Origin of the sequence: Streptococcus mitis (genome assembly GCF_946190275.1) — a bacterium.
GTDB classification, from domain to species: domain Bacteria; phylum Bacillota; class Bacilli; order Lactobacillales; family Streptococcaceae; genus Streptococcus; species Streptococcus mitis_DC.
In genome coordinates this window covers 115,343-173,013 of sequence record NZ_CAMHZQ010000002.1, presented here as the reverse complement: position 1 = coordinate 173,013, position 57,671 = coordinate 115,343, and the positions used below count along the sequence as shown (strand labels likewise).

51 protein-coding genes and 1 other annotated feature (2 of these 52 running past the window's edge) are annotated in these 57,671 nt (G+C 40.6%); of the genes, 47 read left to right on the top strand and 4 right to left on the bottom strand.

Features of this window, described 5'->3' with window-relative positions; translation table 11 throughout:
* The 10 genes from N8M20_RS02285 to alaS all read left to right on the top strand — a co-directional run.
* Positions 1–637, top strand: partial view of an ABC transporter ATP-binding protein gene (locus N8M20_RS02285; RefSeq protein WP_125451210.1) — the 3' portion only. It extends 521 nt beyond the left edge of the window; 637 of the gene's 1,158 nt are visible here — the last part of the coding sequence; its start codon lies beyond the left edge, outside the window; the stop codon is at positions 635–637.
* On the top strand, positions 618–1,424 hold the full coding sequence (locus tag N8M20_RS02280) for an ABC transporter permease (RefSeq protein ID WP_000753801.1): 807 nt from the start codon (positions 618–620) through the stop codon (positions 1,422–1,424). The genes N8M20_RS02285 and N8M20_RS02280 overlap by 20 nt, the downstream gene beginning before the upstream one ends.
* On the top strand, positions 1,421–2,194 hold the full coding sequence (locus N8M20_RS02275) for an ABC transporter permease (protein ID WP_000712740.1): 774 nt from the start codon (positions 1,421–1,423) through the stop codon (positions 2,192–2,194). Before N8M20_RS02280 ends, N8M20_RS02275 begins: the two co-directional genes overlap by 4 nt.
* The gene (locus tag N8M20_RS02270; RefSeq protein ID WP_261078931.1) at positions 2,191–3,261 is read left to right on the top strand and encodes an ABC transporter substrate-binding protein; all 1,071 of its coding nucleotides are present in this window, start codon (positions 2,191–2,193) and stop codon (positions 3,259–3,261) included. The genes N8M20_RS02275 and N8M20_RS02270 overlap by 4 nt, the downstream gene beginning before the upstream one ends.
* Before the next feature lie 262 nt (positions 3,262–3,523).
* Positions 3,524–6,292: a class I SAM-dependent DNA methyltransferase gene (locus N8M20_RS02265; RefSeq protein WP_261078930.1), complete on the top strand. Its 2,769-nt coding sequence runs from the start codon at positions 3,524–3,526 to the stop codon at positions 6,290–6,292.
* Entirely contained in the window at positions 6,289–8,220 is a 1,932-nt protein-coding gene (locus N8M20_RS02260) for a DEAD/DEAH box helicase (RefSeq protein ID WP_261078929.1), read from the top strand. The genes N8M20_RS02265 and N8M20_RS02260 overlap by 4 nt, the downstream gene beginning before the upstream one ends.
* Positions 8,213–9,364 (top strand): GIY-YIG nuclease family protein, encoded by a 1,152-nt coding sequence (locus N8M20_RS02255; RefSeq protein ID WP_261078928.1) that lies wholly within the window; start codon positions 8,213–8,215, stop codon positions 9,362–9,364. The genes N8M20_RS02260 and N8M20_RS02255 overlap by 8 nt, the downstream gene beginning before the upstream one ends.
* Positions 9,365–9,438: 74 nt before the next feature.
* Positions 9,439–9,762 (top strand): hypothetical protein, encoded by a 324-nt coding sequence (locus tag N8M20_RS02250; RefSeq protein WP_049539722.1) that lies wholly within the window; start codon positions 9,439–9,441, stop codon positions 9,760–9,762.
* A gap of 328 nt (positions 9,763–10,090) precedes the next feature.
* Positions 10,091–10,576, top strand: a complete 486-nt coding sequence (locus tag N8M20_RS02245; RefSeq protein WP_261078927.1) for an LURP-one-related/scramblase family protein — start codon at positions 10,091–10,093, stop codon at positions 10,574–10,576.
* 21 nt (positions 10,577–10,597) lie between these two features.
* Positions 10,598–13,216, top strand: a complete 2,619-nt coding sequence (gene alaS, locus N8M20_RS02240; protein WP_261078926.1) for an alanine--tRNA ligase — start codon at positions 10,598–10,600, stop codon at positions 13,214–13,216.
* Between the two features lie 242 nt (positions 13,217–13,458).
* Here the strand turns inward: alaS and N8M20_RS02235 are convergent, their stop codons facing one another.
* Positions 13,459–14,913, bottom strand: coding sequence for an alpha-amylase (locus tag N8M20_RS02235; RefSeq protein WP_261078925.1), 1,455 nt, complete (start codon positions 14,911–14,913; stop codon positions 13,459–13,461).
* 178 nt (positions 14,914–15,091) lie between these two features.
* Between N8M20_RS02235 and N8M20_RS02230 the strand changes: the two genes are divergently transcribed.
* From N8M20_RS02230 to N8M20_RS10540, 3 genes are all read left to right on the top strand, one after another.
* Entirely contained in the window at positions 15,092–15,841 is a 750-nt protein-coding gene (locus N8M20_RS02230) for an ABC transporter ATP-binding protein (RefSeq protein WP_261078924.1), read from the top strand.
* A complete protein-coding gene (locus tag N8M20_RS02225) occupies positions 15,822–17,459 on the top strand; it encodes a hypothetical protein (RefSeq protein WP_261078923.1) in 1,638 nt (545 codons plus the stop codon). Before N8M20_RS02230 ends, N8M20_RS02225 begins: the two co-directional genes overlap by 20 nt.
* A 71-nt stretch (positions 17,460–17,530) precedes the next feature.
* Positions 17,531–17,791 carry a hypothetical protein gene (locus N8M20_RS10540; RefSeq protein ID WP_314726168.1) on the top strand — a complete coding sequence of 87 codons (261 nt, stop codon included), beginning with the start codon at positions 17,531–17,533 and terminating at the stop codon, positions 17,789–17,791.
* Between the two features lie 220 nt (positions 17,792–18,011).
* On the opposite strand, the gene N8M20_RS02220 is transcribed toward N8M20_RS10540, so the two are convergent.
* On the bottom strand, positions 18,012–20,129 hold the full coding sequence (locus N8M20_RS02220) for an LTA synthase family protein (RefSeq protein ID WP_261078949.1): 2,118 nt from the start codon (positions 20,127–20,129) through the stop codon (positions 18,012–18,014).
* A gap of 149 nt (positions 20,130–20,278) precedes the next feature.
* Between N8M20_RS02220 and N8M20_RS02215 the strand changes: the two genes are divergently transcribed.
* From N8M20_RS02215 to N8M20_RS02085, 27 genes are all read left to right on the top strand, one after another.
* The gene (locus tag N8M20_RS02215) at positions 20,279–21,442 is read left to right on the top strand and encodes a class I SAM-dependent rRNA methyltransferase (RefSeq protein ID WP_261078922.1); all 1,164 of its coding nucleotides are present in this window, start codon (positions 20,279–20,281) and stop codon (positions 21,440–21,442) included.
* The gene (gene aroD, locus N8M20_RS02210) at positions 21,439–22,116 is read left to right on the top strand and encodes a type I 3-dehydroquinate dehydratase (RefSeq protein WP_261078920.1); all 678 of its coding nucleotides are present in this window, start codon (positions 21,439–21,441) and stop codon (positions 22,114–22,116) included. The genes N8M20_RS02215 and aroD overlap by 4 nt, the downstream gene beginning before the upstream one ends.
* Positions 22,106–22,960, top strand: a complete 855-nt coding sequence (locus N8M20_RS02205; protein ID WP_261078919.1) for a shikimate dehydrogenase — start codon at positions 22,106–22,108, stop codon at positions 22,958–22,960. Before aroD ends, N8M20_RS02205 begins: the two co-directional genes overlap by 11 nt.
* Before the next feature lie 18 nt (positions 22,961–22,978).
* On the top strand, positions 22,979–24,046 hold the full coding sequence (gene aroB, locus N8M20_RS02200) for a 3-dehydroquinate synthase (protein WP_261078918.1): 1,068 nt from the start codon (positions 22,979–22,981) through the stop codon (positions 24,044–24,046).
* Positions 24,047–24,055: 9 nt separating this feature from the next.
* On the top strand, positions 24,056–25,222 hold the full coding sequence (gene aroC / locus N8M20_RS02195; RefSeq protein ID WP_261078917.1) for a chorismate synthase: 1,167 nt from the start codon (positions 24,056–24,058) through the stop codon (positions 25,220–25,222).
* Between the two features lie 9 nt (positions 25,223–25,231).
* The gene (locus N8M20_RS02190) at positions 25,232–26,335 is read left to right on the top strand and encodes a prephenate dehydrogenase (protein WP_261078916.1); all 1,104 of its coding nucleotides are present in this window, start codon (positions 25,232–25,234) and stop codon (positions 26,333–26,335) included.
* Positions 26,336–26,345: 10 nt separating this feature from the next.
* A complete protein-coding gene (locus tag N8M20_RS02185) occupies positions 26,346–26,684 on the top strand; it encodes a YlbF/YmcA family competence regulator (RefSeq protein ID WP_261078915.1) in 339 nt (112 codons plus the stop codon).
* Positions 26,685–26,775: 91 nt separating this feature from the next.
* Positions 26,776–28,059 carry a 3-phosphoshikimate 1-carboxyvinyltransferase gene (gene aroA / locus N8M20_RS02180; protein ID WP_261078914.1) on the top strand — a complete coding sequence of 428 codons (1,284 nt, stop codon included), beginning with the start codon at positions 26,776–26,778 and terminating at the stop codon, positions 28,057–28,059.
* Entirely contained in the window at positions 28,052–28,528 is a 477-nt protein-coding gene (locus tag N8M20_RS02175) for a shikimate kinase (protein ID WP_261067582.1), read from the top strand. The genes aroA and N8M20_RS02175 overlap by 8 nt, the downstream gene beginning before the upstream one ends.
* Positions 28,525–29,373 (top strand): prephenate dehydratase, encoded by an 849-nt coding sequence (gene pheA / locus N8M20_RS02170; RefSeq protein ID WP_261078913.1) that lies wholly within the window; start codon positions 28,525–28,527, stop codon positions 29,371–29,373. Before N8M20_RS02175 ends, pheA begins: the two co-directional genes overlap by 4 nt.
* The gene (locus N8M20_RS02165; protein WP_261078912.1) at positions 29,370–30,665 is read left to right on the top strand and encodes an LCP family protein; all 1,296 of its coding nucleotides are present in this window, start codon (positions 29,370–29,372) and stop codon (positions 30,663–30,665) included. Before pheA ends, N8M20_RS02165 begins: the two co-directional genes overlap by 4 nt.
* A 125-nt stretch (positions 30,666–30,790) precedes the next feature.
* The gene (locus N8M20_RS02160; protein ID WP_261078910.1) at positions 30,791–31,636 is read left to right on the top strand and encodes a LicD family protein; all 846 of its coding nucleotides are present in this window, start codon (positions 30,791–30,793) and stop codon (positions 31,634–31,636) included.
* Positions 31,626–32,729: a glycosyltransferase gene (locus tag N8M20_RS02155; RefSeq protein ID WP_261078909.1), complete on the top strand. Its 1,104-nt coding sequence runs from the start codon at positions 31,626–31,628 to the stop codon at positions 32,727–32,729. Before N8M20_RS02160 ends, N8M20_RS02155 begins: the two co-directional genes overlap by 11 nt.
* Before the next feature lies 1 nt (position 32,730).
* On the top strand, positions 32,731–33,717 hold the full coding sequence (locus tag N8M20_RS02150; RefSeq protein WP_261078908.1) for a glycosyltransferase family 2 protein: 987 nt from the start codon (positions 32,731–32,733) through the stop codon (positions 33,715–33,717).
* A gap of 15 nt (positions 33,718–33,732) precedes the next feature.
* Positions 33,733–35,202 (top strand): O-antigen polysaccharide polymerase Wzy family protein, encoded by a 1,470-nt coding sequence (locus tag N8M20_RS02145; protein WP_261041209.1) that lies wholly within the window; start codon positions 33,733–33,735, stop codon positions 35,200–35,202.
* Positions 35,195–36,229: a teichoic acid biosynthesis protein TarQ gene (tarQ, locus tag N8M20_RS02140; protein ID WP_261078907.1), complete on the top strand. Its 1,035-nt coding sequence runs from the start codon at positions 35,195–35,197 to the stop codon at positions 36,227–36,229. Before N8M20_RS02145 ends, tarQ begins: the two co-directional genes overlap by 8 nt.
* Positions 36,230–36,429: 200 nt before the next feature.
* Positions 36,430–37,167: an adaptor protein MecA gene (mecA, locus tag N8M20_RS02135; RefSeq protein WP_261078948.1), complete on the top strand. Its 738-nt coding sequence runs from the start codon at positions 36,430–36,432 to the stop codon at positions 37,165–37,167.
* A 151-nt stretch (positions 37,168–37,318) separates the two neighbouring features.
* Positions 37,319–38,605: a homoserine dehydrogenase gene (locus N8M20_RS02130; RefSeq protein WP_261078906.1), complete on the top strand. Its 1,287-nt coding sequence runs from the start codon at positions 37,319–37,321 to the stop codon at positions 38,603–38,605.
* A gap of 1 nt (position 38,606) precedes the next feature.
* Entirely contained in the window at positions 38,607–39,476 is an 870-nt protein-coding gene (gene thrB, locus N8M20_RS02125) for a homoserine kinase (protein ID WP_261078905.1), read from the top strand.
* 303 nt (positions 39,477–39,779) lie between these two features.
* Positions 39,780–40,718, top strand: coding sequence for a peptide-methionine (R)-S-oxide reductase MsrB (gene msrB / locus N8M20_RS02120; RefSeq protein ID WP_261078904.1), 939 nt, complete (start codon positions 39,780–39,782; stop codon positions 40,716–40,718).
* Positions 40,719–40,778: 60 nt separating this feature from the next.
* Positions 40,779–42,503: an ABC transporter ATP-binding protein gene (locus tag N8M20_RS02115; protein ID WP_261078903.1), complete on the top strand. Its 1,725-nt coding sequence runs from the start codon at positions 40,779–40,781 to the stop codon at positions 42,501–42,503.
* Between the two features lies 1 nt (position 42,504).
* The gene (locus N8M20_RS02110) at positions 42,505–44,253 is read left to right on the top strand and encodes an ABC transporter ATP-binding protein (protein ID WP_261078902.1); all 1,749 of its coding nucleotides are present in this window, start codon (positions 42,505–42,507) and stop codon (positions 44,251–44,253) included.
* A 102-nt stretch (positions 44,254–44,355) separates the two neighbouring features.
* Complete coding sequence (locus tag N8M20_RS02105) at positions 44,356–45,615, top strand: TRZ/ATZ family protein (protein WP_261078901.1); 1,260 nt, start codon at positions 44,356–44,358, stop codon at positions 45,613–45,615.
* Between the two features lie 76 nt (positions 45,616–45,691).
* Positions 45,692–45,827, top strand: a sequence feature (ribosomal protein L10 leader region).
* Between the two features lie 38 nt (positions 45,828–45,865).
* Entirely contained in the window at positions 45,866–46,366 is a 501-nt protein-coding gene (gene rplJ / locus N8M20_RS02100) for a 50S ribosomal protein L10 (RefSeq protein WP_001287277.1), read from the top strand.
* A gap of 72 nt (positions 46,367–46,438) precedes the next feature.
* Positions 46,439–46,807 (top strand): 50S ribosomal protein L7/L12, encoded by a 369-nt coding sequence (gene rplL / locus N8M20_RS02095; RefSeq protein WP_001196965.1) that lies wholly within the window; start codon positions 46,439–46,441, stop codon positions 46,805–46,807.
* Between the two features lie 279 nt (positions 46,808–47,086).
* Positions 47,087–48,091, top strand: a complete 1,005-nt coding sequence (locus N8M20_RS02090; protein WP_261078899.1) for an NADP-dependent oxidoreductase — start codon at positions 47,087–47,089, stop codon at positions 48,089–48,091.
* Positions 48,092–48,107: 16 nt separating this feature from the next.
* On the top strand, positions 48,108–48,752 hold the full coding sequence (locus N8M20_RS02085; protein ID WP_261078898.1) for a TetR/AcrR family transcriptional regulator: 645 nt from the start codon (positions 48,108–48,110) through the stop codon (positions 48,750–48,752).
* Positions 48,753–48,845: 93 nt separating this feature from the next.
* Here the strand turns inward: N8M20_RS02085 and gdhA are convergent, their stop codons facing one another.
* Complete coding sequence (gene gdhA / locus N8M20_RS02080) at positions 48,846–50,192, bottom strand: NADP-specific glutamate dehydrogenase (RefSeq protein WP_261078897.1); 1,347 nt, start codon at positions 50,190–50,192, stop codon at positions 48,846–48,848.
* 228 nt (positions 50,193–50,420) lie between these two features.
* On the opposite strand from gdhA, the gene N8M20_RS02075 reads away from it, so the two are divergent.
* From N8M20_RS02075 to N8M20_RS02045, 7 genes are all read left to right on the top strand, one after another.
* Positions 50,421–51,356 (top strand): dihydroorotate oxidase, encoded by a 936-nt coding sequence (locus N8M20_RS02075; protein WP_261078896.1) that lies wholly within the window; start codon positions 50,421–50,423, stop codon positions 51,354–51,356.
* 33 nt (positions 51,357–51,389) lie between these two features.
* On the top strand, positions 51,390–52,427 hold the full coding sequence (holA, locus tag N8M20_RS02070) for a DNA polymerase III subunit delta (RefSeq protein ID WP_261078895.1): 1,038 nt from the start codon (positions 51,390–51,392) through the stop codon (positions 52,425–52,427).
* A gap of 461 nt (positions 52,428–52,888) precedes the next feature.
* Positions 52,889–53,494 (top strand): superoxide dismutase SodA, encoded by a 606-nt coding sequence (gene sodA / locus N8M20_RS02065; protein ID WP_000974733.1) that lies wholly within the window; start codon positions 52,889–52,891, stop codon positions 53,492–53,494.
* A gap of 156 nt (positions 53,495–53,650) precedes the next feature.
* Positions 53,651–54,181, top strand: coding sequence for a YutD family protein (locus N8M20_RS02060; protein WP_049551866.1), 531 nt, complete (start codon positions 53,651–53,653; stop codon positions 54,179–54,181).
* Between the two features lie 20 nt (positions 54,182–54,201).
* Positions 54,202–55,287: a dual-specificity RNA methyltransferase RlmN gene (gene rlmN, locus N8M20_RS02055; RefSeq protein ID WP_261078894.1), complete on the top strand. Its 1,086-nt coding sequence runs from the start codon at positions 54,202–54,204 to the stop codon at positions 55,285–55,287.
* On the top strand, positions 55,287–55,769 hold the full coding sequence (locus N8M20_RS02050) for a VanZ family protein (RefSeq protein WP_261078893.1): 483 nt from the start codon (positions 55,287–55,289) through the stop codon (positions 55,767–55,769). The genes rlmN and N8M20_RS02050 overlap by 1 nt, the downstream gene beginning before the upstream one ends.
* Position 55,770: 1 nt before the next feature.
* The gene (locus tag N8M20_RS02045; protein ID WP_000025380.1) at positions 55,771–57,312 is read left to right on the top strand and encodes an ABC-F family ATP-binding cassette domain-containing protein; all 1,542 of its coding nucleotides are present in this window, start codon (positions 55,771–55,773) and stop codon (positions 57,310–57,312) included.
* Positions 57,313–57,451: 139 nt separating this feature from the next.
* Here N8M20_RS02045 and N8M20_RS02040 read toward each other — a convergent pair whose 3' ends face one another.
* Positions 57,452–57,671 carry the 3' end of a peptidylprolyl isomerase gene (locus tag N8M20_RS02040; RefSeq protein WP_261078892.1) on the bottom strand. It continues 605 nt past the right edge of the window, so 220 of the gene's 825 nt are visible here — the last part of the coding sequence; its start codon lies beyond the right edge, outside the window; its stop codon occupies positions 57,452–57,454.

Sequence of the window (57,671 nt, the reverse complement as noted above, 5' to 3'; positions counted from 1 at the left end):
AGACATGCAGTATGAACTGCGTGAACTACAACAACGATTGGGCATTACCTTTGTCTTTGTCACTCACGATCAGGAAGAAGCTCTTGCCATGAGTGATTGGATTTTCGTTATGAATGATGGCGAGATTGTCCAGTCTGGAACACCTGTGGATATCTACGATGAGCCGATTAACCACTTTGTTGCGACCTTTATCGGTGAGTCAAATATCTTGCCAGGAACCATGATTGAGGACTACTTGGTTGAGTTTAACGGCAAACGCTTCGAAGCAGTTGATGGGGGGATGAAGCCGAATGAACCTGTTGAGGTTGTTATTCGTCCAGAGGACTTGCGTATTACCCTTCCTGAAGAAGGCAAGCTCCAAGTTAAGGTGGATACCCAGCTCTTCCGTGGAGTTCACTATGAAATTATCGCCTATGACGAACTCGGAAATGAATGGATGATCCACTCGACTCGTAAGGCCATTGTTGGTGAGGAAATCGGTCTGGACTTTGAACCAGAAGACATCCACATCATGCGTCTCAACGAAACCGAAGAAGAGTTCGATGCTCGTATCGAGGAGTACGTGGAAATCGAAGAGCAAGAAGCAGGTCTAATCAATGCAATCGAGGAGGAAAGAGATGAAGAAAACAAGCTCTAAACTCTTTGTAGTGCCCTACATGCTCTGGATTGCCCTCTTTGTCCTGGCACCCTTGGTCTTGATTTTCGGACAATCCTTTTTCAACATTGAAGGCCAGTTTAGTTTAGAAAATTATAAATCTTACTTTGCGTCACAAAACTTGACCTACCTAAAAATGAGTTTTAACTCTGTACTCTATGCAGGAATTGTGACCTTTGTGACCTTGCTTATCAGCTATCCAACAGCCCTCTTTTTGACCCGTCTCAAGCACCGTCAACTCTGGCTCATGCTGATTATTCTGCCAACCTGGATCAATTTGCTTCTTAAAGCCTATGCTTTTATCGGGATTTTTGGTCAAAATGGCTCTATTAATCAATTCTTGGAATTTATCGGAATCGGTTCGCAACAGTTGCTCTTTACCGATTTCTCCTTTATTTTTGTCGCAAGCTACATCGAGCTTCCCTTTATGATTTTGCCAATCTTCAATGTTTTGGACGATATGGACAACAATCTCATCAATGCCAGCTATGACCTAGGTGCGACCAAGTGGGAGACCTTCCGTCATGTCATCTTCCCTCTGTCTATGAACGGCGTGCGAAGTGGAGTTCAGTCGGTCTTTATCCCAAGTTTGAGTCTCTTCATGCTGACCCGTTTGATTGGTGGGAACCGCGTTATCACCTTGGGGACGGCTATTGAGCAAAACTTCCTGACCAATGACAACTACGGTATGGGTTCTACCATCGGTGTGATTCTTATCCTGACCATGTTCATCACCATGTGGGTGACTAAGGAAAGGAGAGAACGATGAAAAAATTTGCCAACCTTTATCTGGGACTGGTCTTTCTTGTCCTCTACCTGCCGATTTTTTACTTGATTGGCTACGCCTTTAATGCAGGAAACGACATGAACAGCTTTACAGGCTTTAGCTTGAGCCATTTTAAAACCATGTTTGGTGATGGTCGCCTCATGTTGATTGTGACTCAGACCTTTTTCTTGGCCTTTCTGTCAGCCTTGATAGCGACCATTATCGGGACTTTCGGTGCCATTTACATCTACCAGTCTCGTAAGAAATACCAAGAAGCCTTTCTATCACTCAATAATATCCTCATGGTTGCGCCTGATGTTATGATTGGTGCCAGCTTCTTGATTCTTTTTACTCAACTCAAGTTTTCACTTGGCTTTTTGACCGTTCTATCTAGTCACGTGGCCTTCTCCATTCCTATCGTGGTCTTGATGGTCTTGCCACGTCTTAAGGAAATGAATGGAGATATGATTCATGCGGCCTATGACTTGGGAGCCAGTCAATTTCAGATGTTCAAGGAAATCATGCTTCCTTACCTGACTCCGTCTATCATTGCAGGTTATTTCATGGCCTTCACCTATTCGCTAGATGACTTTGCCGTGACCTTCTTTGTAACGGGAAATGGCTTTTCAACTCTGTCAGTCGAGATTTACTCTCGTGCTCGCAAGGGGATTTCCCTAGAAATCAATGCCCTGTCTGCCCTTGTTTTTCTCTTTAGTATTATCCTGGTTGTTGGATATTACTTTATCTCACGTGAGAAGGAGGAGCAAGCATGAAAAAACTCTATTCATTTTTAGCAGGAATTGCAGCGATTATCCTAGTCTTGTGGGGAATTGCGACTCATCTAGACAGTAAAATCAATAGCCGTGATAGTCAAAAACTGGTTATCTACAACTGGGGAGACTATATCGATCCAGAACTCTTGGAGCAATTCACAGAAGAAACAGGCATCCAAGTTCAGTACGAGACTTTTGATTCCAACGAAGCCATGTATACCAAGATCAAGCAGGGTGGAACGACCTACGACATTGCCATCCCAAGTGAATACATGATCAACAAGATGAAGGACGAAGACCTCTTGGTACCGCTTGATTATTCAAAACTTGAAGGTCTTGAAAATATCGGACCAGAGTTCCTCAACCAGTCCTTTGACCCAGGTAATAAATTCTCTATCCCTTACTTCTGGGGAACACTGGGAATTGTCTACAATGAAACCATGGTCGATCAAGCGCCTGAGCATTGGGATGACCTCTGGAAACCAGAGTATAAGAACTCTATCATGCTCTTTGATGGGGCGCGTGAGGTATTGGGACTGGGGCTCAACTCCCTCGGCTACAGCCTCAACTCCAAGGATACCCAGCAGTTGGAAGAAACAGTGGATAAGCTCTATAAATTGACTCCAAATATCAAGGCCATCGTTGCCGACGAGATGAAGGGTTACATGATTCAGAATAACGCTGCTATCGGAGTGACCTTCTCTGGTGAAGCCAGCCAAATGCTAGAAAAAAATGAAAACCTACGCTATGTAGTTCCGACCGAGGCCAGCAACCTTTGGTTCGACAATATGGTCATTCCCAAAACAGTCAAAAACCAAGATGCAGCCTATGCCTTTATTAACTTTATGTTGAAACCTGAAAATGCTCTCAAGAATGCAGAGTATGTCGGTTATTCAACACCAAACCTACCAGCTAAGGAATTGCTCCCAGAGGAGAAAAAAGAAGACAAGGCCTTCTATCCTGATGCTGAAACCATGAAACACCTAGAAGTTTATGAGAAATTTGACCATAAATGGACAGGAAAATATAGCGACCTCTTCCTACAGTTTAAAATGTATCGGAAGTAGGAGCTAGCAGTCACGAAACGAATCAGTCAAGCTGGTTCGTTTTTTAGAAAAAATAGAAATCATGGTATAATAGTTTTAGGCTGAGAGTTATTAGAATTGTTTATAGCATCTCTGAAAATTTAATTCTAAAGGAGTTCAAAATGAGTTATACTACGCAAATGCATATATATATATATATATAACCTAATAAAAAAATGCAAAAAATATAGATTGAAACCTACTGAAAATCCAGTAGGCTTTTTGCGTTTCTTGGAGGTATCTAATGGCTAAAAAGTTATTAAATATCACTGAGATTGAAGATAGAACCAAGGTTTTAGTAGAGAATCTTAATAAATCGACATTTATTATTGATTTTGTTTCATTGTTTGATATTACTAAAACGACCATAACAAGAGCAAGTAAAGTGGCATCTGATGATTTTATAATAAAAAACAAATTGTATTTTCGTAAAGTTGAAAATCAGCACTTACTTGCTCTGACTGAGATTGATAGAGAGTTGGAGGGTCAGGTTCGTAAATCTAGATTTATTATTACAACAGATTTTCAAGAATTATATGCAAAGGATACACAGACAGGGCTAACTCTAGCAATTTCTTTTAATGATTTGCCAGCTCATTGTGACTTTTTCTTACCTTGGAATGGTATTGAAAAGATTGATTATGACAAGGAAAACCCTGCTGATGTAAAAGCGGCAGAGCGTTTTACCAAACTTTATGATGAACTAATTTCTATCAATCCTGAACTAGCAATCACTGAAACTGATGGTAAATCATTTAATCTATTTTTGATTCGTGTTCTTTTTCTACTATTTGCAGAAGATACAAATATCATCTCCAAGGGAGCTTTCACAAATGTTATTAAGACGAGGACATCCGAAGATGGTTCTGACTTAAATGAGTGTGTTAGAAAACTATTTACTGTTCTAGATATGCCTGAATGTAGTCGTCAGGATTTAGAGTCGTGGTTATTAGATTTTCCCTATGTAAATGGTAAGCTTTTTTCAGAGCCACATCATGACCTTGTTTTCAATAAAAGAACTCGCCAATTACTCATTGAAGCAGGGGAATTGCTAAACTGGAATGAAATCAATCCAGATATTTTGGGCTCAATGATCCAAACGGTGGCAAATGCAGAAGCAAGATCAACATCGGGTATGCACTATACTAGCGTTCCCAATATTATGAAGGTCATCAAACCACTGTTTTTAGATAATTTACGAGCAGCATATACGGAATTAGAAGCACGAGCTGACTACTATATAGGAGGTGGTGACTTTAGCGAGGACCATCGTCGCAAAGAATTGCGACAACTCTTACCCAAGTTAGAAGAGTTACTCACTCGTATGGAATCCATCAAGTTTTTAGACCCTGCTTTTGGTTCTGGAAATTTCCTCATCATTACCTATAAAGAACTGCGTCGTTTAGAGATTAATATCTTAGTCAAACAGCGAGAAATTCGTGAAGCCTTAAATGAAAAAGCTGTTTATCAAGGGGAATTGATTGCTGATGCATCTAAGATTTCTCTATCCCAGTTTTCAGGAATTGAATTGGATGATTTCGCTCATGAAGTAGCAAGGCTATCCTTGTATATAGCGGAACATCAGATGAATGTGGAGATGGAAGAAGCGCTTGCTGATGTCCATCCAAGACTACTCCCCTTAAGAGAAGCTGGGAATATCGTCTGTGGGAATGCCCTAAGAATTGACTGGGAAACTGTTTTGAATGCTGAGGCGGATGACGAAGTTTATATATTTGGGAATCCGCCGTATATAGGTACTAAAGGAAGAAATCATCAAAATGATGAACAAAAAGATGATTTAGCTTATTCAATTTATCCTGTAGAATCTAGAATTCTTGATTATATATTTGGTTGGTTTTACAAAGCGAGTAAATTCATTAAAGGTAAAAATTCAAAGTATGCATTTGTATCTACTAATTCGTTGTTTCAAGGTGAGCAAGCTCCTCTATTTCAAAACCATATTTTAGATAATTTAGAAATTAGTTTTGCATATCCTTCGTTTAAATGGAGTAATAGTGCTAAAAAGAATGCAGGTGTAATAGTTTCTATTGTCGGAATTCAAAATATAAGTTCTGAAAAAAAATTATTGTTTGAAAAAGACAATACGATGATAGTTGAGAATATTAGTGCATTCTTAAAAATTGGAGAAACTGTTGTTGTTTCAAAAAGACGAAATCCTAGTGAAACATTACCATATGAAATGACTATTGGAAGTGCAGAGTATGGAGAAAATAATTTAATACTGACACAAAATGAAAAGGATGAAATTTTAAATAGATTCCCTAACTCAAGAAAATTTATTAGAAGATGTTTGAATGCAACTTCATATATGAATGATAAGAAAATATACGCTTTATGGATAGAGAATAAGCAGAGCTCCGAGGCATTATCAATTCCACCAATAAAAAATCGTATTGAAAAAGTTAGAGAATTTAGAGAGGTTAGTAAAAGAAAAGGGACTCGAAAGGCTCGAGAATTTCCGTGGGCATTTGCTGAAAAACGCTTTGTCCAAGCTGAAAGTATTATATTACCAGTTGTTAATTCTCAGGATAGGCAATATTTACCTGTAAGTTTTTTAGAGGAAGGTATAGTTGCTACTAATGCATTGTGTATTGTATATAATGCACCGATATGGCTAATAGGGATTATTTCATCAAAGATGCATATAGAATGGCTCAAAGAAGTTGGTGGTAGGTTAAAAAATGATTACAGATACGCTCCTGGACTGGTCTATAATACATTCCCACTTCCAGAACTTTCAGAAGCTCGGAAAAGTATGCTTGAGGAAGCTGTTTTTGAAATGCTGGATGTTCGAGAAGAAGAGGGGGGAATCTTGGCTGAGTTGTACGGTGGTGCTAATAAACCGATGAACGAACGTCTTCGTCAAGCACATGAAAAAATTGATGGTATCGTAGAACGTGCCTATCAGCAAAAGCCTTTTGAATCAGATGAAGAACGACTCAGTGTCTTATTGAATCTGTACAAAGAAATGACAGAAAAGGAAGCGAAATGACCTCAAATATATTTGAAATCAATTACAATGGTACAGGTGCTAGTCAATCAAATAATGCACTTGGTATGCGTGAAATGCAGGCACGCGTATATGCTAAGAGAACTTCTCAACACTTATTGATTAAGGCGCCTCCTGCCTCTGGTAAGTCGAGAGCTCTGATGTTTATTGCTCTTGATAAATTACATGCTCAGGGGCTGAAAAAAGCTATTATAGCTGTTCCAGAAAGGTCTATTGGAAAATCGTTTCGTTCAACAAAATTAACAGAATATGGTTTTTACTGGGATTGGGAAGTTCTTCCAAAAAATAATTTGACTGAACAAGGAACCAGCAAAAGTAAGGTAAAACAGTTTGTAGACTTTATGCATTCAGAGTCACCTGACGATAGAGTTTTAATCTGTACGCATGCCACCTTGCGTTTTGCCTTTGAACAGCTAGCTGATAGTGATTTTAATGACGTTCTTTTAGCTATCGATGAATTTCATCATGTATCTCAAGATGATAATTCAGTTTTAGGAAATGCCTTGAGAAACATATTAGCCAATTCAACAGCCCATGTAGTGGCTATGACAGGATCTTATTTCCGTGGAGATTCTGTACCTATTTTGGCACCCGAAGATGAGCAAAAATTTGATAAGGTATCTTATACTTATTATGAACAGTTGGAAGGATACCAATATCTAAAAAGTTTTGCCATGGGTTATAACTTTTATCGTGGTCGTTACACGGATGCTTTGCACGAGGTGCTAGATACAAGCAAGAAAACTATTATTCATATTCCCAATGTAAACTCAGGTGAGTCAACCAAGGATAAGTATGATGAAGTTGACCGAATTTTAGACGAACTAGGGAAAGCTGTTCCAGATCCTAAGACTGGATTATGGTTGGTTACTGAGGAGACAGGTCGTGTATTGAAGGTTGCTGACCTTGTCACAGAGGAAGGTCGTGAAAAAGTGCAGGATTACCTAAACAAGATGACTAGTTTAGACGATCTTGATATCATTATCGCACTTGGTATGGCTAAAGAAGGTTTTGACTGGCCGTATGCTGAGTATGCTTTAACGATTGGTTATCGTCAGTCGCTAACAGAAATTGTTCAGATTATAGGTCGAGTAACACGCGATGGTTCCAATAAGTCGCATGCTCAATTTACCAATCTCATTTCCCAACCAGATGCTCAAGATGATGAAGTTTTCTTTGCTGTGAATAATGTTATGAAGGCTATTACAGCAAGTCTCTTGATGGAGTCTGTTTTAGCACCAAATTTCAAGTTCAAACGCAAAGACCGAGATGACCAGAAATCTTCTGGTGCCGAAATGTTTGTGAAAGGCTTAAAAGAGCCGAGCACTCAAAGAACAAAAGATATCATAGAAAATGACATGAATGACTTACGTGTTAGTATCTTGCAAGAACCGCGTATCCAAACTGCGATTGCTGCAGGAACAGATGCAGAAGTCATTAATAAGCAGATGATTCCAGCTATCATTAAACAAATTTATCCTGACTTAAGTGGTGCTGAAGTTGAAGAAGTTCGGCAACAGTTTATTAGTCAATCGGTTGTTCAATCAGCTGAACGGAAAGAGGGAGTAGGGCAAACAGATTTCCTAAAAATGGCAGATAAATTTGTGAATATTGATGACTTATCCATTGATTTGATTGATCAGATCAATCCTTTCCAGAGAGCTTACGAAGTTATATCACGTGAAATTGATGCTCCGACTTTGCGTCTAATACAAGATTATATGGATGGTCAGAAGATGGAGTTTTCTGAAGAAGAACTTTTAATTCTTTATCCTCAAATTAAGCAATTTTTGAAAGAAAATGGTCGTCATCCAGATAAATCAAGTAACGATAAGTACGAACAGAGACTTGCTTATGCTTTGTTACAATTGTCTCAGATGAAGCTGAAGATGGAGAGCGGTAATGACTGATTTCAAAAACTTAAATGATATTTTTAATGATTCTGATTTTGAACATTTAATAGCTCCTTTAAAACCTAAGAAAAAAATAGTTACAGATCATGAAGTAGAGAAATTTTTGGAAATTATAGATTGGGTGAGAGAAAATAATGGGCAAGAGCCACAAAAGTCTAGAAATATTAAAGAACGAAGTTTATTTTCTCGATTGAATGGTATTAGAAAATCTCCTGATAGCATCCGAAAGTTAGAACCTTATGATGAATTTGGGCTACTAAAAATAGATATAGTTGAGTCCGAGACCCCTATTTCAAGTCCTGCTAGTTTAACAGAAATTTTATCAGATGAATTGTTTGAGTCAGTAAATGGTGCTGAAAAATCTTTATTTGATGTCTCACGTTATAAACGAACGATTCAAGCTCGTGATAAAACACGAACACGTAAACGGATGGGAAATTTTGAAGATTATCAGGGATTATTTATTCGTGTTCATGATGAAATTAGTGAAGGTCGTCGTCAAGTCAGAAAGTCTGATGTGATAAAAGAAAAAGAAATTAAACCTGGTATGTTCTATGTGGATAATGGAGTAATGGTTTATGTTGTTTCTAAAGGAGAAGAGTTCACTGACAAGAATGGCTATACTAATGCTGAACTTCATCTCGTATATGAAAATGGTACAGAAAATAAAAAGGCCTTACTCCGTTCTTTTGTCTCAAATTTACACGATAGAACGCGACATGGACGAATGGTAACTGAATTGATAGAAGATGTGATGAATGGTATTAGTCCAAGTCAACGAATTACAACTGGATATATCTATGTAGTGAAATCCTTGAGTAGCAATCCTCAAATTGCCAATATCAGTAATCTCTATAAAATCGGTTTTACAGAGGATCAAATTACAAAACGGTTAGCAAATGCAGAAAGAGAAGGAACCTATCTTTATGCTCCTGTCCGTTTAGTAGCTAGTTTTGAGGTTCAGAATTTCAGCGCTCGAAAATTAGAAACGACTCTTCATCATTATTTTGTAGACAAGCAGTTAGACATAGAATTAATAGCGCCAAATGGAGAGAGTTTTGTTCCTAAAGAATGGTTTTTAGTATCGCTAGATGAAATCCAAGAAGTTATTGAAAAAATTGGATTTGAAATTAGATTTTGATAAAGAAGTACACTATTTATAAGATTATTTAATATTTAGAGAACACAAAAGAGAAAGAGAGATAAAAAGATAACATGAAAAGAGATAATGGCGATTTGAACTTGTTTAAATTTGTAGGGATTGGGGCTGTATTGTTTTGTCTATTTATCATTATAGGGTCAAGGTTTGTTACTGTTGGTATTGATAGCAAGGAAGAGACTAAAACAGTACAAACAGAAAGCGCAGTAAGTCAAGAGGGCAAGTTACGTACTGATTTACATGATGGTACTATTTTAGGTAAGTTTTGGAATAGTAAAGGGCACTTTGTTGTGGTATATGATGAGGAAACAAAAGTTGCTAAGATTTACCCAGTCAAGGAAAAGGAATGGGTTGAGTATAGAGTAGGGGAAATGTATTAGAAATAAATTAAATATTACTACTTACATTTCAAAACTAGTAGGTGAATTTTCAAAATATCTTCTCTCCTAACTCACTACTATTGGTTAGAATCATTTCCAGTTGACGCAAGCTTAAAAAAACGATATAATAAGAAAGTTGAGAATTGATTTTCACTTGTCTTAGTCCAGAGAAATGGCGGTGCTGCGAGCCATCTAAGCTAGAAAATCATGCTACTCAATCATACAATTGCATAAGAATAAGAGAATGACAAGTTCATTGAATGAAGGTGGTACCGCGGTTTTTCGCCCTTCGTGATATGAGCTTGTCTTTTGGTTTTTGGAGGTGTTGATGAAAACATTTCTTGTCAAACAAAAGTTTCGTCTTGGAGGCGAACGCTTCGCTATCAAGGATGACAGGGGAGAAATCGCCTATCAGGTGGAGGGATCATTTTTTAAGATTCCTAAAATTTTTACTATTTATGACGCTAATGGTGAACAGGTCAGTCAGATCAGTAAAGAAATCTTGACCTTGCTTCCTCGTTTTGAAATTCAACTTCAGGATGGCTCGAGTTTTGTCATTCGCAAGAAGTTGACCTTCTGGAGAGATAAGTATGAGTTTGATAATCTGGGTCTTCGTATCGAGGGCAATATCTGGGATTTGGATTTCAAATTGCTGGATGATCGCAATCAGCTGATTGCGGAAATTAAGAAGGAACTCTTCCATCTGACCTCTACCTATAACGTAACGGTCCTTGAGGACGCTTATGCAGACCTAGTCATTTCCCTCTGTGTCGCGATTGACTATGTGGAAATGCTGGAAAGCCAATCACATTAAACAAGTAAATAAGGAGACAATATGAAACAACTATCTAGTGCACAAGTACGCCAAATGTGGCTTGATTTCTGGGCGACCAAAGGTCACTCAGTAGAACCATCAGTGAGCTTGGTTCCTGTAAATGACCCAACTCTTTTGTGGATCAACTCTGGGGTAGCAACCCTTAAGAAATACTTTGACGGGACCATCATTCCTGAAAATCCACGTATTACCAATGCCCAAAAGGCCATCCGTACCAACGACATCGAAAATGTCGGAAAAACGGCTCGCCACCATACTATGTTTGAAATGTTGGGGAACTTCTCTATCGGTGATTACTTCCGTGACGAAGCCATCACTTGGGCTTATGAGCTTTTGACAAGCCCTGAATGGTTTGATTTCCCAGCTGAGAAACTTTATATGACCTACTATCCAGACGATAAAGATTCTTACAACCGCTGGATTGAAGTGGGAGTGGATCCAAGTCACTTGATTCCAATCGAGGACAACTTCTGGGAAATCGGTGCTGGACCTTCTGGACCTGATACAGAGATTTTCTTTGACCGTGGAGAAGCATTTGACCCAGAAAATATCGGTATTCGCCTGCTTGCAGAAGATATCGAAAACGACCGTTATATCGAAATCTGGAATATCGTTTTGTCACAATTTAACGCAGACCCTGCTGTTCCTCGTAGTGAATACAAGGAATTGCCACACAAGAACATTGATACGGGCGCTGGTTTGGAGCGTTTGGTGGCAGTTATCCAAGGGGCTAAGACTAACTTTGAAACAGACCTCTTCATGCCAATCATTCGTGAAGTGGAGAAATTGTCTGGTAAGGTTTATGACCAAGATGGCGATAACATGAGCTTTAAGGTTATCGCTGACCACATTCGTTCTTTGTCATTTGCCATCGGTGATGGTGCTCTTCCTGGAAATGAAGGACGTGGTTATGTCCTTCGCCGTCTTCTCCGTCGTGCTTCTATGCATGGTCAAAAATTGGGTATCAACGAGCCTTTCCTTTACAAACTCGTTCCAACTGTTGGTAAAATCATGGAAAGCTACTACCCAGAAGTACTTGAAAAACGTGACTTTATCGAAAAAATCGTTAAGAGCGAAGAAGAATCATTTGCTCGTACCCTTCACTCTGGTCAACACTTTGCCCAAGGCATCGTAGCTGACTTGAAAGAAAAAGGTCAATCTGTCATTGCTGGTCAAGATGTCTTTAAACTCTATGACACTTATGGATTCCCCGTAGAGTTGACAGAAGAAATCGCTGAAGAGGCTGGTATGACTGTAGACCGTGAAGGTTTTGAAGCAGCCATGAAAGAACAGCAAGAACGTGCGCGTGCGTCAGCTGTCAAGGGTGGCTCAATGGGTATGCAAAATGAAACCCTTCAAAACATTACTGTAGAAAGTGTCTTCAACTACAATGCTAGCCAATTGTCTTCTAAATTGGTGGCTATCGTGGCTGACAATGCAGAAGTAGAGGCTGTGTCAGAAGGAACTGCCTCACTTATCTTTGCGGAAACGCCATTCTACGCTGAAATGGGTGGACAGGTCGCTGACCACGGACAAATCTTGGATGAGTCAGGTAAGGTTGTGGCTACTGTGACAAATGTTCAAAAAGCACCAAACGGACAAGCTCTTCATACAGTTGAAGTCCTTGCACCACTTACCTTGAACCAAGAATATACCTTGGCAATTGATACTAATCGTCGTCACCGTGTTATGAAAAACCACACTGCGACTCACTTGCTTCACGCTGCCCTTCACAACGTCCTTGGAAACCACGCAACACAAGCAGGCTCTCTTAACGAAGTTGAATTCCTTCGCTTTGACTTTACGCATTTCCAAGCAGTAACTGCTGAGGAACTTCGTGCGATTGAACAGCAAGTCAACGAGAAAATCTGGGAAGCTCTTGAAGTGAAGACAGTTGAAACGGATATTGACACTGCCAAGGAAATGGGAGCTATGGCCCTCTTTGGTGAGAAATACGGTAAGGAAGTTCGTGTTGTTACTATCGGTGACTACTCTATCGAGCTTTGTGGTGGTACCCACGTTGGCAACACTTCTGAAATTGGTCTTTTCAAGATTGTCAAAGAAGAAGGAATCGGCTCAGGAACTCGCCGTATCTTGGCAGTGACTGGTAAGGAAGCCTTTGAAGCCTACCGTGAACAAGAGGACGCTCTTAAAGCTGTCGCAGCAACCTTGAAAGCACCTCAACTTAAAGAAGTACCTCACAAGGTAGAAGGACTTCAAGAACAACTCCGTCAACTTCAAAAAGAAAATGCTGAGTTGAAAGAAAAAGCCGCAGCTGCAGCCGCAGGCGATATCTTCAAGGACGTTAAGGAAGTCAACGGTCACCGTTACATTGCTAGCCAAGTGTCTGTATCTGATGCTGGTGCCCTTCGTACCTTTGCAGATAACTGGAAGCAGAAAGACTACTCTGATCTTCTTGTCCTAGTTGCCGCTATCGGTGACAAAGTCAATGTTCTTGTCGCAAGCAAGACAAAAGACCTTCATGCAGGAAACCTTGTCAAAGAATTGGCACCAATCGTCGATGGACGTGGTGGTGGTAAACCAGACATGGCCATGGCAGGAGGAAGCAACCAAGCTAAAATCCAAGAATTGTTGGATGCAGTAGCAGGTAAATTGTAATCAAGTAATACTCTTCGAAAATCTCTTCAAACAACGTCAGCTTCGCCTTGCCGTAGGTATAGGTAACTGACTTCGTCAGTCTTATCTACAACCTCAAAACTGTGTTTTTAGCAACCTGCGGCTAGCTTCCTAGTTTGCTCTTTGATTTTCATTGAGTATAAAGATCTATCCATTTGGGTAGGTCTTTTTGTAACTACAAAAAAGCCAAATCCGCTTGGATCTGGCTTGATAATTATGAACTATTAGATTGTATTGGCTGCCCAGACACTTACCGAAGCAGCTGAGACTGGGAATTGTCCATAACCTTCCTCATCAATTGTAACTTGACCTAGGTGGTTTCCAAGTAAATCTACAAAGGTTTGGTTAGCCCATTCTTGGCCGACAAACATTGATTTGCTGTTTTCTTGGTCATTTGAGATAAGGACTGCGATTGGGGATTGATGTTCAGCACCTGAACGTACCCAACCGATACAGTTAGGGTCATCAAAGTAGTCATTTTGTTCTCCATAGGCCAAATCTTTTCGGATGGTTAGGAGGCGGTCAAGGACTTCTTTGAAATCTTGTTGAGCATATTGCCCTGAAATCCCATAGTAGTCGCCGTAAAAGACACATGGAAGGCCATTTTGGCGTAACAGAATGAGGGCATAGGCTGCTGGTTTGAACCATTCTTCAACGGTAGACTCAAGGGCTTGTCCTCGTTGGGTATCATGGTTGTCGACAAAAGTCACAGCCTTGTCAGGCTTGAGTTCAACCAAGCTATCTGTGAAAATGCCACGAAGGTCATAGTTGGAACCTGCTCGGCTAGCATCAAAGAGATTCTGGTGGAGACGAACATCGACAAGGTCAAAGCGTTCTTCCGTTTTTTCAAGATAGTCTAGATTGGCTTCCTTATCGGGATTCCAAAATTCACCGAAAACATAGAAATCCTCACCGTATTTTTCCTTCATATCGCGGATAAAATTGCTCATGAAGAAAGAGTCAATGTGCTTAACGGCATCCAAACGGAAACCAGCAATACCAGTCGTCTCCATGAACCAGTCTGCCCAGTCGTAGATATTTTTGATAACTTCAGGATGTTTAAAGTCTAGGTCGGCATACATGAGGTAGTCATAGTTACCGTTTTCGTTATCGACCAATTCCTCGTTGGCCCAGCCCTTATTGTCCCCTTGGATCAGATAAATCCCAGACTTACGGCGTTTGGCATCGTAGTCTGTACCTGTGAAGTGGTACCAGTGCCAGTGGAAGTCATTGTAGGTATCTTGGCGAACATCGAAGGTAAAGCTAGTCCAGCCATTGATGGTGAAGGGTTCTCCAAGTTCAACTGTACGGTCTACAGGATCCACTTCAATAACCTGAAAGGCTTCCATGTGATCGGCTGCAGCCTTGTGATTGAGTACCACATCGGCCATAGGCTGGATTCCCTGTGCTTTTAGGGTTTGAATAGCTTGAAGATAGTCTTCTTTGAAACCATACTTGGTGCGGATAGTACCTTTTTGGTTAAACTCTCCTAGGTCGAATAAGTCATAGACCCCATAGCCGACATCTTTTTCATTGGTTGCCTTAAAAGCTGGTGGCATCCAGACGTGGCTAATCCCCAGATGAGCTAGGTGTGGAGCATCTTCAGCTAGACGCGTCCAGTGCTGACCGTCGTGGGGCAGATACCATTCAAAGTATTGCATGAGTGTTTGATTTTGCATGATGTTTCCTCTTACTTGTCAATCTTGTTCTTTATTCTATCATAAAGTATTGGTTAGCGCCAACGTTTGCATAAGATAGAAGGAAACTATTTTAACTACTTAAAATAAAGTATTGATTTTTTTGTATCAAAGTGCTAGTATAATAGTATGTAATATAGATAAAGATAGGAGTCATCCCATGATTGAATTTCAAAATGTTAGTAAGTTGTATGGTGATAAAGAGGCTTTGAGCAATCTCAATTTGCAGATTGAAAATGGGGAGATTATGGGCTTGATTGGCCATAATGGGGCTGGAAAATCGACCACTATAAAATCCCTAGTCAGTATCATTTCACCCAGCAGTGGTCGTATTTTGGTAGACGGTCAGGAGTTATCGGAAAATCGCTTGGCTATTAAACGAAAGATTGGCTACGTAGCAGACTCGCCTGACTTATTTTTGCGCTTAACGGCCAATGAATTTTGGGAATTGATCGCTTCATCCTATGATCTAACTAGCTCTGACTTGGAGTCTAGTCTAGCTAGGCTATTGAGTGTTTTTGATTTTGCTGAAAATCGTTATCAGGTTATTGAAACTCTTTCTCACGGAATGCGTCAGAAAGTCTTTGTCATCGGAGCACTCTTGTCCGATCCCGATATTTGGGTTTTGGACGAACCCTTGACTGGTTTGGATCCCCAGGCTGCCTTTGATTTGAAGCAAATGATGAAGGAACATGCACAAAAAGGCAAGACGGTCTTGTTTTCAACCCATGTCCTAGAGGTAGCTGAGCAAGTCTGTGATCGGATTGCCATTTTGAAAAAGGGGCATTTGATTTATTGTGGTAGCGTAGAGGACTTGAGAAAAGACCACCCAGACCAGTCTTTGGAAAGTATCTACCTTAGCCTTGCTGGTAGAAAAGAGGAGGTTTCAGATGCGTCTCAAGGTCATTAAAAAATTAGTTGATATCAATATCCTCTATTCATCTCAAGAAGCGAATCTGGCTAACCTACGAAAGAAGCAGGCTAAGAATCCTGGGAAAAAAGTAAATGTTTCCGCTAGAGTCCTAAGTTCTTACATTTTTTCTAGTCTCTTGATGCTATTAATGTTTATAAATATAGCCTTTCGTTTTCCTTTTGAGGAAATGCCAAGTTTTTTTAGTACCATGGTTGCTATTTTACTGGTGCTTGCCTTTTCAACTTCTTTCACTGCATTTTACAATGTCTTTTATGAGAGTAAGGACTTGGCATCGTATAGGCCCTATGCCTTTAAAGAATCAGAGATTATAATTGCTAAAGGACTGTCTGTTCTCTTGCCAGCTCTAGCTGGAATTGTACCAATCCTAGCTTATTTTCTAGTCCTCTATATTAGGCTAGCTCCTTCTCTTTGGCTGGGTTTGCCTTTGATGCTGCTGTCCTTGGCCTTATTATTTGTCTCTATTACTTTAGTGATGGTAGTGACAGTACATTTCTTGGCTCAGACTACGGTCTTCAGAAAGTATCAGTCTATTTTTGCGAATGTGATGATTGGGATAGGAGTTCTCATACCTTTAATATTTGTCCTCTTTCTACAGTCGACTTTTGGAAGTATTGTTGACAAAGTTAGAGACATTCCATTTCTCCTTTATCCTCTTCATATCTTTTACAAAATAGCAGTGGCTCCTTTTTCGACAGAAGCCATACTGGGTCTACTCGCTTGGATAGGACTAACTCTCTTCCTACTTTACCTGACCAAAAAGAAGGTTCTTCCTCATTTTTATGACGTGATTCTGCTTAACAGTGAGGAGAAGGTCAAGAAAGAACGTCGCAGTAAGGAGAGAATTTCAACTACTAATAAAAAGGGCTTTTTCCGTATGGTTTTACGCTACCACCTCACCCTCTTGGGACAGGGAACTGGCGTGATTACAGTGCTTTTTACAAGTGCTTTTCTTCCTTATCTCATGATGATCGGTCTGATTTCCAAAATTCGAGATTCTCAGATAGTTCCAGACATTCATCCTCCATACTGGTTACCCTTGTTTTTTATAGCTCTCTTTATAGCAGTTGTCAATAACAATATCACCAGCCTGCATTCAATTGCCTTGTCCTTGGAGAGGGAAAATGTTGATTTTCTTAAGAGTTTACCCTTTGACTTTGCTCGTTATGTGAAAGTGAAATTTTGGATTATATTTGCTGTCCAGTCCTTTTTACCAGTTCTGACTTTACTTGGCCTTTCTCTATATCTAGGCTTGCCCATCCTTTCGATGATTTACCTTCTTGTGGCATGGATCCTTGCCAGTGTCATCCTTTCTTGCCACCATTACTTTAAGGACGTGAAAAATCTGTCAACCAATTGGAGTAGCATTACGGACTTGGTGAACCGTTCAAATCGTATAGTAGCAATTGTTTTGATTTTGGTTTATAGTGCAATCTTAATGGCCCTTGTAATAGGGAGCATATTCTTGGTTCGGTCTCTCTCCCCTGTCCTTGCCATCAGCTTGGGAGTAGGAGTTCTTATCCTCTTGCTTGCTCTTGCTATTTTTGGCTATCATTACTACCTGTCACGGATATTGGTAGAGATAGAAAAAAGATGAAATAGTTGCTCTCTTGCTTGATAAATTCAATTCGACAAACGCTTTTATAGTTTGTTAGAATGTAGTTGTAAATTATTAAGATTGGTAATCAAAAATATATAGGGAGGAATGTTTTGAATAAGAAATATAACATAGTTCTATCTTTGTTGTTTATAGTTTATTTATTTGGATATTTTTCAATTTCAAAAACGTTAATTCCTATAATGTGTCTTTTTCAAGTATTTTTGATAGAACATATATTTAAAGTTCGAAATAGAATAATGCAGATAGGTGAAATTATAATTATTGTTGCTTCTATGATATTATTTATTGATAGCATATTGAGTTTGTAACAAAAGGCTTCTCTATAGAATCAAATTTTCCAGATACCTGCTGAAGCTGATTTATATCCTCATATTTCTTCTACTATATTCGTCACTAAATTTGATAGACATATTGCAGGTACAGCCTCTCTAGCTACAATCTCAAAGTTAATCTGAGGCTTGTTTCTTAGTTTGCTCTTTGATTTTCATTGATAAAAAGAAATGCTCCTCCAAGACTGAAGAGCATTTTTTATTGTGATTTTGATTCGGTTTCTGCCGATTCTGGATGGAGTTCTTGGTAACTTGGTGCCTTGAAAAGGTCAGCACTGGTTTTACCTTGTCGTTGGCTAAAGAGACTGGTTGATTGACTACCTTTTTCCTGCTCAATCTTTTGCAGAATTGGTAAAGAATTGAGGTAAGAAATACTTTCTGTATCAACTTTTCCAAGATGATCTGCTTGGTAGAAACGTATCAAATCGCCAGTTTGAATCTGATCGCTGATTTTTAGCTGTTGACTAGCTGCTTGACGTACAATTTCTAGTTCAGTCTGAGCTTGTTCATCAAGATTGCTGATTTCAAGACCGCTCTCAGTATAGTAGGTTCGTCCGTCATAACTGGTATATTTTGGTGTGACAAAGGAATTAGCAGTTCGAAAGGCAACGATTTCTTGGTGGTCTGGTGATAGGAGGTCTTGGCCGACTTGAAGGAAGGAATTGGATTCGATACCAAGGAGGTGTTCGAGAGTCGGTAAGATATCGATTTGCCCACCGTAGGTATTGATAATTTGTCCTTTTTCATAGCCAGGCATGACCACCATAAAAGGTACTCGTTGCAACATGGCATTGTCGTAATTCGACCAGTTCTCAGAAGTCTTGCCAATCAATGGCGCCAGGTCAGGATTGCGGGAGTTAGAAATTCCATAATGGTCTCCGTAGATGACGATGATGGATTTTTCATAGAGGCCACTTTCTTTGAGATAGTCAAAGAAGGCCTTGATGGTACTATCCAGATAGTTAGCTGTTTGGAAATAGCCGTTGATTGTTTCATCTTTGGTTTTAGCCAGTGGGAAACCAAGCTCATCGCCTGTCAGATTGCTAGCATAGGGATAGTGATTGGACACCGTGATATACTTAGCATAAAAAGGTTGCTGTAAATGCTCCAGATACTGAATAGAATCCTTCATCATGATTTTATCATTTAAACCATATTGGAAAGAATTGCTACTGTCTTGCTTGGTAAAATAGGAAGCATCAAAGAAGTATTGGTAGCCCCATTGTTTATAGGTCGTATTTCGATTCCAGAAGGTCCCGATATTACCGTGAAAGACAGCACTCGATTGATAGCCATTTTTTGTTAGGATAAAAGGCGCTGCCTGCTGGGTATTGGTACCTCCATAGTTAACCATAAAGGAACCTTGATCAAGTCCAAACAAACCGGTCTCTAGCATGGTTTCTGCATCTGAGGTCTTACCAGCCTTGACTTGGTTAAAGATATTCGAAAAGGCTAGGGTTGATTGCGAATGGTAGAGGGAATTAAGGAAGGGAGTGACTTCATGCTCAGTTCCATCTATGTTGAGTTTATAGTCAAGCAGGAACTGTTGGAAACTCTCCAAGTGGAGATAAATCACATTTTTTCCTTTGGCCAAGCCAAAATAGTCTGGATTAGGCTTAGCCGAATGTTCTTGAATATAATCTGTAATAGGTTGAAGGTCGGTCTCAGAGGCCTTAGCACGTTCTTTGTTGGCGCTATAGGATTGGTTGGCACTATAGCCTAAAAAGGCTGGCAAACTAAGGGCACGAACAACATAATAATTAGAAAATCCTCGTGATAGGAGATCGGGACGCTCAATTTCAGCCAAGAAAAGATTAGCTGAAAAGAGCAGGGCTGAGAGAGCAGTGATAGCAACACTGGAGCGGAATTTGAAGGGTCTCCTATCCAGCTGGATGAATTTTTTATAGAAAAGGAAAGCTAGCAATGGGAAATCCATAAAATAGATGAAATCCCAAGGACGCAGTAACTCTAGTTCTGCAGTGCCGACAGACACCTTGCTGACCACCTTCATGGTATTGGCCGTGATAAAGTCACTAAATTCTCGATAGTAAAAGACATTGGAATAGAGCCAAATGAATAAAAGGCTATAAATAGCTATACTCAGACCATAAAAGATCTTGGTTGAGCGAGCATAGAGGGCTAGAGCCAGCAGGAGTAGTCCTAGAGGAAGGGGGTTGAAAAAGGCGATAAAGGCAAGGTAATTTCCCTGCAACTTACCTACTTGAATATCTAAATTAAAGTCAACGGTATAGGCTAATAAGGTTTTGAGCCAATAGAGGATTAAAAGGGTTAGGACAAAACCCAGTCTGGTACCCATGGCTTTTTGGATTTTGTTAAAATTAATTCTCACACATTTACTTCCTAATTTTTTATTAGTATTAGTATACCATTTTTTAAAAGAAGAGTAAAAAAGCAAGGGTAGTTTCTTTTTTGAGAATTGTCTAAAAGTTTGATATAATGGTAGTTATGAATAGAATAAGAGTTAGCAAAAGGGTTGAAAAGAAGCTCGCTAAGGGGCTGGTTTTACTAGAAGCCAGTGATCTTGAGAATGTCAATCTTAAGGATCAGGAAGTAGAAGTGCAGAGTCAGGAAGGAACCTTTCTTGGTACTGCCTACCTTTCTCAGCAAAACAAGGGCTTGGGCTGGTTTGTTAGTAAGGACAAGGTGGCTTTCAATCAAGCTTTCTTTGAAACGCTGTTTAGACAATCTAAAGAAAAGAGAAGCGCCTACTATCAAGATGATTTGACAACTGCCTTTCGTCTCTTCAACCAAGAGGGAGATGGCTTTGGCGGTCTGACAGTGGACCTTTATGGCGACTATGCTGTCTTTTCTTGGTATAACTCTTATGTTTATCAGATTCGTCAGACCATCTCAGAAGCCTTTAGACAGGTTTTTCCTGAGGTGTTAGGGGCCTATGAGAAGATTCGCTTTAAGGGTCTAGACTATGAATCTGCCCATGTTTATGGTCAAGAAGCACCTGACTTTTTCACTGTTCTGGAAAATGGTGTCTTGTATCAGGTCTTCATGAATGATGGCTTGATGACAGGTATTTTCTTAGACCAGCATGAGGTTCGTGGTAGTTTAGTTGACGGCTTGGCTATGGGCAAATCTTTGCTCAATATGTTTTCTTATACAGCAGCCTTTTCAGTAGCTGCGGCCATGGGAGGAGCAAGTCAGACAACTTCGGTTGATCTAGCCAAACGTTCACGAGAATTGTCTCAAGCGCATTTTAAGGCAAATGGGATCAGCACAGATGCCCATCGTTTTATAGTCATGGACGTCTTTGAGTATTTCAAGTATGCCAAGCGAAAAGGCTTGACCTACGATGTGATTGTCCTAGATCCGCCTAGCTTTGCTCGGAACAAAAAACAGACCTTCTCTGTGGCTAAGGATTATCACAAGTTGATTTCCCAGAGTCTTGAGATTTTAAATCCGGGAGGGATTATCATTGCCAGTACTAATGCTGCCAATGTTTCCCGTCAGAAATTTACAGAACAAATTGATAAAGGCTTTGCAGGAAGAAGTTACCAGATTTTAAACAAATACGGTCTTCCAGCAGATTTCGCCTATAATAAAAAAGATGAAAGTAGTAATTACCTCAAGGTGATTAGTATGAAGGTTAGTAAATGAAATTAATCGTTTCAGTAATGCCAAGAAGTTTAGAGGAGGCTCAGGCACTGGATGCCACGAGGTATCTGGATGCCGACATCATTGAATGGCGGGCCGACTATCTGCCTAAGGAAGCGATTTTGCAGGTGGCTCCAGCTATTTTTGAAAAATTCGCAGGTCGTGAGTTGGTTTTCACTTTGCGAACTCGTGATGAAGGGGGAGAAATTGAACTTTCTCCGGAAGAATATATCCATCTCATCAAGGAAGTGGCGCAACTCTATCAACCAGACTATATTGATTTTGAGTACTACAGCTACAAGGATGTTTTTGAGGAAATGCTGGACTTCCCAAATCTCGTTTTGAGTTACCACAATTTCCAAGAAACGCCTGAAAATATGATGGAAATCTTGTCAGAGCTGACGAGCCTAAATCCAAAACTTGTTAAGGTTGCGGCTATGGCTCACACGGAGCAGGATGTCTTAGACTTGATGAACTATACACGAGGCTTTAAAACCCTCAATCCTGAACAGGAATATGTGACTATTTCTATGGGCAAGGTGGGCAAGGTATCTCGTATCACTGCGGATGTGACGGGTTCTAGCTGGTCCTTTGCCAGTCTAGATGAGGCTAGTGCTCCTGGTCAGATTTCTCTAGCTAGCATGAAAAAAATCAGGGAGATTTTGGATGAAGCTTGATGGCTATACACGTTTAACTGCAGTTGTTGCCAATCCTATTAAGCATTCTATTTCTCCCTTCATCCACAATAGAGCCTTCGAGGCGACAGCTACCAACGGTGCTTATGTGGCTTGGGAGATTGAAGCGAGTGACTTGGCAGAAACAGTGGTCAATATTCGTCGCTACCAGATGTTTGGTATCAACCTGTCCATGCCCTATAAGGAGCAGGTGATTCCTTATTTGGATGAGCTGAGCGATGAAGCGCGCTTGATTGGTGCAGTTAATACGGTTGTCAATGAGAATGGCAATTTAATTGGATATAATACAGATGGCAAGGGATTTTTTAAGAGCTTGCCTTCTTTTACAATTACAGGTAAGAAGATGACCCTGCTGGGTGCAGGTGGTGCGGCCAAGTCCATTTTGGCACAAGCTATTTTGGACGGCGTCAGTCAGATTTCAGTCTTTGTTCGTTCAGTTTCCATGGGAAAAACAAGACCTTACCTAGACAAGTTACAGGAGCAGACAAGCTTTAAGGTGGACTTGTATGCTTTAGAAGATGTTTCTGAACTGCAAGCAAGGATTGCTGAGTCGGATTTACTTGTCAATGCGACAAGTGTAGGAATGGACGGTCAATCATCTCCAGTTCCTGAAAGCATTGTCCTACCAGAAACTCTCTTAGTAGCAGATATCATTTACCAACCCTTTGAAACACCATTTTTAAAATGGGCTAGAAGTCAGGGCAATCCAGCCGTCAATGGTCTGGGGATGTTGCTCTATCAAGCTGCAGAAGCTTTTCAACTGTGGACAGGCAAGGAAATGCCGACAGAAGAAATTTGGCAGTCTTTAACAGAAAAATACCAATAAAGAAAAGGAGATTCTCCTATGAAAATCAGAATCGATATTCCTCATCATCCTTATGATATTCAGATTGAAAAAGGTTGTCTGGCTCAGGCTGGCCAATGGTTGCGAGAACTCTGGCAACCACAAAAGGTAGTCATTGTGACAGATAACCATGTAGCTTCTCTTTATGCAGAGAAGGTCAAGCTCAGCCTAGAAGATGCTGGTTTTCAGGTAGCAGTTTTTGACTTTTTAGAAGGCGAAGAAAGAAAGAATTTAACTACTGTTCAGAAAGTCTATGAATTTTTAGTCAAGCAAGGTCTGACTCGTAGCGATGGAATCGTGGCTCTTGGTGGCGGTGTCGTTGGGGACTTGGCTGGTTTTGTAGCCTCTACCTATATGCGGGGCATTCACTTTGTTCAGATTCCGACTAGTTTGACTGCCCAGGTGGATTCTTCAATCGGTGGAAAGACGGGCGTCAATACTCCATTTGCCAAGAATATGGTGGGTACCTTTGCCCAGCCAGATGGGGTTCTGATTGACCCACTTGTTCTTGAAACCCTCGGAAAAAGAGAGTTGATTGAAGGAATGGGTGAAGTTATCAAGTATGGCTTGATTGAGGATCCAGAACTTTGGGCTCTCTTGACGGAGCTGGATGGTTCTGTTGAGAGCATTTTGGAACATGCAGAGACCTTGATTGAACATTCTTGTCAGGTCAAGCGTAAGATGGTAGTTGAGGATGAGCTGGACAATGGTGTACGCCTTTACCTCAATTTTGGCCACACTATTGGTCATGCTATTGAAGCGACTGCCGGTTATGGCAAGGTCATGCATGGAGAGGCTGTAGCCATGGGAATGGTGCAGATTTCCAAGGTTGCTGAGGAAAAGGGACTCATGCCAGCTGGCATTACGCAATCTATCACAAAGATGTGTCAGAAATTTGGACTACCTGTTGACTATGAAAACTGGGATGTTGACAAGCTTTATCAGGCTTTGACACATGACAAGAAGGCGCGTGGCAATACCTTGAAATTGGTCTTGGTTCCAGAGCTTGGCTCAGCGACCATTCACCCAGTTTCTCTGGAAGAGATGAAAGACTACTTGGTAAAATAAGGAGAGTGTATGAGATATTTAACTGCAGGAGAATCACACGGTCCCCGTCTGACGGCTATCATTGAAGGAATTCCAGCTGGACTTCCTTTGACAGCAAAGGACATTAATGAGGATTTGAAACGTCGTCAGGGTGGCTACGGCCGCGGTGGTCGTATGAAGATTGAGAGCGACCAAGTTATCTTTACTTCGGGTGTTCGCCATGGGAAGACTACTGGGGCTCCCATTACCATGGATGTCGTCAATAAGGACCATCAGAAATGGCTGGATATCATGTCTGCGGAGGACATTGAAGAGCGACTTAAAAGCAAACGGAAAATCACCCATCCACGTCCAGGACATGCCGATTTGGTTGGGGGCATCAAGTACCGTTTTGATGATTTACGTAATTCCTTGGAGCGCTCATCAGCTCGTGAAACCACCATGCGGGTGGCAGTTGGGGCAGTAGCCAAACGCCTCTTGGCTGAGCTGAATATGGAGATTGCCAATCATGTCGTGGTCTTTGGTGGCAAGGAAATCGATGTTCCTGAGAATCTCACAGTTTCTGAGATTAAGGAGAGAGCTGCCCAGTCTGAAGTTTCTATTGTCAACCAAGAAAGAGAACAGGAAATCAAGGACTATATTGACCAAATCAAACGTGACGGTGATACCATCGGTGGGGTTGTGGAGACAGTCGTTGGAGGTGTTCCAGTTGGTCTTGGTTCCTATGTCCAATGGGACAGAAAATTGGATGCAAGATTGGCTCAAGCAGTTGTCTCTATCAATGCCTTTAAAGGGGTGGAATTTGGTCTTGGATTTGAAGCTGGTTATCGTAAAGGCAGCCAAGTCATGGATGAAATTCTCTGGTCTAAAGAAGATGGCTATACTCGCCGTACCAACAATCTTGGCGGTTTTGAAGGTGGTATGACTAATGGGCAACCGATTGTTGTTCGTGGAGTTATGAAGCCCATTCCTACTCTTTATAAGCCTCTTATGAGTGTGGATATCGAAACCCACGAACCTTACAAGGCAACTGTTGAAAGAAGTGATCCGACCGCCCTTCCAGCTGCAGGAGTGGTCATGGAAGCCGTTGTGGCAACGGTTCTGGCACAAGAAATCCTCGAAAAATTCTCATCAGATAATCTAGAGGAACTAAAAGAAGCGGTAGCCCAACACCGAAACTATACAAAGAACTATTAAGGAGTTCCTATGGCAAAAACAGTCTATATCGCAGGTCTTGGATTGATTGGTGCTTCTATGGCCCTTGGTATCAAACGCGGTCATCCAGATTATGAAATTTTAGGTTATAATCGCAGTCAAGCTTCGAGAGATATCGCCTTGAAAGAAGGCATGATTGACCGTGCAACGGATGATTTTGCCAGTTTTGCTCCTTTGGCAGATATCATCATTCTCAGCTTGCCAATAAAGCAAACTATTTCCTTTATTAAGGAGTTGGCCAACTTGGACTTGAAAGAAGGTGTCATTATTTCAGATGCCGGTTCGACCAAGTCAGCCATTGTGGATGCGGCGGAGCAATATTTGGCTGGCAAATCTGTTCGCTTTGTCGGGGCTCATCCCATGGCTGGTAGTCACAAGACAGGGGCTGCTTCTGCGGATGTCAATCTTTTTGAAAATGCCTATTATATCTTCACACCTTCTAGCTTGACAAATCATGATACGCTTGAGGAAATGAAGAACTTGCTTTCAGGTCTTCATGCTCGTTTTATCGAGATTGATGCCAAGGAGCATGACCGTGTCACTTCTCAGATTAGCCATTTTCCACATATTCTGGCTTCTAGTCTCATGGAGCAGACTGCGGTCTATGCTCAAGAACATGAGATGGCAAGGCGTTTTGCGGCCGGTGGTTTTCGAGATATGACTCGAATTGCGGAAAGCGAGCCGGGTATGTGGACCTCCATTCTCTTATCTAATCGTGAAACCATTCTGGATCGAATTGAGGATTTCAAGGAGCGCTTAGATGAGGTTGGACAAGCCATCAGCAAGGGAGATGAGGAGAAAATCTGGAACTTTTTCAACCAAGCGCGTGAGCAACGTCAGGCCATGGAAATCCATAAGCGTGGTGGTGTGGATAGCTCTTATGACCTCTATGTCGATGTTCCCGATGAAGAAGATGTTATCTTGCGGATTTTGGAACTGCTACGTGGAACTTCTCTGGTCAATATTCACATCAATGAGGAAAACCGTGAAGATATTCACGGGATCCTACAAATTTCATTTAAAAACGCTCAAGACTTGGAAAGAGCTGAGCATTTAATAACAGAAAACACTGACTACACAGTCGTTGTCAAATAAGGAGAAAATCATGTCAAATATTTACGATAGTGCAAACGAACTCAGTCGCGGTCTACGCGAATTGCCAGAATACAAGGCTGTTAAAGCAGCTAAAGATGCGATTTCGGCAGATGCTGAGGCGAGCAAAATTTTTACAGAATACCTTGCCTTTCAAGACGAAATTCAAAGACTAGCCCAGACAGGTCAAATGCCAGATGCATCCTTCCAAGCGAAGATGGAAAACTTTGGCAAGCAGATTCAGGGGAATAGCCTCTTGTCAGAATTCTTTAACAAGCAACAACAATTGGCAATTTACCTTTCTGACATTGAAAAAATTGTTTTCGAACCAGTTTCAGAATTGCTAAAATAAGAAAATAACAATCCTAAAGTCAGGAATTTTTAAGGAATTTCTGGCTTTTTATGATAAAATAGGTAAAAGTATTGCAAGTATGAGGTCCAGTATGAAACTAAAAACAAACATTCGCCACTTACATGGCAGTATCCGCGTTCCAGGTGACAAGTCTATCAGTCACCGTTCCATTATCTTTGGAAGTTTGGCTGAGGGTGAGACCAAGGTTTATGATATTCTGCGAGGTGAAGACGTTCTTTCGACCATGCAGGTTTTTCGTGACCTTGGTGTTGAGATTGAGGATAAAGATGAGGTTATTACCATTCAAGGTGTCGGCATGGATGGCTTAAAAGCGCCGCAAAATGCCCTTGATATGGGGAATTCTGGCACCTCTATTCGCCTGATTTCAGGTGTCCTTGCTGGTGCAGATTTTGAAGTAGAGATGTTTGGCGATGACAGTCTTTCCAAACGTCCTATGGATCGTGTGACGATTCCACTGAAAAAAATGGGCGTCAGCATTTCGGGACAAACTGAGCGAGACCTTCCTCCCCTTCATTTAAAAGGGACGAAAAACCTAAAACCTATTCAATATGAGTTGCCAATTGCCTCTGCCCAAGTCAAGTCAGCCTTGATGTTTGCGGCCTTGCAGGCTCAGGGGGAGTCTGTCATTATCGAAAAAGAGTGCACCCGTAATCATACTGAAGATATGTTGCAACAATTTGGTGGTCATTTGAGTGTGGAGGGCAAAAAAATCACAGTCCAAGGGCCACAAAAATTGACAGGACAAAAGGTGGTTGTTCCAGGAGATATTTCCAGTGCAGCCTTTTGGTTGGTCGCAGGTTTGATTGTTCCAAACTCTCGTCTAGTGCTGCAGAATGTGGGTATTAACGAAACGCGTACAGGGATTATCGATGTTATTCATGCCATGGGTGGAAAATTAGAAGTTACTGAAATTGACCCAGTCGCTAAATCTGCTACCTTGACTGTTGAATCTTCTGACTTGAAAGGAACAGAGATTGGTGGTGCCTTGATTCCACGATTGATTGATGAATTGCCAATTATCGCTCTTCTGGCGACTCAAGCCCAAGGTGTAACAGTTATCAAGGATGCTGAGGAGCTCAAGGTCAAGGAAACAGACCGCATTCAGGTTGTGGCAGACGCTTTAAATAGCATGGGTGCGGATATTACTCCTACAGCTGATGGAATGATTATCAAAGGGAAATCAGCCCTTCACGGTGCTAGAGTCAATACTTTTGGTGACCACCGTATCGGCATGATGACAGCTATCGCAGCCCTCTTGGTTGCAGATGGAGAAGTGGAACTTGACCGTGCAGAAGCCATCAATACCAGCTATCCTAGCTTCTTTGATGATTTGGAGAACTTGATTCATGGCTAAGGTATTACTAGGATTTATGGGGGCTGGAAAATCGACTATTGCAAGAGGCTTGGACCCAGATTATCTCGATATGGATGCTCTGATAGAGAAGCGCTTAGGCATGTCCATTACGGAATTTTTCTCGGAAAAGGGAGAAGGAGCCTTTCGTCAGGTAGAATCAGAAGTCCTAGCTGATTTACTACAAAGAGACCAAGTCGTGTCAACTGGAGGAGGAGTGGTTATTTCTCAGAGAAATCGTGACTTACTCAAGACTAATACAGATAACATCTACCTGAAAGCTGATTTTGAAACCCTCTACCACCGTATCGCAGCTGATAAGGACAATCAGCGTCCGCTTTTTCTAAATAATAGCAAGGAAGAACTAGCAGCTATTTTCCAAGAAAGACAGGCCTGGTATGAGGAGGTAGCCAGTCGGGTTTTGGATGTGACCAAGCTAAGTCCAGAGGAAATTATAGAGGAACTGAGATGAAAATTGCTTATCTAGGTCCCAAGGGATCATTTTCACACCATGTTGTGCAGACAGCTTTTCCTCATGAGGAATTGCAGGCTTTTGCTAACATTACAGATGTCATCAAGGCCTATGAGCAAGGCTTGGTGGACTATTCTGTGGTGCCAGTTGAAAATTCTATTGAGGGTAGTGTTCATGAAACCTTGGACTACCTTTTTCATCAGGCTCGCATTCAAGCAGTTGCAGAAATCGTTCAGCCTATTCATCAGCAGTTGATGGTAGTCCCAGGCCATACTAAGATTGAAAAGATTTTTTCTCATCCTCAGGCTTTGGCTCAAGGAAAGAAATTCATCGATGAACAATATCCAGAGGCCCAAATCGAGGTAACAGCTAGTACAGCTTATGCGGCCCGTTTTATTTCCGAACATCCAGACCAGCCTTATGCAGCCATTGCTCCTAGAAGTTCTGCAGAAGAATATGGTTTAGAACTGATTGCTGAGGATATTCAGGAAATGGAAGCCAATTTCACACGTTTCTGGGTTCTGGGAGCTGAAGGTGCAGCTATTCCCTTGCAAGCACAAACTGAGAAAATGAGTTTGGCCTTGACCTTACCTGACAACCTTCCAGGTGCACTTTATAAGGCTCTTTCGACCTTTGCTTGGAGAGGAATTGACCTGACAAAAATTGAAAGTCGTCCACTCAAGACAGCGTTGGGCGAATACTTTTTCATTATCGATGTGGACTATGCTGATAAGGCCTTGGTCCGCTTTGCCCAAAAAGAATTAGAAGCCATAGGAATCCAGTATAAGGTTCTGGGTGCCTATCCTATTTATCCAATATCAGACCATGGAAAGGAGAGAAGATGAGTAAAGAAAATCCCTTAAGCCACCACGAGCAGTTACGTTATGACTATCTCTTTAAGAATATTCATTACCTCAATGAGCGAGAAAAAAAAGAGTTTGCTTACTTGCAAGACAAATTAAATAGGGCAAGTAGTGACGCTCCCTCAGAAAGTCAAGAATTGACCGAGGATTATAGAAAGTCAAGTGCTAACACTTCGATTCCTTCTTATAATAGCCGTAATCGTTCTGAGAGATACCAGAAAATCAATTCTCTTCCAAAGAAAAAAACTAAAAAGCGGAAGCTACGTTGGGGGCGCATTTTTTCAGGATTACTGGCTATCTTAGCTTGTCTAGCATTGGGTATGATTTTTATGTTCTTGAAAGGTTATACCAATGCTAATCCAGATAAAATTGCCAATGCCAGGGCAGCTCAAGTAGAAGTTTTTAATGGTCAAGATACCAGAGATGGAGTTAATATTTTGATCATGGGTACTGATGGGCGAATCGGCCAGAACAGTGCTGAGACGCGGACGGACTCTATTATGGTATTAAATGTTGGCGGTTCGGATAAGAAAATTAAGCTGGTCAGCTTCATGCGTGACAATTTGGTTTATATAGACGGTTATAGCCAAGTCATTAACGGTAGAAAACAGACAGATAACAAGTTAAACGTAGCCTATGAGTTAGGAGAACAAGAGGGGCAAAAAGGGGCAGAAATGGTTCGTCAAGTTTTGAAAGATAATTTTGATTTGGACATTAAGTACTATGCCTTGGTCGATTTTCAGGCCTTTGCTACAGCGATTGACACACTTTTCCCTGATGGGGTGACAATTGATGCTCAATTTTCAACATTGAATGGGCGCCCACTAACAGAAGCTACAGTCGGCGATGATTTACACGCTACTGAGACTGAGTCTCCAACCCAAACCATCAAAGTCGGAAAACAGCAGATGAATGGCTCGACCTTGCTCAATTATGCTCGTTTCCGTGATGATGATGAGGCGGATTACGGCCGTACCAAAAGACAGCAACAAGTACTGACAGCAGTTCTTCAGCAAATCAAAGATCCAACCAAGCTCTTTACAGGCTCAGAGGCACTTGGCAAGGTCTTCGGAATGACCTCAACGAATGTTCCTTATACCTTCCTGTTAACAAATGGCTTGTCTTTCCTAGACGGAGCTCAAAATGGCATTGAAAAATTGACGATTCCAGAACTTGGTGACTGGGTAGATGCCTACGATGTTTATGGAGGCTTGGGCTTGCTTGTCGATCAAAACAAATATCAGAATAAATTGTCTCAGATGGGCTTGAGATAAGATAAGACAGAAAAATCAAAGTTTGATAGCTATTTGGATAGTAGTCAGGCTTTGATTTTTTACAGTCTGCAATAGATTTTCACCCCCTATTTGTGGTATAATGGAACGATACGATAGAAAGAATAATGAACAATATGACTGATTTAAAAGCAATTCAGGCTCGTAGTCTGGAGATGGCTGAATATTTTGTGGGATTTTGCAAGGAACATGATTTACTTTGTTATCTCTGTGGAGGAGGTGCTATTGGTGCCCTTCGAAACAAGGGATTTATTCCTTGGGACGACGACCTAGACTTTTTTATGCCTCGTAAAGATTATGAGAAATTAGCAGAATTATGGCCTCGTTATGCAGATGAGCGTTATTTCTTGTCAAAGAGTAACAAGGATTTTGTCGACCGCAATCTTTTTATTACCATTCGTGACAAGGAAACTACCTGTATCAAACCTTACCAGCAGGATTTGAATTTACCACATGGTCTAGCCTTGGATGTGTTGCCTTTGGATTATTATCCTAAAAATCCAGCTGAGCGGAAAAAACAAGTTCGTTGGGCCTTGATTTATTCTCTTTTTTGTGCGCAAACTATTCCAGAAAAACATGGCGCACTTATGAAGTGGGGAAGCCGCATTTTACTCGGTTTGACGCCAAAATCTCTCCGTTATCGTATTTGGAAAAAAGCTGAAAAAGAAATGACCAAGTACAGTCTAGCTGAGAGCGATGGCATCACAGAATTATGCTCAGGTCCTGGCTACATGAGAAACAAGTACCTAATCGCATCCTTTGAAGATAATCTCTTCTTGCCATTTGAAGGAACAGAGATGCCTATTCCAGTTGGCTACGATGCCTATCTCAGCACAGCTTTTGGCGATTATATGACTCCTCCGCCAGCAGACAAGCAGCTACCGCATCATGATGCTGTCATCGCTGATATGGATAAGTCTTATACAGAATACAAGGGAGAATATGGTGGCTAAGAAAAAAATCTTATTTTTTATGTGGTCTTTTTCTCTCGGAGGCGGTGCAGAAAAGATTCTGTCTACCATTGTTTCAAATCTGGATCCAGAAAAGTATGATATTGATATTCTTGAAATGGAGCACTTTGACAAGGGATACGAATCTGTTCCCAAGCATGTAAGCATTTTAAAATCCCTTCAAGATTACCGCCAAGCTAGATGGTTACGAGCTTTTTTGTGGAGAATGAGAATTTATTTTCCAAGATTGACACGTCGCTTGCTTGTAAGAGATGACTATGATGTTGAAGTTTCTTTTACTATTATGAATCCTCCACTTTTGTTCTCTAAAAGAAAAGAAGTCAAGAAAATCTCTTGGATTCATGGAAGTATCGAAGAATTTATTAAGGATAGCTCCAAAAGAGAATCACATAGACGCCAGTTGGATGCTGCGGATACCATTGTGGGAATTTCGAATAAAACTAGCAATTCTATCAAGGAAGTCTATCCAGACTATGCTTCGAAATTACGGACAGTTTACAATGGATATGACTTTAAGACTATTTTAGAAAAATCTCAAGAGAAGATCGATATCGAGATTGCGCCTCAAAGTATCTGTACTATCGGACGAATTGAGGAAAATAAGGGTTCTGACCGTGTAGTGGAAGTGATACGACTATTACACCAAGAGGGAAAACATTATCACCTTTACTTTATAGGTGCTGGTGACATGGAAGAGGAACTGAAAAAACGAGCCAAAGAGTATGGGCTTGAGGACTATGTTCATTTCCTTGGTTATCAAAAAAATCCTTATCAGTATTTATCTCAGACGAAAGTTCTCTTGTCTATGTCTAAACAAGAAGGTTTTCCTGGAGTGTATGTGGAAGCCTTGAGTCTGGGACTTCCTTTTGTCTCTACGGATGTTGGAGGGGCTGAGGAATTATCCCAAGACGGACAATTTGGACAAATCATTGAGAGCAATCAAGAGGCAGCTCAGGCAATTACTGACTACATGACCTCTGCTTCAAACTTCGATGTCAATGAGGCTAGTCAATTCATTCAACAATTCACAATTGCCAAACAAATCGAACAAGTAGAAAAACTATTAGAGGAGTAGCATGGAAACTGCATTAATCAGTGTGATTGTGCCAGTCTATAATGTGGCGCAGTACCTAGAAAAATCGATAGCTTCCATTCAGAAGCAGACCTATCAAAATCTGGAAATTATTCTTGTTGATGATGGTGCAACAGATGAGAGTGGTGGCTTGTGTGATGCAATCGCTAAACAAGATGATAGGGTGTCAGTTCTTCATAAAAAGAACGAAGGCTTGTCGCAAGCGCGAAATGATGGAATGAAGCAGGCTCACGGGGATTATCTGATTTTTATTGATTCAGATGATTATATCCATCCAGAAATGATTCAGAGCTTATATGAGCAATTAATTCAAGAAGATGCGGATGTTTCTAGCTGTGGTGTCATGAATGTCTATGCTAATGATGAAAGTCCACAATCAGCCAATCAGGATGACTATTTTGTCTGTGATTCTCAAACATTTTTAAGAGAATACCTCATAGGTGAAAAAATCCCTGGAACGATTTGCAATAAGCTAATCAAGAGAGAGATTGCAACTGCCCTATCCTTTCCTAAGGGATTGATTTATGAAGATGCTTATTATCATTTTGATTTAATCAAGTTGGCTAATAAGTACGTTGTTAATACCAAACCCTATTATTACTATTTCCATAGAGGGGATAGTATTACGACTAAACCCTATGCAGAGAAGGATTTAGCCTATATTGATATCTATCAAAAGTTTTACAATGAAGTTGTGAAAAACTATCCTGACTTGAAAGAGGTTGCTTTTTTCAGATTGGCCTATGCCCATTTCTTTATTCTAGATAAGATGTTACTAGATGATCAGTATAAACAATTTGAAGCCTATTCTCAGATTCATCATTTTTTAAAAGGCCATGCCTTTACTATTGCTAGGAATCCAATTTTCCGTAAGGGGAGAAGAATTAGTGCTTTGGCTCTATTCATAAATATTTCCTTATACCGATTCTTATTACTAAAAAATATTGAAAAATCTAAAAAATTACATTAGAACGGGGGTGAGCAAGTGATTGATGGGAAACGATTATTATTTAGTTTGACCATAGTCAGCTATGCCTTGACGCTAGTAAGTGGAATTGTGTATCTGTTTAATAATAACAATGTTAGCTTGCTTTCTACTTTATTGTTCTTACTGGTTAGTAGCTTAATTGCTTGTTGGAATGATATCAAGTATTACTTAATCCATTTTATTTTCTTTTTAACTATTTTTGTATTTCTGGTATCAAGGCCGACCATTGATTACTTTAGGGATGGTGCTTTGGATACCTATCATCCCATAGCCTATCGTTTTGCCTTTATAGTCGTCATGGTTTCGATTCTGGGCTTGACCACAGGAGGGCTCCTAGCTCGCTATTTTATAGCTAGAAAGAAGATACAAGTACCCAAGATAGGAAGTTCTCTAAAAGATGTTTACATCAAGCGGTTGCGCTTTGTATCACTAGGAGTTTTTCTTCTAACCTATCCTTTCTATTTCATTCGGTTATTTGAACGACTCCTGTATCGTTTGCAGACTTCCTACTATGCCTACTATGCAAATTTTGAAAGTAAACTGCCTTATATTACCTATATCTTGTCTACCTTTACGGTCTACGCAATGTGTATGTATCTGGCAACCAAACCAAAGAAATGGCAGGCCACAGCAGTGCTTGTCTCCTTTATTGCAGCTAATACCATTCATTTGGCAATTGGGACCCGAAATCCTTTTATTTTAAGTATTTTATTTGCTTTTGTTTATTACTTTATGCGGGAGCAAACCGAAAAAGGAAAATGGATTGGATTTAAAGAAAAGTTAGCGATTTTTGTAGGTTCTCCTATTCTCATGTTAGCGATGGGAGTGCTCAATTATGTACGGGATAATGTTCAAGTTTCCCATACAGGTTTCTGGGATATCTTACTTGACTTTATCTATAAACAAGGGACTAGTTTTGGTGTCTTGGCTCGAGGTTTTCTATTTAACAGTAGCCTCCCTTACCGAGATTTCCGTAATTTTACTTTTGGTCCTGTCCTTGATTATTTTGCAAGGGGGAGTTTGGGGTCAATTTTCGGAGGAAAAGCCTTTGAGCATACAACCAATAGTGTGGAATTGGCTATTGATAGTAATAGTTATGCCCACAATTTATCCTATCTTGTTTTGAACAAGGAATATTTGAAAGGACATGGTATCGGAAGTAGTTATATCATGGAGTTATATACAGACTATGGTATGATAGGAGTCTTTCTACTTAGTCTCTTGCTAGGTATGTTATTTATAGCCATGTTGCAAGTAGCCTATCGCTCTAGAACAATCCTATTTGCCTTGTCCTTACTCATCTTGAATAATCTATTCTTTATGCCTAGAAGTAGCTTTTCAGAAAGTTTCTTCAATCTATTTACAATGCAATTCTGGGGAATTGTTCTTGTGATTATATTCGTAGCGAAAATGCTTACAAAGGAAAACCAGTATCTACTAAACAAAGGAGAAAAAAATCATGTTTGAACATTATTCAGTAGCTGATTTGTTTGCAAATCTTTACAAAAAACGAAAAGCAAATATTTTAGCTCTCATCGCTTTATTTGCTCTTATTGCTGTACCATTTACAATTAAAGCAGTTAGGAATAAAAATACTGTCAAAGATACAACAAGTTATTCAACTTATCTTAGCTATAAAATCACTCCTCCAGAAGACTCAGCCAAAACGATTTTGAATCATCAAATTGGTGGTTATAGTGATTTTTATGGGAAATTGATTGATGGGAATTTGAATGGAGCTTATCTTTTCAATGATGTAGAGCCCAGTGAGTTGAAAAAAATGGCCAGTGAATTGGATACGACAGAAACAACCTTGAAAAATTCTACGAATGATTATTGGTGGAAAAAACTGACCGTCTACTATATGATTGACGATGCAGGGGTCGGTGTGAAAATTTTGACACCAAGCAAGGATGTCAATGACTTGTTAGAGAGAAAATTTGATGGATTGATTGAGAAATTTAAACACACTTATGCAAATGTGAAAATTGAAAAATTGGAAACCATCAACTCTAAAGAATTGAATGCAAACGGTGAGACAGCACTTGGATTAAATGTGAAAAACTTGATTCTCCGTTTAGCTGTTATTGGAGTAGTCTGTGTGATTTTGGTTGTGATGGGAAATGTATTGGTTTATCTCTTTAATCCAACAATCAATAGAGCAGGTGATTTTTCTCAATATCAAATTGATTTTGTAACAGAGATCACAACAATTGCCAACCTAGCAGATGTCTTGTCATACAAAAATGCTGGACAAGAATTAACTATCGTTAGCTCAAATAAAGCTATCCTAGATAAATTGAAACAAAATCAAGAGTCTTTAAAAGGAATGTATTTTGTCGATTTACAAGATGTGCCATCGCTTTTGGAAAGGGATACAGTCCTTCTTGTTGAAGAGTACGGAGTGACTCGTTATAAGAAATTTGAGCAAAGTCTTCAAATTCTCAGAAACTTAAATCGTTCTATCCTCGGTGTAGCAACCTTTAAACTATAAGCTTTCTGATGTATTAGGTCTTCAAAGTTGGCTAAGAGCCGATTTTGAAGGCTTTTTCTATTTGTCTGCAGAAATTTTCTTTTGGAGTCTCCTACAGAAGTTACCCTAGGGAAAATCTATCCGTATAGAGGAGACTTCTTTTGATAAAATCGTAAAAATCTAGTATAATAGATAGAACTGAAAGTATGAGGTTACTAGCAATGAAAATGAAACAAATTAGTGATACAACTTTGAAAATCACGATGTCTTTAGAGGATTTGATGGATCGTGGCATGGAGATTGCTGACTTTCTCGTTCCTCAAGAAAAAACAGAAGAGTTCTTTTATGCTATCTTGGATGAGTTAGAGATGCCTGATAGCTTTCTGGATACAGGCATGTTGAGCTTCCGTGTGACTCCAAAACCTGATAAGGTCGATGTCTTTGTAACCAAATCAAAGATTGACCAAAATCTAGATTTTGAAGACTTATCGGATTTACCAGATATGGAAGAATTGGCTCAAATGTCGCCGGATGAATTTATTAAAACTTTAGAAAAAAGCATCGCAGACAAAACTAAGGATGATATCGAAGCGATTCAATCTCTAGAGCAAGTCGAAGCCAAGGAGGAAGAGCAGGAGCAGGCTGAACAAGAAGCTGAGAGCAAGAAAGAGCCCTACATCTACTACATCCTTTCTTTTGCAAAATTGGCTGACTTGGTTGCTTTTGCTCAGACAGTGACTTTTGAGATGGGAACTTCTGAACTCTACAAGATGAACGAGCGCTATTATTTGACTATTTTAGTGGACATTGAAAATCATCCAAGTCCATATCCAGCGTGGCTTTTGGCCCGTATGCGCGAGTTTGCAGACGATAGTGACATCAGTCGCTCAGTCTTACAAGAGTATGGTCAAGTCTTGATGAATCACGATGCAGTACTTAATCTGCAAAAGATTGGATAATCATTTCTGGAAAGCTATTTCTAGATTTTAAGAAGAGCGAATCATCAGATTCGTTTTTTCTTTTTTAGACTGAAATAGTGATTTACTATAATAGGAATTTTCACAAAATTCTGTTATAATGGCTATATTAGAAAATTTCGAGGAGACAAACATGACAGTTAAAATTGCTTTACTAGGATTTGGTACCGTTGCAAGTGGTGTGCCTTTCCTCCTAAAGGAAAATGGAGAAAAAATCAATCAATCAGCACATTCAGAGATCGAAGTTGCTAAGGTATTGGTCAAGGATGAAGATGAAAAGAATCGCTTGCTTGCATCAGGGAATGACTTTAACTTTGTAACCAATGTGGATGACATTTTGTCAGACCAAGATATTACCATCGTAGTGGAATTGATGGGGCGTATTGAACCAGCTAAAACCTTTATCACTCGTGCCTTGGAGGCTGGCAAACACGTTGTTACTGCTAACAAGGACCTTTTGGCTGTCCATGGTGCAGAATTGCTAGAAATCGCTCAAGCTAATAAGGTAGCACTTTACTACGAAGCAGCAGTAGCTGGTGGGATTCCAATTCTTCGTACTTTGGCAAATTCCTTGGCTTCTGATAAAATCACGCGCGTGCTTGGAGTAGTCAACGGAACTTCCAACTTCATGATGACCAAGATGGTGGAAGAAGGCTGGTCTTATGATGATGCTCTTGCGGAAGCGCAACGACTAGGTTTTGCAGAAAGTGACCCGACAAATGACGTGGATGGGATTGATGCAGCCTACAAGATGGTTATCTTGAGCCAATTTGCCTTTGGTATGAAGGTTGCATTTGACGATGTAGCCCACAAGGGAATCCGCAACATCACACCAGAAGACGTAGCTGTAGCTCAAGAATTTGGCTATGTAGTGAAATTGGTTGGTTCAATCGAGGAAACTCCTTCAGGTATTGCTGCAGAAGTGACTCCAACCTTCCTTCCTAAAGCGCATCCACTTGCCAGTGTGAATGGAGTAATGAATGCTGTCTTTGTAGAATCTATCGGTATTGGTGAGTCTATGTACTATGGACCAGGTGCTGGTCAAAAACCAACTGCAACAAGTGTTGTAGCTGATATTGTTCGTATCGTTCGTCGTTTGAATGATGGTACCATTGGCAAAGACTTCAACGAATATAGCCGTGACTTGGTCTTGGCAAATGCTGAAGATGTCAAAGCTAATTACTACTTCTCAATCTTGGCTCCAGACTCAAAAGGTCAGGTCTTGAAATTGGCTGAAATCTTCAACGCTCAAGATATTTCCTTCAAGCAAATCCTCCAAGATGGCAAAGAAGGTGATAAGGCGCGTGTTGTGATCATCACACACAAGATTAATAAAGCCCAGCTTGAAAATGTCTCAGCTGAATTGAAGAAGGTTTCAGAATTCGACCTCTTGAATACCTTCAAGGTGCTAGGAGAATAAGATGAAGATTATTGTACCTGCAACCAGTGCCAATATCGGGCCAGGTTTTGACTCGGTCGGTGTAGCTGTAACCAAGTATCTTCAAATCGAGGTTTGCGAAGAACGAGAAGAGTGGCTGATTGAACACCAGATTGGCAAATGGATTCCTCATGACGAGCGTAATCTCTTGCTCAAAATTGCTTTGCAAATTGTACCAGATTTACAACCAAGACGTTTGAAAATGACTAGTGATGTTCCCTTGGCGCGTGGTTTGGGTTCTTCAAGCTCGGTTATTGTAGCTGGAATTGAACTAGCCAACCAACTGGGGAATCTCAACTTATCTGACTATGAAAAGTTGCAGTTAGCGACTAAGATTGAAGGACATCCTGACAATGTGGCTCCAGCCATTTATGGTAATCTCGTTATTGCAAGTTCCGTTGATGGGCAAGTTTCTGCTATCGTAGCAGATTTCCCAGAGTGTGATTTCCTAGCCTACATTCCAAACTATGAATTGCGTACTCGAGACAGCCGTGGCGTCTTGCCTAAGAAATTGTCTTACAAGGAAGCTGTTGCAGCTAGTTCTATCGCCAATGTGGCTGTTGCTGCCTTGTTGGCAGGAGATATGGTGACAGCTGGTCAAGCAATCGAGGGAGACCTCTTCCACGAGCGCTATCGTCAGGACTTGGTGAGAGAATTTGCGACGATTAAGCAAGTGGCCAAAGAAAATGGTGCCTATGCAACCTACCTCTCTGGTGCTGGGCCGACAGTTATGGTTTTGGCTTCTCATGACAAGATGCCAACGATTAAGGCAGAATTGGAAAAGCAACCTTTCAAAGGAAAACTTCATGACTTGAAGGTTGATACCCAAGGTGTCCGTGTAGAAGCAAAATAAAGAATAGAAGATAGGATGGGGAAACTCTCGACCAGAGGGCTTCCTATCCTTTTTTTGAAAAGAAGTTTATACTCAATGAAAATCAAAGAGCAAACTAGGAAGCTAGCCGCAGGTTGCTCAAAGCACTGCTTTGAGGTTGTAGATAAGACTGACGAAGTCAGCTCACAACAGTGTTTTGAGGTTGTGGATAGAACTGACGAAGTTAGCTCAAAATACTGTTTTGAGGTTGCAGATGTAAGCTGACGTAGTTTGAAGAGATTTTCGAAGAGTATTAGTTAAGAACTTGATAAAGGAGAAATAAAGATGGCAGAAATTTATCTAGCAGGCGGTTGTTTTTGGGGCCTAGAGGAGTATTTTTCACGCATTTCTGGAGTGCTAGCAACCAGTGTCGGCTACGCTAATGGACAAGTCGAAACGACAAATTACCAGCTACTCAAGGAAACAGATCATGCAGAAACGGTTCAAGTGATTTACGATGAGAAGGCAGTGTCACTCAGAGAAATTTTGCTTTATTATTTCCGTGTTATTGATCCATTATCAGTCAATCAACAAGGGAATGACCGTGGTCGCCAATATCGAACTGGGATCTATTATCAGGATGAATCAGACCTACCTGCTATCTACACAGTGGTGCAGGAGCAGGAGCGTATGCTAGGTCGAAAGATTGCAGTAGAAGTGGAGAAACTTCGCCACTACATTCTGGCTGAAGATTACCACCAAGACTATCTTAAGAAGAATCCTTCAGGTTACTGTCATATCGATGTGACCGATGCTGAGAAGCCATTGATTGACGCCTCTAACTATGAAAAGCCTAGTCAAGAGGTGTTAAAGGAAAGCTTATCAGAAGAATCCTATCGTGTTACCCAAGAAGCTGCTACAGAGGCTCCATTTACCAATGCCTATGACCAAACCTTTGAAGAGGGAATTTATGTAGACATCACGACGGGTGAGCCACTCTTTTTTGCCAAGGATAAGTTTGCCTCAGGTTGTGGTTGGCCAAGTTTTAGCCGTCCGATTTCCAAGGAATTGATTCATTATTACAAGGATATGAGCCATGGAATGGAGCGAATCGAGGTTCGTTCTCGGTCAGGAAATGCTCACTTGGGTCATGTTTTCACAGATGGACCGCGTGAGTTTGGTGGCCTCCGTTACTGTATCAATTCTGCTTCCTTGCGCTTTGTGGCTAAGGATGAGATGGAAGAAGCAGGATATGGCTATCTACTACCTTACTTAAGCAAATAAATCAGAGAGGGTGGGTGCTTCCCACTTTCTTCATTTCTGGAAAACGAATAGAAGGGATCTATGAAACACCTATTATCTTACTTTAAACCCTACATCAAGGAGTCAATTTTAGCACCCTTGTTCAAGCTACTAGAAGCTGTGTTTGAGCTCTTAGTTCCTATGGTGATTGCTGGGATTGTTGACCAATCCTTGCCCCAGAAAAATCAAGGTCATCTCTGGATGCAGATTGGCTTGCTCCTTATCTTTGCAGTAATTGGTATTGTAGTGGCCTTAATAGCCCAGTTCTACTCAGCTAAGGCTGCGGTTGGATTTGCCAAAGAATTGACAAACGACCTCTATCGTCATATTCTTTCCTTGCCCAAGGACAGCAGAGACCGTCTGACAACTTCTAGTTTGGTGACTCGCTTGACTTCGGACACTTACCAGATTCAGACTGGTATCAATCAATTCCTGCGTCTCTTTTTGCGAGCACCTATTATCGTTTTTGGGGCTATCTTTATGGCCTATCGCATCTCAGCTGAGCTGACTTTCTGGTTCTTGGTTATGGTTGTCATTTTGACCATCGTCATTGTAGGCCTTTCTCAGTTGGTCAATCCTCTCTACAGTGATCTCAGAAAGAAAACGGACCAACTGGTTCAGGAAACGCGCCAACAATTACAAGGCATGCGAGTTATTCGTGCTTTTGGACAAGAAAAACGAGAGTTACAGATTTTTCAAACCCTTAACCAAGTCTATGCTAGATTACAAGAAAAGACAGGTTTCTGGTCTAGTTTATTAACACCTCTGACCTATCTGATTGTTAATGGAACTCTTCTCGTTATTATCTGGCAAGGCTATATTTCTATTCAAGGAGGATTGCTCAGTCAAGGTGCCCTAATTGCCCTTATTAATTATCTCCTACAGATATTGGTGGAATTGGTCAAGTTAGCCATGCTGATCAACTCCCTAAACCAATCCTATATCTCTGCCAAGCGAATCGAGGAAGTTTTTGCTGAGGCTCCAGAAGATATCCATTCAGAGTTAGAACAAAAGCAAGCTACCAGCGAGCGGGTTTTACAAGTTCAAGAATTGACCTTTACCTATCCTGATGCGGCCCAACCTTCTCTGAGAGACATTTCCTTTGATATGAAGCAAGGGCAAATCCTTGGTATCATTGGGGGAACAGGTTCTGGTAAATCAAGCTTGGTGCAAGTCTTACTTGGTCTTTATCCAGCAGACAAGGGGAGCATTGACCTTTATCGAAATGGATGTAGTCCTCGTAATCTTGAGCAATGGCGGTCTTGGATTGCCTATGTGCCACAAAAGGTCGAACTCTTTAAAGGAACTATTCGTTCCAACTTAACTTTGGGTTTAAATCAAGAAGTATCTGACCAGGAATTATGGCAGGCCTTGGAGATTGCGCAAGCTAAGGATTTTGTCAGTGATAAGGAATGTCTCTTAGATGCCACTGTTGAGGCAGGAGGTCGAAATTTTTCAGGTGGACAAAAACAAAGGTTGTCTATCGCCCGCGCAGTCCTGCGCCAAGCTCCGTTTCTCATCTTAGATGATGCAACTTCGGCCCTCGACACCATTACCGAGTCCAAGCTCTTGAGAGCTATTCGAGAAAATCTGCCAAATACGAGCTTAATCTTGATTTCTCAACGGACTTCGACACTCCAGATGGCTGACCAGATTCTCCTCTTGGAAAAAGGTGAGCTCCTAGCTATCGGCAAGCACGAGGACTTGATGAAATCCAGTCAAGTCTATCGCGAAATCAATGCATCCCAACATGGTAAGGAGGACTAGTATGAGACGACAAACTGCAAACCAGACGCTCAAACGTTTGGCCAAAGATTTATCAAGTCATCCTTTCCTCCTTTTCCTAGCCTTTCTAGGAACCATTGCCCAGGTTGCCTTATCAATCTACCTACCTATTCTGATTGGGCAGGTCATCGACCAGGTTCTGGTGGCTGGTTCTTCACCATTTTTTTGGCAGATTTTTCTCCAAATGATCTTGGTGGTCATAGGAAATACCCTTGTACAGTGGGCCAATCCTCTCCTCTATAATCGCCTAATTTTTTCTTATACCAGAGATTTACGAGAGCGAATCATCCATAAACTCCATCGGTTACCGATTGCCTTTGTGGATCGACAAGGAAATGGAGAAATGGTTAGTCGTGTAACCACGGACATCGAACAGTTGGCAGCTGGCTTGACCATGATTTTTAACCAATTTTTCATTGGAGTCTTGATGATTTTGGTTAGTATTCTAGCAATGCTCCAAATTCATCTCCTCATGACTCTCTTAGTCTTGCTGTTGACGCCACTGTCTATGGTAATTTCACGGTTTATTGCCAAGAGATCCTATCATCTCTTCCAAAAGCAAACAGAGACTAGGGGAATTCAGACTCAGTTGATTGAAGAATCTCTTAGCCAGCAAACCATTATCCAGTCCTTTAATGCTCAGGCAGAATTTATCCAAAGGCTGCGTGAGGCTAATGACAACTATGCAGGTTATTCGCAGTCAGCTATCTTTTATTCTTCAACGGTTAATCCTTCTACTCGCTTTGTCAATGCACTCATTTATGCTCTTTTAGCTGGAGTGGGTGCTTATCGTATCATGATGGGCTCTACCTTGACCATTGGACGCTTAGTGACTTTTTTGAACTATGTCCAACAGTACACTAAGCCCTTTAATGATATTTCTTCAGTGCTAGCTGAGTTGCAAAGTGCTCTCGCTTGCGCAGAGCGCGTCTATGCTGTCTTAGAAAGTCCAGAGGTTGCTGAAAGTGGTAAGGAAGTCTTGACCAGTGACCAAGTTAAGGGAGCTATTTCCTTTAAACATGTTTCTTTTGGTTACAATCCTGAAAAGATCTTGATTAAGGATTTATCTATTGACATTCCAGCTGGTAGCAAGGTAGCTATTGTTGGTCCGACTGGTGCTGGAAAATCAACCCTTATCAATCTCCTCATGCGTTTTTATCCTATTAACTCGGGAGATATCTTGTTAGATGGTCGTTCCATTTATGATTATACTCGAGCATCATTGAGACAACAGTTTGGGATGGTGCTCCAAGAAACCTGGCTCAAGCAAGGGACCATTCATGACAATATTGCCTTTGGCACTCCTGATGCTAGTCGGGAGCAAGTGATTGCTGCTTCCAAAGCAGCCAATGCAGACTTTTTCATCCAACAGTTGCCGCAGGGATATGATACCAAGTTAGAAAATGCTGGAGAATCTCTCTCTGTCGGTCAGGCCCAGCTCTTGACTATAGCGCGAGTCTTTTTGGCTATTCCAAAGATTCTCATCTTAGACGAGGCGACTTCTTCTATCGATACACGAACAGAAGTGCTGGTACAGGATGCCTTTGCCAAACTCATGAAGGGGCGCACAAGCTTTATTATTGCCCACCGCTTGTCTACCATACAGGATGCAGATTTGATTCTTGTCTTGGTGGATGGCGACATTGTTGAGTATGGGAACCATCATGCCCTTATGGCTAAGAAGGGCAAGTATTACCAAATGCAGCAAGCTGCAGTTTTTAGCTCTGAATAAGCCATTCTCTTTTGAAATTTTATGGACGAAAAAAGTTGCTTTCGGGTGACTTTTTTGTTACAATAGCTAGAAAAAAATCAAGGCCTTAGAAAGAGAAAAACAATGAAAGTCTATCAGCATGTAAATATTGTGACTTGTGACCAAGATTTCCATGTTTATTTGGATGAAATCTTAGCAGTTAAGGATTCTCAAATCGTCTATGTTGGTCAAGAGAAGTCAGAGATTTTAGAGCAAGCTGAGCAGATTATAGACTATCAGGGCGCCTGGATTATGCCTGGTTTGGTCAATTGCCACACCCATTCTGCTATGACAGGCTTGCGAGGGATTCGAGATGATAGCAATCTCCATGAATGGCTCAATGACTATATTTGGCCTGCAGAAGCTGAGTTTACTCCAGACATGACTACCAAGGCGGTCAAAGAAGCGCTGACAGAAATGCTCCAGTCAGGAACAACAACCTTCAACGATATGTATAATCCCAATGGAGTGGAGATTGAGCAGATTTATCAGGCAGTGAAAACTTCCAAGATGCGTTGTTATTTCTCACCGACTCTTTTTTCTTCAGAGGCAGAGACAACTGCTGAGACCATAAGCAGAACTCGAACAATCATTGAGGAAATTATTGGATATAAAAATCCAAATTTCAAGGTGATGGTAGCCCCACATTCTCCCTATAGCTGTAGTAGAGACTTACTGGAAGAAAGCTTAGATATGGCAAAAGAACTGAATATTCCAATCCATATCCACGTGGCGGAGACCAAGGAGGAATCAGGAATTATCCTGAAACGCTACGGTAAACGTCCTCTTGCTTTTCTCGAAGAACTGGGTTACTTAGATCATCCGTCCGTCTTTGCTCACGGGGTTGAATTAAACGAGCGAGAAATTGAGCGCTTGGCAAAGTCTCAAGTGGCTATTGCCCACAATCCTATCAGTAACCTCAAACTGGCATCAGGGATTGCTCCCATCATCCAACTGCAAAAAGCAGGAGTAGCAGTGGGAATTGCGACGGACTCGGTTGCTTCCAATAACAATCTAGATATGTTTGAGGAAGGACGAACTGCAGCCCTTCTTCAGAAGATGAAAAATGAAGATGCCAGCCAATTTCCTATCGAAACAGCTCTCAAGGCACTGACAATCGAAGGGGCTAAGGTTCTAGGAATGGAAAATCAGATAGGAAGTCTGGAAGTTGGCAAGCAAGCAGATTTTCTGGTCATCCAACCACAAGGGAAAATTCATCTCCAACCTCTGGAAAATATGCTTTCTCATCTCGTCTATGCTGTTAAATCCAGTGATGTAGATGATGTCTATATTGCTGGAGAACCAGTAGTTAAGCAAGGTCAAGTTCTGACAGTAGAACTTTAGAAGAAAAATCACGAAAAAATTTTAAAAAAAGTTTGCAAAAATCTTGCATTCTTTTTTTGACTATGCTATACTTATATACGGTTTGAAAAAACTGCCTAAGACAGTAGGGGAGCTCGACTCATAAGTATCCTACCGAGGACAAAACGTATCATGTAAAAAGAAGCGTATTGTACTTTCGTGTCTAGGTTTGGGCGCGTTTTTCTTTTGGAAAAATTCCCCAAGCAAAATAATAACGGAGGTGAACACACTAATGAGTGAAGCAATTATTGCTAAAAAAGCGGAACTAGTTGACGTAGTAGCTGAAAAAATGAAAGCTGCTGCATCTATCGTCGTTGTAGACGCTCGTGGTTTGACAGTTGAGCAAGATACAGTTCTTCGTCGTGAGCTTCGTGGAAGCGAAGTTGAGTATAAAGTGATTAAAAACTCAATCTTGCGTCGTGCAGCTGAAAAAGCTGGTCTTGAAGATCTTGCATCTGTATTTGTTGGACCATCTGCAGTAGCATTTTCTAACGAAGATGTTATCGCACCAGCGAAAATCTTGAACGACTTTTCTAAAAACGCTGAAGCACTTGAAATCAAAGGTGGTGCAATCGAAGGCGCTGTCGCATCTAAAGAAGAGATTCTTGCTCTTGCAACTCTTCCAAACCGCGAAGGACTTCTTTCTATGCTCCTTTCTGTACTTCAAGCGCCAGTGCGCAACGTTGCTCTTGCAGTCAAAGCGGTTGCAGACAACAAAGAAGACGCAGCTTAATCTTAAGCTACGCAGCGTAGCCTAGCTACGAAAATCTATTATAAATTTAAAACATATTTGGAGGAAATAACAATGGCATTGAACATTGAAAACATTATTGCTGAAATTAAAGAAGCTTCAATCCTTGAATTGAACGACCTTGTAAAAGCTATCGAAGAAGAATTTGGTGTAACTGCAGCTGCTCCTGTAGCTGTTGCTGCAGCTGGTGCTGCTGACGCTGGTGCTGCTAAAGATTCATTCGACGTTGAATTGACATCTGCAGGCGACAAAAAAGTTGGCGTTATCAAAGTTGTACGTGAAATCACAGGTCTTGGACTTAAAGAAGCTAAAGAACTTGTTGACGGTGCACCAGCACTTGTTAAAGAAGGCGTTGCAACTGCAGAAGCTGAAGAAATCAAAGCTAAATTGGAAGAAGCTGGAGCTTCAGTTACTCTTAAATAATAGAGCGACTACATTAGTAGCTTAAAAACATGATTAAACCGCTATTCTTAGGACTAGCGGTTTTTATTTTTTTATTCCATGGGGCAAAAATGGAAAGGAATCTTTAAAAGTGAGGAGAGTTAGATTGAAAGAATCATATTGGTAAATCGAAATGATAGATATTTTTTATCAAGTCATAAATTGTTATCAAACGATAATATTGATTTTCTTACAAATTAAGAGTATAATTTATAAAAATGAGTGTTCACTCATTTTTTGTGAAATTAAGGAGTAAAGAAAATGGTTGTTGAAGCAATAGAGTACAGTCGTTTCGGTAACGAAGAGGTCTTGGATTTGCTGAAGATCGACTCTACAGCCTTGGATGTAAATCAGGTGAGAGTAGAAGTTCATGCTGTTGGTTTAAATCCTATTGATTATAAAACTTTTGAGGGAGCGAAACCCCTTCGATTTCTATCTTTTATAACGAAATTAAGGAAACCAAGTCGTTGGTTTGAATCTAAATCATCTTTATTTCCAAGAGGTGTAGGGAGAGATTTTTCTGGAGTTATTACAGAAGTTGGAAATGAAGTAACTAGGTTTTCAGTAGGAGATAAGGTGTTTGGAACAATGATTAGTGATCCTGGTTTGGGAACTAAGAGGGGAGCTTTAGCAACAGAAATTTGTGTCAATGAATCAGAAATTGTATTGAAACCAGAGATGATCGACATGACTCACGCAGCTACTATGGGAGTAGCTGCTCTAACTGTGGGTGGGGCTTTTAGAAGAATCGGTTTAAATTCAAGAGATACTGTTGTTATTTCAGCTGCAGCAGGAGGTATTGGAAGTATTGCAGTACAGTATGCAGTTGCTAAGGGGGCGACAGTGATTGGAATAGCAAGTAAGAAAAATGCAGAGTATCTGAAGTCTTTAGGTGCCATACCAGTAAGTTACGAAGAGAATATCAAGAAGGCTCTTCTATCAGCTAGTCCAACGCCTATTACAAAATTTTTGGATTGTTATGGATCTGATTATGTTAGATTGGCTTTTAGTTTAGGCTTGAAAGGGACAGCTATTGGGACATTAGTACCTTCGCCCTATGTTATGATAAAAGGTGCTCAGTTTACTGGTCCGAGACATTCCACATATGATGATTTTAGCACTTTAGCTGAAATGGTCTCAGACGGGAAGGTTCAGCTGAAAATTGATCAAGTGTATGACTTTTCTCTAAAGTCAGTTAGAGAAGCCTATCGTAGTCTGAAAATGGGACACAGTCGAGGCAAAAAAGTCGTAAAAGTAAGAGAGTAGAAGAGAGGTGCTAGCGATGGAAAGTTTAGAACAAAAGTATGCTCAGACGTTAGAAGCTAGCAACTTGAGCTTGAAACAACGTCAAGTATTATTATCAAGCTTAAAATTATTCTCAGAAATGGGATTTGAAAATACAACGTCCAGCCTTATTGCCGAACGCGCTGGAGTGTCAGAAGGAACTGTTTTTAGTTACTTTAAAACAAAGGAAGGTATTTTAGAAGCCATTTTATCTACTTTTCTAGAACAGGTTATTCCAGAAGTAATTGCGGATTTCTCAGAAAAAAAATTCACAGTAGATCAAGAAACTTTTCCCTTCTTTTTAAAAAGTATTGTTCGAGATAGGCTCTTTTTCATTCAGGAGAATCAAATGCATGTTAAAATTCTCTTGGGGCGTTCTTTTATTGATAAAAATCTTTCTATCCAGTTAGGAAATATTATTGTTCAATCTATAATAGAACCAATTAGCCCTGTTTTAAATCAATTTAAAGAAAAAGGACTTATTCTAAATTGGTCAAATGAAAGAATTGTTCGTTACATCTTAGCATTGAGTTTTTCTTATCTTATTCCCATGATGTTGAATGATGAAGGAACTATAAACATATATGAAGCAGTTGATGAGATTGTTGAATGTTTGTCATCTGCCCTAATGAAAGTAAAATAAATTCGGATGTTAAAACTCACTGTTAATGGTGAGTTTTTTTGATTCAACATAAAAATCCCCAATCGAAGCGATCAGGGATTGAACGAATAAATCTTAAACAATACCTTGTGCAATCATAGCGTTTGCTACATTTTCAAAGGCAGCAATGTTTGCTCCTGCAAGATAGTCTTTATCAAGACCATATGTTTCTGAAGTTGTTTTAGCTGTGTTGAAGATGTTTGTCATGATGTCTTTGAGACGTCCATCAACTTCTTCACGAGTCCATGAGAGGCGAAGACTGTTTTGGCTCATTTCAAGGGCTGAAACGGCTACACCACCAGCGTTGGCAGCTTTTGCAGGTCCGTAGAAGATACCATTTTCTTTGTAAACTTTGATGGCATCAAGGTCGCTTGGCATGTTGGCACCTTCAGATACACAGATAACTCCTTGAGCAACCAAACGTTTAGCTGCTTCACCGTTGATTTCGTTTTGAGTAGCACATGGAAGAGCAATGTCATAGTTTCCAGCGTAAGTCCATACAGAACCTTCGTGATATGTTGCAGTTGCTTTTTCAGCAGCATATTCAGTCAAACGAGCGCGACGTTTTTCTTTAACATCAACCAAAAGATCGAAGTCGATACCATTTTCATCGATGACGTAACCATTTGAGTCAGATACAGAGATAACAGTTGCACCAAGTTCGGTTGCTTTTTGAAGCGCGTATTGAGCAACGTTACCAGAACCTGAAATGACCACTTTCTTACCAGCAAAGCTGTTACCGTTAGTTTTAAGCATTTCTTCAGTGTAGTAAACCAAACCGTAACCAGTTGCTTCTGGACGAATCAAACTACCACCAAATCCAAGAGGCTTACCAGTCAAGACACCAGCATCAAATTGGTTAAGGCGTTTGTATTGACCGTAAAGGTAACCAATCTCACGTCCACCAACACCGATATCACCAGCAGGTACGTCAAGTGATGGTCCGATGTGTTTTTGCAATTCAGTCATGAAGCTTTGGCAGAAGCGCATCACTTCAGCATCTGTTTTACCTTTAGGATCGAAGTCTGATCCACCTTTACCTCCACCGATAGGAAGTCCAGTCAAGACGTTTTTGAAGATTTGTTCAAATCCGAGGAATTTCAAAATCCCTTGGTTAACAGTTGGGTGGAAACGAAGTCCGCCTTTGTATGGCCCAACAGCTGAGTTGAATTGAACACGGTAACCACGGTTTACTTGAATGTTTCCATCACGGTCAACCCAAGGAACACGGAAAGAAATCACGCGTTCTGGCTCAGTGATACGTGCCAAGATATTTTCTTCGATATACTCAGGGTGTTTTTCAAATACAGGTTCTAAAGTGTTGAAAAATTCTTCAACAGCTTGGAGGAATTCAGCCTCGTGCCCGTTACGAGCTTTCACAGTTTCAAACACGCTTTGGATATATTCTTTAGCAGATGTCATATCGTTCTCCTTAAATTCTAATTTAATTATGTGTGTCATTATAGCAGAATTTTTTTTAACTGTAAAGAGAAAAAACAAAAATTTTCTAAAAATTCTATCAATTTAGTTTTGAGACTTTTTGAAAGTAGATAAAAAACGAACCTTTTTCTTGTAAATATCTTTCTCAAAGAGAAAATCTGAAAATATGGTATAATATTAGCAATAAAAGGAATCCGGAGGATTAGAATCATGGTATCAACGAAAACACAAATTGCTGGTTTTGAGTTTGACAATTGCTTGATGAATGCAGCAGGTGTGGCTTGTATGACGATAGAGGAGCTAAAAGGGGTTAAAAACTCAGTTGCAGGAACCTTTGTCACAAAGACAGCGACCTTGGACTTTCGTCAGGGGAACCCTGAACCACGTTATCAAGATGTTCCACTTGGTTCTATCAACTCTATGGGCCTACCAAATAATGGCTTAGACTATTATTTGGACTATCTTTTGGATTTGCAGGAAAAAGAGCCGAACCGAACTTTCTTCTTATCTCTGGTCGGCATGTCTCCAGAGGAAACTCATACTATCTTGAAAAAAGTCCAGGAGAGTGAGTTTCGTGGCCTGACTGAGCTAAACCTCTCCTGTCCAAATGTTCCAGGAAAACCTCAGATTGCCTATGATTTTGAGACAACAGACCGGATTTTGGCAGAGGTGTTTGCCTACTTCACCAAACCTCTTGGAATTAAATTGCCACCATATTTTGATATTGTTCACTTTGACCAAGCGGCAGCTATTTTCAACAAATATCCGCTCAAGTTTGTCAACTGCGTTAACTCTATCGGAAACGGCCTATATATAGAAGATGAGTCTGTTGTTATTCGTCCTAAAAATGGTTTCGGTGGCATTGGTGGGGAGTATATTAAACCAACTGCTCTAGCTAATGTTCATGCCTTTTATCAACGCTTAAATCCTCAAATCCAAATCATCGGAACAGGTGGCGTTTTGACTGGTCGTGATGCCTTTGAACATATCCTCTGTGGAGCAAGTATGGTGCAGGTGGGAACTACACTTCACAAAGAAGGCGTCAGTGCTTTTGACCGCATTACCAATGAACTAAAAGAAATCATGGCGGAAAAAGGGTACGAGAGCCTAGAAGATTTCCGTGGGAAATTGCGCTATATTGACTAAATTAAATCTAAAAATCAGAAGAAAGGAGAGAAGATGCTAGCCATTGAAGAAAGCCAGAAGTTGACTTTATCAAATTTACCTAGCTTGAGCCTATTTACAGGGACAGACCAGGGTCAGTTTGAAGTTATGAAGAGTCAAGTATTGAAACAGATTGGCTACGATTCTGCTGACCTCAACTTTGCCTACTTTGATATGAAAGAAGTGATTTACAAGGATGTTGAACTGGAGTTGGTCAGCCTTCCTTTCTTTGCTGATGAAAAAATCGTGATATTGGATCATTTTATCGATATCACAACAGCCAAGAAACGCTTTTTAACAGATGATGAACTCAAGTCGTTTGAGGAATACCTTGATAACCCTTCACCAACAACCAAGTTGTTGATCTTTGCGGAAGGAAAACTGGATAGCAAAAGACGGTTGGTTAAATTACTTAAGCGTGATGCCAAGGTTTTTGATGCAGTAGAAGCCAAAGAACAAGAATTGCGCCAGTATTTCCAAAAGTGGAGCCAGAAAGAAGGTCTGCAGTTTACCAATCATTCTTTTGAAAATCTACTCATCAAGTCGGGTTTTCAATTTAGCGAAATCCAGAAAAATCTCCTCTTTTTACAGTCCTATAAGGAAGACTCTGTTATCGAGGAAGAGGATATTGTCAATGCTATTCCCAAAACCTTGCAGGACAATATTTTTGATTTAACTCAGTTTATTCTGACTAAAAAGATGGACCAGGCGCGCGATTTGGTTAGAGACTTGACCTTGCAAGGTGAAGATGAAATCAAACTGATTGCAGTCATGCTAGGACAATTTCGGACTTTTACTCAGGTGAAAATTTTGTCGGAGTCTGGACAAGCAGAATCTCAGATTGCAAGTAGTTTAGGCAGTTTTCTCGGACGCAATCCCAATCCCTATCAGATTAAGTTTGCGCTGAGAGATTCACGAGGACTTTCCTTGAGCTTTTTGAAGCAAGCTATTTCTTATTTGATTGAGACAGACTATCAGATTAAAACAGGTCTTTATGAAAAAGGTTTCCTTTTTGAAAAGGCACTCTTACAGATTGCTAGTCAGGTCAATTGACATTTTTTTGAAACTACAACCCGCGTCAATATTATTTTGTCGTGGGTTTCTTGCTGATTTGCTTGTTTTATACTCAATGAAAATCAAAGAGTAAACTAGGAAACTAGCCGCAGGTTGCTCAAAGCACTGCTTTGAGGTTGTAAATAAGACTGACGAAGTCAGCTCAAAACACTGTTTTGAGGTTGTGGATAGAACTGACGAAGTCAGCTCAAAACACTGTTTTGAGGTTGTGGATAGAACTGACGAAGTCAGCTCAAAACATGTTTTTGAGGTTGCGGATGAAACTGACGAAGTCAGTAACATATATCTACGGCAAGGCGACGTTGACGCGGTTTGAAGAGATTTTCATTGAGTATTATTAGAAAGTATTTCAGTGATTTTTTCATCTATAAGCAAAAAACTTGAAAAAAGTGAATGTTTGCGTTATCATTTTCATATAGAAAGAAAAAGAGGTATTACAGATGGCTATTATCTTACCAGATCTTCCATATGCATACGACGCTTTGGAACCATACATCGATGCGGAAACAATGCACTTGCACCATGACAAACACCATCAAACTTATGTCAACAATGCCAATGCAGCTCTTGAAAAACACCCTGAAATCGGTGAAGATCTTGAAGCCTTGCTTGCTGATGTAGAATCTATCCCAGCTGATATCCGTCAAGCGCTTATCAACAATGGTGGTGGACACTTGAACCACGCTCTTTTCTGGGAATTGATGACTCCTGAAAAAACAGCTCCTTCAGCAGAACTTGCAGCAGCAATCGATGCAACATTTGGTTCATTTGAAGAATTCCAAGCAGCCTTCACTGCAGCAGCAACAACTCGTTTCGGTTCAGGATGGGCATGGTTGGTTGTCAACAAAGAAGGGAAGCTTGAAGTGACTTCAACAGCAAACCAAGACACACCAATCTCAGAAGGTAAAAAACCAATCTTGGGCTTGGACGTTTGGGAACATGCTTACTACGTGAAATACCGCAACGTGCGTCCTGACTACATTAAAGCTTTCTTCTCAGTGATCAACTGGAATAAAGTAGATGAATTGTACGCAGCTGCTAAATAATGATAGTTGGAGGGAAGAATTGTTCTTCTCTTTTTAAGGTTATATTATTTTGGTCTGACAAAATCGTCAGACTTTTTTCATTTTTATGAGAAACGTGCTAACTGCTAGAAATTATGGTAGAATAAAGTATTAAGTAATCGTGGAAAAAGGATATCTATGCGAAAAGAAATTGCACCTGAATTATACAACTATAACAAGTTTCCTGGTCCTGAGTTCCATTTACATGGGGACAAGGTCGAAACGGAAGGGATAGCTTTTTCCTTGGTGGAAAATATCAAGGATGCCTTCGATGTGACGGCTTTTAATCAGCGTTTTTCAGAAGTCTTAACCAAGTTTGATTATATCGTGGGGGACTGGAGTAATGAACAGCTTCGCCTACGAGGTTTTTACAAGGATGACCGAACAGAAGAAAAACTTGAAAAAATCAGTCGTTTACAAGACTACCTTTTAGAGTATTGTAGTTATGGTTGTGCCTATTTTGTCTTAGAAAATGAAGCTCCTAAGCGAGCATCATTTGACAAGAAAATGCGTAAGAAGGAAGAAGAAACACCTTCTAAAAAAGGAAAGAAACCGGTTCAAACCAAACGAAAACCGAATGCAGATAAGAAAAATAGACGTCGTCAGAAAGATCAGCATTCTCAGAAAGAGGACAAGGGACAACGTCATTTTGTCATTCGTCAGAAGTGAGTAGAGAATAAGGAGAAAAAATGAAACCGTCAATTTATAGTTTAACACGTCAAACCATGCAGGAATGGGTTTTGGAGCAGGGAGAAAAGAAATTCCGTGCAGATCAAATCTGGGAATGGCTTTACCGTAAACGTGTCCAGTCATTTGAAGAGATGACCAACCTTTCCAAGGATTTGATTGCTAAGCTCAATGACCAGTTTGTGGTCAATCCCTTGAAACAACGTATCGTTCAAGAGTCTGCTGATGGGACAGTTAAATATCTTTTTGAGTTGCCTGATGGAATGCTGATTGAGACTGTAATCATGCGTCAACACTATGGTTTGTCAGTTTGTGTGACCACTCAGGTCGGCTGTAATATCGGTTGTACCTTCTGTGCCTCTGGTTTGATTAAGAAACAACGTGACCTCAATAACGGTGAAATCGTAGCGCAAATCATGCTGGTTCAGAAATACTTTGATGAGCGTGGTCAGGACGAACGCGTCAGCCATATTGTTGTCATGGGAATTGGTGAGCCATTTGATAACTACAACAATGTCTTGAATTTTGTCCGTACTATCAACGATGACAAGGGAATGGCCATCGGTGCTCGTCACATCACGGTTTCAACCTCAGGTTTGGCCCATAAAATTCGTGATTTTGCTAATGAAGGAGTTCAGGTCAATCTTGCAGTTTCCCTTCACGCACCTAACAATGAATTGCGTTCAAGCATCATGAAGATTAACCGTGCCTTTCCGATTGAAAAACTCTTTGCTGCTATTGAGTACTATATTGAGACAACCAACCGTCGTGTGACCTTTGAATATATCATGCTCAATGAAGTTAATGATGGTGTAGAACAAGCCTTGGAATTGGCTGAATTGCTCAAGAATATCAAGAAATTGTCTTATGTAAACTTGATTCCTTATAACCCAGTTAGTGAGCATGACCAATATAGCCGTAGTCCTAAAGAGCGAGTCCTGGCCTTTTATGATACGCTTAAGAAAAAAGGTGTTAACTGTGTGGTTCGTCAAGAGCATGGTACAGATATTGATGCAGCTTGTGGACAATTGCGCTCTAATACAATGAAACGTGACCGCCAGAAAGCAGTCGCAGCAGTCAATCCTTAATGATGAAGAAGAGTTATAATCATGTTTTGGTCTGGGGAGTCATTTTCTATAGCATTTGCATTGTCTATTTTTGCTTTACTCCTCAAGAACAATCTCCCGTGGGGGTGGAAACTCCAGGTATTCAGCATCTTGGACGCCTGGTTTTTCTTTTGACTCCTTTCAATTCTTTCTGGAAACTGGGTGAAGTGAGTGATATGGGACAATTATATTGGATTTTTTTACAAAACATTCTCAATGTCTTCTTGCTTTTTCCTCTGATTTTCCAACTCCTTTATCTCTTTCCAAACTTGAGGAAAACAAAAAAGGTTCTTCTTATTAGCTTTCTAGTGAGTCTTGGAATTGAATGTACGCAGTTAGTTTTAGATTATTTCTTTGATTTTAATCGTGTCTTTGAGATTGATGATTTGTGGACCAATGCCTTGGGTGGCTATCTGGCTTGGTTCCTCTATAAACGATTACATAAAAACAAGATAAGGAATTAAAATGAGTATTTTAGAAGTTAAAAATTTGAGTCACGGTTTTGGTGACCGTGCAATTTTTGAAGATGTGTCCTTTCGTCTCCTCAAGGGAGAACATATCGGTCTGGTCGGTGCCAATGGTGAAGGGAAATCAACCTTTATGAGCATTGTGACTGGTAAGATGTTGCCAGACGAAGGAAAGGTTGAGTGGTCCAAATATGTGACGGCGGGTTACTTGGATCAGCACTCTGTCCTTGCTGAAGGTCAATCTGTTCGTGATGTGCTTCGTACAGCCTTTGATGAGCTATTCAAAGCTGAAGCCCGTATCAATGACCTTTATATGGAAATGGCTGAAGACGGAGCGGATGTTGATGCACTTATGGAAGAAGTTGGAGAACTCCAAGACCGTTTGGAGAGTCGTGATTTCTATACCTTGGATGCCAAGATTGATGAAGTGGCGCGTGCTCTTGGTGTTATGGACTTTGGCATGGATACGGATGTAACCTCTTTGTCAGGTGGGCAAAGAACTAAGGTGCTTTTAGCCAAGCTTCTCCTTGAGAAGCCAGATATCTTGCTCCTGGATGAGCCGACCAACTACTTGGATGCTGAACATATTGACTGGCTCAAGCGCTATCTCCAAAATTATGAAAATGCCTTTGTCCTCATTTCACACGATATCCCATTCCTAAATGACGTGATCAATATCGTCTATCATGTGGAAAATCAACAGTTGACGCGTTACTCTGGTGACTACTACCAGTTCCAAGAAGTCTATGCTATGAAGAAATCCCAGCTGGAGGCGGCCTACGAACGTCAGCAGAAAGAGATTGCCGACCTCAAGGATTTTGTTGCTCGAAACAAAGCGCGTGTTGCAACACGAAATATGGCCATGTCTCGTCAGAAGAAATTGGATAAGATGGATATTATCGAACTGCAAAGTGAGAAACCAAAACCATCCTTTGATTTCAAATCGGCTCGTACACCTGGGCGCTTTATCTTCCAAGCCAAGGATTTGCAGATTGGTTATGACCGTCCACTTACCAAGCCTTTAAATCTAACCTTCGAACGCAATCAAAAGGTTGCTATTATTGGGGCAAATGGTATCGGGAAAACAACTCTCTTGAAGTCTCTCCTAGGCATTATTCCACCTATTGCTGGGGAAGTGGAACGCGGTGACTACCTAGAACTTGGTTATTTTGAGCAGGAAGTAGAAGGTGGTAATCGTCAAACACCACTAGAGGCTGTCTGGAATGCCTTTCCAGCTCTCAACCAAGCGGAAGTTCGTGCAGCCCTTGCCCGCTGTGGTCTGACAACCAAGCATATCGAAAGCCAAATTCAGGTCTTGTCAGGTGGGGAACAAGCCAAGGTTCGTTTCTGTCTCTTGATGAATCGTGAAAATAATGTTTTAGTGCTGGACGAGCCGACCAACCACTTGGATGTGGATGCTAAGGACGAACTCAAACGCGCTCTCAAAGAATACAAGGGATCGATTCTTATGGTCTGCCACGAACCAGACTTCTATGAAGGTTGGATGGACCAAATCTGGGACTTTAACAATCTAACTTAAAAATCAGTATAAAAGAAATACAGTACCGAATGTGGGTACTGTATTTTTTGGTTTTTAATATTTAATACTCTTCGAAAATCAAATTCAAACCTCGTCAACGTCGCCTTGCCGTACTCAAGTACAGCCTGCGGCTAGTTTCCTAGTTTGCTCTTTGATTTTCATTGAGTATAAAATCGTAGTCTTTCACCACTTCGATGCTATCGATAGTAATAGCAGTCGTTGGCTTGTCTTTTTCATCTTTTTCTGCTTTAGCAATTTTATCTACTACATCCATACCGTCAATCACTTGACCAAAGACTGGGTGTTTGCCATCTAGACTAGGATTTCCCCCTTCTTTATAGGCTTCGATGATTTTCTTT

Coding starts and splice junctions, on each gene's coding strand:
- N8M20_RS02280 (WP_000753801.1), top strand. CDS start 618: ATGAAGAAAACAAGCTCTAAACTCTTTGTAGTGCCCTACATGCTCTGG.
- N8M20_RS02275 (WP_000712740.1), top strand. CDS start 1,421: ATGAAAAAATTTGCCAACCTTTATCTGGGACTGGTCTTTCTTGTCCTC.
- N8M20_RS02270 (WP_261078931.1), top strand. CDS start 2,191: ATGAAAAAACTCTATTCATTTTTAGCAGGAATTGCAGCGATTATCCTA.
- N8M20_RS02265 (WP_261078930.1), top strand. CDS start 3,524: ATGGCTAAAAAGTTATTAAATATCACTGAGATTGAAGATAGAACCAAG.
- N8M20_RS02260 (WP_261078929.1), top strand. CDS start 6,289: ATGACCTCAAATATATTTGAAATCAATTACAATGGTACAGGTGCTAGT.
- N8M20_RS02255 (WP_261078928.1), top strand. CDS start 8,213: ATGACTGATTTCAAAAACTTAAATGATATTTTTAATGATTCTGATTTT.
- N8M20_RS02250 (WP_049539722.1), top strand. CDS start 9,439: ATGAAAAGAGATAATGGCGATTTGAACTTGTTTAAATTTGTAGGGATT.
- N8M20_RS02245 (WP_261078927.1), top strand. CDS start 10,091: ATGAAAACATTTCTTGTCAAACAAAAGTTTCGTCTTGGAGGCGAACGC.
- alaS (WP_261078926.1), top strand. CDS start 10,598: ATGAAACAACTATCTAGTGCACAAGTACGCCAAATGTGGCTTGATTTC.
- N8M20_RS02235 (WP_261078925.1), bottom strand. CDS start 14,913: ATGCAAAATCAAACACTCATGCAATACTTTGAATGGTATCTGCCCCAC.
- N8M20_RS02230 (WP_261078924.1), top strand. CDS start 15,092: ATGATTGAATTTCAAAATGTTAGTAAGTTGTATGGTGATAAAGAGGCT.
- N8M20_RS02225 (WP_261078923.1), top strand. CDS start 15,822: ATGCGTCTCAAGGTCATTAAAAAATTAGTTGATATCAATATCCTCTAT.
- N8M20_RS02220 (WP_261078949.1), bottom strand. CDS start 20,129: ATGGGTACCAGACTGGGTTTTGTCCTAACCCTTTTAATCCTCTATTGG.
- N8M20_RS02215 (WP_261078922.1), top strand. CDS start 20,279: ATGAATAGAATAAGAGTTAGCAAAAGGGTTGAAAAGAAGCTCGCTAAG.
- aroD (WP_261078920.1), top strand. CDS start 21,439: ATGAAATTAATCGTTTCAGTAATGCCAAGAAGTTTAGAGGAGGCTCAG.
- N8M20_RS02205 (WP_261078919.1), top strand. CDS start 22,106: ATGAAGCTTGATGGCTATACACGTTTAACTGCAGTTGTTGCCAATCCT.
- aroB (WP_261078918.1), top strand. CDS start 22,979: ATGAAAATCAGAATCGATATTCCTCATCATCCTTATGATATTCAGATT.
- aroC (WP_261078917.1), top strand. CDS start 24,056: ATGAGATATTTAACTGCAGGAGAATCACACGGTCCCCGTCTGACGGCT.
- N8M20_RS02190 (WP_261078916.1), top strand. CDS start 25,232: ATGGCAAAAACAGTCTATATCGCAGGTCTTGGATTGATTGGTGCTTCT.
- N8M20_RS02185 (WP_261078915.1), top strand. CDS start 26,346: ATGTCAAATATTTACGATAGTGCAAACGAACTCAGTCGCGGTCTACGC.
- aroA (WP_261078914.1), top strand. CDS start 26,776: ATGAAACTAAAAACAAACATTCGCCACTTACATGGCAGTATCCGCGTT.
- N8M20_RS02175 (WP_261067582.1), top strand. CDS start 28,052: ATGGCTAAGGTATTACTAGGATTTATGGGGGCTGGAAAATCGACTATT.
- pheA (WP_261078913.1), top strand. CDS start 28,525: ATGAAAATTGCTTATCTAGGTCCCAAGGGATCATTTTCACACCATGTT.
- N8M20_RS02165 (WP_261078912.1), top strand. CDS start 29,370: ATGAGTAAAGAAAATCCCTTAAGCCACCACGAGCAGTTACGTTATGAC.
- N8M20_RS02160 (WP_261078910.1), top strand. CDS start 30,791: ATGAACAATATGACTGATTTAAAAGCAATTCAGGCTCGTAGTCTGGAG.
- N8M20_RS02155 (WP_261078909.1), top strand. CDS start 31,626: ATGGTGGCTAAGAAAAAAATCTTATTTTTTATGTGGTCTTTTTCTCTC.
- N8M20_RS02150 (WP_261078908.1), top strand. CDS start 32,731: ATGGAAACTGCATTAATCAGTGTGATTGTGCCAGTCTATAATGTGGCG.
- tarQ (WP_261078907.1), top strand. CDS start 35,195: ATGTTTGAACATTATTCAGTAGCTGATTTGTTTGCAAATCTTTACAAA.
- mecA (WP_261078948.1), top strand. CDS start 36,430: ATGAAAATGAAACAAATTAGTGATACAACTTTGAAAATCACGATGTCT.
- N8M20_RS02130 (WP_261078906.1), top strand. CDS start 37,319: ATGACAGTTAAAATTGCTTTACTAGGATTTGGTACCGTTGCAAGTGGT.
- thrB (WP_261078905.1), top strand. CDS start 38,607: ATGAAGATTATTGTACCTGCAACCAGTGCCAATATCGGGCCAGGTTTT.
- msrB (WP_261078904.1), top strand. CDS start 39,780: ATGGCAGAAATTTATCTAGCAGGCGGTTGTTTTTGGGGCCTAGAGGAG.
- N8M20_RS02115 (WP_261078903.1), top strand. CDS start 40,779: ATGAAACACCTATTATCTTACTTTAAACCCTACATCAAGGAGTCAATT.
- N8M20_RS02110 (WP_261078902.1), top strand. CDS start 42,505: ATGAGACGACAAACTGCAAACCAGACGCTCAAACGTTTGGCCAAAGAT.
- N8M20_RS02105 (WP_261078901.1), top strand. CDS start 44,356: ATGAAAGTCTATCAGCATGTAAATATTGTGACTTGTGACCAAGATTTC.
- rplJ (WP_001287277.1), top strand. CDS start 45,866: ATGAGTGAAGCAATTATTGCTAAAAAAGCGGAACTAGTTGACGTAGTA.
- rplL (WP_001196965.1), top strand. CDS start 46,439: ATGGCATTGAACATTGAAAACATTATTGCTGAAATTAAAGAAGCTTCA.
- N8M20_RS02090 (WP_261078899.1), top strand. CDS start 47,087: ATGGTTGTTGAAGCAATAGAGTACAGTCGTTTCGGTAACGAAGAGGTC.
- N8M20_RS02085 (WP_261078898.1), top strand. CDS start 48,108: ATGGAAAGTTTAGAACAAAAGTATGCTCAGACGTTAGAAGCTAGCAAC.
- gdhA (WP_261078897.1), bottom strand. CDS start 50,192: ATGACATCTGCTAAAGAATATATCCAAAGCGTGTTTGAAACTGTGAAA.
- N8M20_RS02075 (WP_261078896.1), top strand. CDS start 50,421: ATGGTATCAACGAAAACACAAATTGCTGGTTTTGAGTTTGACAATTGC.
- holA (WP_261078895.1), top strand. CDS start 51,390: ATGCTAGCCATTGAAGAAAGCCAGAAGTTGACTTTATCAAATTTACCT.
- sodA (WP_000974733.1), top strand. CDS start 52,889: ATGGCTATTATCTTACCAGATCTTCCATATGCATACGACGCTTTGGAA.
- N8M20_RS02060 (WP_049551866.1), top strand. CDS start 53,651: ATGCGAAAAGAAATTGCACCTGAATTATACAACTATAACAAGTTTCCT.
- rlmN (WP_261078894.1), top strand. CDS start 54,202: ATGAAACCGTCAATTTATAGTTTAACACGTCAAACCATGCAGGAATGG.
- N8M20_RS02050 (WP_261078893.1), top strand. CDS start 55,287: ATGATGAAGAAGAGTTATAATCATGTTTTGGTCTGGGGAGTCATTTTC.
- N8M20_RS02045 (WP_000025380.1), top strand. CDS start 55,771: ATGAGTATTTTAGAAGTTAAAAATTTGAGTCACGGTTTTGGTGACCGT.